Source organism: Haloarcula rara, from assembly GCF_029338235.1.
Taxonomy (GTDB): Archaea; Halobacteriota; Halobacteria; order Halobacteriales; family Haloarculaceae; genus Haloarcula; species Haloarcula rara.
Window position 1 is genome coordinate 1,876,010 of the sequence record NZ_CP119785.1, and the last position, 56,196, is coordinate 1,932,205.

53 protein-coding genes, 2 tRNA genes and 2 pseudogenes (2 of these 57 only partly in view) are annotated in these 56,196 nt (G+C 66.8%); 34 read left to right on the plus strand and 23 right to left on the minus strand.

What is annotated here, in order from left to right; translation table 11 throughout:
- Positions 1-437, plus strand: the 3' end of a protein-coding gene (locus P1K32_RS09995; protein ID WP_276249590.1) for a histone deacetylase family protein. 571 nt of this gene lie to the left of the window's left edge; the window shows 437 of its 1,008 coding nt (coding positions 572-1,008); its start codon lies off the left edge, out of view; its stop codon occupies positions 435-437.
- Here P1K32_RS09995 and cca read toward each other — a convergent pair.
- The gene (cca, locus tag P1K32_RS10000) at positions 416-1,867 is read right to left on the minus strand and encodes a CCA tRNA nucleotidyltransferase (protein WP_276249591.1); all 1,452 of its coding nucleotides are present in this window, start codon (positions 1,865-1,867) and stop codon (positions 416-418) included. The genes P1K32_RS09995 and cca overlap by 22 nt on opposite strands.
- Positions 1,868-1,960: 93 nt before the next feature.
- Between cca and P1K32_RS10005 the strand changes: the two genes are divergently transcribed.
- From P1K32_RS10005 to P1K32_RS10040, 7 genes and pseudogenes are all read left to right on the plus strand, one after another.
- Positions 1,961-2,033 (plus strand) — tRNA-Asn (locus tag P1K32_RS10005).
- 153 nt (positions 2,034-2,186) lie between these two features.
- Positions 2,187-2,292 (plus strand) — tRNA-Ile (locus tag P1K32_RS10010).
- A gap of 314 nt (positions 2,293-2,606) precedes the next feature.
- Positions 2,607-4,826, plus strand: coding sequence for an AAA domain-containing protein (locus tag P1K32_RS10015; RefSeq protein WP_276249592.1), 2,220 nt, complete (start codon positions 2,607-2,609; stop codon positions 4,824-4,826).
- Positions 4,827-5,001: 175 nt separating this feature from the next.
- The gene (locus tag P1K32_RS10020) at positions 5,002-5,400 is read left to right on the plus strand and encodes a type II toxin-antitoxin system death-on-curing family toxin (protein WP_276249593.1); all 399 of its coding nucleotides are present in this window, start codon (positions 5,002-5,004) and stop codon (positions 5,398-5,400) included.
- A 29-nt stretch (positions 5,401-5,429) separates the two neighbouring features.
- Complete coding sequence (locus tag P1K32_RS10025) at positions 5,430-5,600, plus strand: hypothetical protein (RefSeq protein ID WP_276249594.1); 171 nt, start codon at positions 5,430-5,432, stop codon at positions 5,598-5,600.
- Positions 5,601-5,882: 282 nt separating this feature from the next.
- Positions 5,883-6,437, plus strand: a complete 555-nt coding sequence (locus tag P1K32_RS10030; RefSeq protein ID WP_276249595.1) for a DUF302 domain-containing protein — start codon at positions 5,883-5,885, stop codon at positions 6,435-6,437.
- A gap of 398 nt (positions 6,438-6,835) precedes the next feature.
- Positions 6,836-8,073 (plus strand): annotated as a pseudogene (locus P1K32_RS10040) (hypothetical protein).
- 42 nt (positions 8,074-8,115) lie between these two features.
- Here P1K32_RS10040 and P1K32_RS10045 read toward each other — a convergent pair.
- Both P1K32_RS10045 and P1K32_RS10050 read right to left on the minus strand, forming a co-directional pair.
- Positions 8,116-9,291, minus strand: a complete 1,176-nt coding sequence (locus tag P1K32_RS10045) for a PQQ-dependent sugar dehydrogenase (protein WP_276249598.1) — start codon at positions 9,289-9,291, stop codon at positions 8,116-8,118.
- 114 nt (positions 9,292-9,405) lie between these two features.
- A complete protein-coding gene (locus P1K32_RS10050) occupies positions 9,406-10,404 on the minus strand; it encodes a potassium channel family protein (RefSeq protein WP_276249599.1) in 999 nt (332 codons plus the stop codon).
- Positions 10,405-10,851: 447 nt separating this feature from the next.
- On the opposite strand from P1K32_RS10050, the gene P1K32_RS10055 reads away from it, so the two are divergent.
- Together P1K32_RS10055 and P1K32_RS10060 are read left to right on the plus strand one after the other, a co-directional pair.
- Positions 10,852-11,694 (plus strand): alpha/beta fold hydrolase, encoded by an 843-nt coding sequence (locus tag P1K32_RS10055; protein ID WP_276249600.1) that lies wholly within the window; start codon positions 10,852-10,854, stop codon positions 11,692-11,694.
- A 189-nt stretch (positions 11,695-11,883) separates the two neighbouring features.
- Positions 11,884-12,804, plus strand: coding sequence for a hypothetical protein (locus tag P1K32_RS10060; RefSeq protein ID WP_276249601.1), 921 nt, complete (start codon positions 11,884-11,886; stop codon positions 12,802-12,804).
- Here the strand turns inward: P1K32_RS10060 and P1K32_RS17680 are convergent.
- The 3 genes from P1K32_RS17680 to P1K32_RS10070 all read right to left on the minus strand — a co-directional run bounded on the left by P1K32_RS17680 (position 12,801) and on the right by P1K32_RS10070 (position 14,337).
- Complete coding sequence (locus tag P1K32_RS17680; protein WP_349682117.1) at positions 12,801-13,061, minus strand: M48 family metalloprotease; 261 nt, start codon at positions 13,059-13,061, stop codon at positions 12,801-12,803. The two genes, P1K32_RS10060 and P1K32_RS17680, sit on opposite strands and share 4 nt — an antisense overlap.
- Positions 13,058-13,720: a M56 family metallopeptidase gene (locus tag P1K32_RS10065; protein ID WP_349682118.1), complete on the minus strand. Its 663-nt coding sequence runs from the start codon at positions 13,718-13,720 to the stop codon at positions 13,058-13,060. Before P1K32_RS10065 ends, P1K32_RS17680 begins: the two co-directional genes overlap by 4 nt.
- A 410-nt stretch (positions 13,721-14,130) precedes the next feature.
- Positions 14,131-14,337, minus strand: a complete 207-nt coding sequence (locus P1K32_RS10070; RefSeq protein WP_276249602.1) for a hypothetical protein — start codon at positions 14,335-14,337, stop codon at positions 14,131-14,133.
- 99 nt (positions 14,338-14,436) lie between these two features.
- Between P1K32_RS10070 and P1K32_RS10075 the strand changes: the two genes are divergently transcribed.
- Positions 14,437-15,120, plus strand: coding sequence for a helix-turn-helix domain-containing protein (locus P1K32_RS10075; RefSeq protein WP_276249603.1), 684 nt, complete (start codon positions 14,437-14,439; stop codon positions 15,118-15,120).
- A 34-nt stretch (positions 15,121-15,154) separates the two neighbouring features.
- On the opposite strand, the gene P1K32_RS10080 is transcribed toward P1K32_RS10075, so the two are convergent.
- The 3 genes and pseudogenes from P1K32_RS10080 to P1K32_RS10090 all read right to left on the minus strand — a co-directional run bounded on the left by P1K32_RS10080 (position 15,155) and on the right by P1K32_RS10090 (position 18,525).
- Positions 15,155-15,487: an ArsR family transcriptional regulator gene (locus tag P1K32_RS10080; protein ID WP_276249604.1), complete on the minus strand. Its 333-nt coding sequence runs from the start codon at positions 15,485-15,487 to the stop codon at positions 15,155-15,157.
- A 303-nt stretch (positions 15,488-15,790) separates the two neighbouring features.
- Positions 15,791-17,523, minus strand: a pseudogene (locus tag P1K32_RS10085) (excinuclease ABC subunit C).
- Positions 17,524-17,646: 123 nt separating this feature from the next.
- Positions 17,647-18,525, minus strand: coding sequence for a hypothetical protein (locus P1K32_RS10090; protein WP_276249605.1), 879 nt, complete (start codon positions 18,523-18,525; stop codon positions 17,647-17,649).
- Between the two features lie 80 nt (positions 18,526-18,605).
- Between P1K32_RS10090 and P1K32_RS10095 the strand changes: the two genes are divergently transcribed.
- From P1K32_RS10095 to ligA, 3 genes are all read left to right on the plus strand, one after another.
- A complete protein-coding gene (locus tag P1K32_RS10095) occupies positions 18,606-19,085 on the plus strand; it encodes a hypothetical protein (RefSeq protein WP_276249606.1) in 480 nt (159 codons plus the stop codon).
- Positions 19,086-19,243: 158 nt separating this feature from the next.
- Positions 19,244-20,356, plus strand: a complete 1,113-nt coding sequence (locus P1K32_RS10100; protein ID WP_276249607.1) for a pyridoxal-phosphate-dependent aminotransferase family protein — start codon at positions 19,244-19,246, stop codon at positions 20,354-20,356.
- A gap of 38 nt (positions 20,357-20,394) precedes the next feature.
- A complete protein-coding gene (ligA, locus tag P1K32_RS10105) occupies positions 20,395-22,551 on the plus strand; it encodes an NAD-dependent DNA ligase LigA (RefSeq protein WP_276249608.1) in 2,157 nt (718 codons plus the stop codon).
- Between the two features lie 4 nt (positions 22,552-22,555).
- Here ligA and P1K32_RS10110 read toward each other — a convergent pair whose 3' ends face one another.
- The 3 genes from P1K32_RS10110 to P1K32_RS10120 are packed head-to-tail and all read right to left on the minus strand — an operon-like array spanning position 22,556 to position 25,024.
- Positions 22,556-23,776, minus strand: a complete 1,221-nt coding sequence (locus P1K32_RS10110) for an ABC transporter permease (protein WP_276249609.1) — start codon at positions 23,774-23,776, stop codon at positions 22,556-22,558.
- The gene (locus tag P1K32_RS10115; protein WP_276249610.1) at positions 23,773-24,696 is read right to left on the minus strand and encodes an ABC transporter ATP-binding protein; all 924 of its coding nucleotides are present in this window, start codon (positions 24,694-24,696) and stop codon (positions 23,773-23,775) included. The genes P1K32_RS10110 and P1K32_RS10115 overlap by 4 nt, the downstream gene beginning before the upstream one ends.
- A gap of 52 nt (positions 24,697-24,748) precedes the next feature.
- Complete coding sequence (locus tag P1K32_RS10120) at positions 24,749-25,024, minus strand: DUF7967 family protein (RefSeq protein ID WP_276249611.1); 276 nt, start codon at positions 25,022-25,024, stop codon at positions 24,749-24,751.
- A 155-nt stretch (positions 25,025-25,179) separates the two neighbouring features.
- Here P1K32_RS10120 and P1K32_RS10125 point away from each other — a divergent pair, with 155 nt between their 5' ends.
- The 5 genes from P1K32_RS10125 to P1K32_RS10145 all read left to right on the plus strand — a co-directional run bounded on the left by P1K32_RS10125 (position 25,180) and on the right by P1K32_RS10145 (position 30,904).
- Positions 25,180-27,036 (plus strand): hypothetical protein, encoded by a 1,857-nt coding sequence (locus P1K32_RS10125; protein ID WP_276249612.1) that lies wholly within the window; start codon positions 25,180-25,182, stop codon positions 27,034-27,036.
- A 196-nt stretch (positions 27,037-27,232) separates the two neighbouring features.
- Positions 27,233-27,484 (plus strand): hypothetical protein, encoded by a 252-nt coding sequence (locus P1K32_RS10130; RefSeq protein WP_276249613.1) that lies wholly within the window; start codon positions 27,233-27,235, stop codon positions 27,482-27,484.
- Positions 27,481-28,083 (plus strand): DUF7269 family protein, encoded by a 603-nt coding sequence (locus P1K32_RS10135; protein WP_276249614.1) that lies wholly within the window; start codon positions 27,481-27,483, stop codon positions 28,081-28,083. Before P1K32_RS10130 ends, P1K32_RS10135 begins: the two co-directional genes overlap by 4 nt.
- On the plus strand, positions 28,083-29,435 hold the full coding sequence (locus tag P1K32_RS10140) for a DUF58 domain-containing protein (RefSeq protein WP_276249615.1): 1,353 nt from the start codon (positions 28,083-28,085) through the stop codon (positions 29,433-29,435). The genes P1K32_RS10135 and P1K32_RS10140 overlap by 1 nt, the downstream gene beginning before the upstream one ends.
- A gap of 2 nt (positions 29,436-29,437) precedes the next feature.
- Entirely contained in the window at positions 29,438-30,904 is a 1,467-nt protein-coding gene (locus P1K32_RS10145; protein WP_276249616.1) for a DUF7519 family protein, read from the plus strand.
- A gap of 122 nt (positions 30,905-31,026) precedes the next feature.
- On the opposite strand, the gene P1K32_RS10150 is transcribed toward P1K32_RS10145, so the two are convergent.
- On the minus strand, positions 31,027-31,980 hold the full coding sequence (locus P1K32_RS10150) for an AAA family ATPase (RefSeq protein ID WP_276249617.1): 954 nt from the start codon (positions 31,978-31,980) through the stop codon (positions 31,027-31,029).
- Positions 31,981-32,031: 51 nt separating this feature from the next.
- Complete coding sequence (locus P1K32_RS10155; protein ID WP_276249618.1) at positions 32,032-32,793, minus strand: GIDE domain-containing protein; 762 nt, start codon at positions 32,791-32,793, stop codon at positions 32,032-32,034.
- 123 nt (positions 32,794-32,916) lie between these two features.
- Here P1K32_RS10155 and P1K32_RS10160 point away from each other — a divergent pair, with 123 nt between their 5' ends.
- From P1K32_RS10160 to P1K32_RS10170, 3 genes are read left to right on the plus strand one after another with little or no spacing between them, the layout of a single operon-like run.
- Positions 32,917-34,203 carry an O-acetylhomoserine aminocarboxypropyltransferase/cysteine synthase family protein gene (locus tag P1K32_RS10160; protein ID WP_276249619.1) on the plus strand — a complete coding sequence of 429 codons (1,287 nt, stop codon included), beginning with the start codon at positions 32,917-32,919 and terminating at the stop codon, positions 34,201-34,203.
- Between the two features lies 1 nt (position 34,204).
- Complete coding sequence (gene metX, locus P1K32_RS10165; protein WP_276249620.1) at positions 34,205-35,401, plus strand: homoserine O-acetyltransferase MetX; 1,197 nt, start codon at positions 34,205-34,207, stop codon at positions 35,399-35,401.
- Between the two features lie 34 nt (positions 35,402-35,435).
- Positions 35,436-35,741, plus strand: a complete 306-nt coding sequence (locus P1K32_RS10170; RefSeq protein WP_276249621.1) for a DUF7130 family rubredoxin-like protein — start codon at positions 35,436-35,438, stop codon at positions 35,739-35,741.
- Positions 35,742-35,887: 146 nt separating this feature from the next.
- Here the strand turns inward: P1K32_RS10170 and P1K32_RS10175 are convergent, their stop codons facing one another.
- Positions 35,888-36,343 (minus strand): hypothetical protein, encoded by a 456-nt coding sequence (locus tag P1K32_RS10175; protein WP_276249622.1) that lies wholly within the window; start codon positions 36,341-36,343, stop codon positions 35,888-35,890.
- Positions 36,344-36,429: 86 nt separating this feature from the next.
- Here P1K32_RS10175 and P1K32_RS10180 point away from each other — a divergent pair, with 86 nt between their 5' ends.
- Positions 36,430-37,317, plus strand: coding sequence for a ketopantoate reductase family protein (locus P1K32_RS10180; RefSeq protein ID WP_276249623.1), 888 nt, complete (start codon positions 36,430-36,432; stop codon positions 37,315-37,317).
- 3 nt (positions 37,318-37,320) lie between these two features.
- Here P1K32_RS10180 and P1K32_RS10185 read toward each other — a convergent pair whose 3' ends face one another.
- On the minus strand, positions 37,321-38,199 hold the full coding sequence (locus P1K32_RS10185) for a beta-keto acid cleavage family enzyme (protein WP_276249624.1): 879 nt from the start codon (positions 38,197-38,199) through the stop codon (positions 37,321-37,323).
- Positions 38,200-38,325: 126 nt separating this feature from the next.
- Here P1K32_RS10185 and P1K32_RS10190 point away from each other — a divergent pair, with 126 nt between their 5' ends.
- Positions 38,326-38,550, plus strand: a complete 225-nt coding sequence (locus tag P1K32_RS10190; protein ID WP_276249625.1) for a hypothetical protein — start codon at positions 38,326-38,328, stop codon at positions 38,548-38,550.
- Entirely contained in the window at positions 38,540-39,655 is a 1,116-nt protein-coding gene (locus tag P1K32_RS10195; protein WP_276249626.1) for a GNAT family N-acetyltransferase, read from the plus strand. The genes P1K32_RS10190 and P1K32_RS10195 overlap by 11 nt, the downstream gene beginning before the upstream one ends.
- Positions 39,656-40,310: 655 nt before the next feature.
- Here P1K32_RS10195 and P1K32_RS10200 read toward each other — a convergent pair.
- From P1K32_RS10200 to P1K32_RS10215, 4 genes are all read right to left on the minus strand, one after another.
- Positions 40,311-41,336 (minus strand): lysylphosphatidylglycerol synthase transmembrane domain-containing protein, encoded by a 1,026-nt coding sequence (locus tag P1K32_RS10200; protein WP_276249627.1) that lies wholly within the window; start codon positions 41,334-41,336, stop codon positions 40,311-40,313.
- 1 nt (position 41,337) lies between these two features.
- Entirely contained in the window at positions 41,338-42,840 is a 1,503-nt protein-coding gene (locus P1K32_RS10205; RefSeq protein WP_276249628.1) for a sulfatase, read from the minus strand.
- A 107-nt stretch (positions 42,841-42,947) separates the two neighbouring features.
- Entirely contained in the window at positions 42,948-43,331 is a 384-nt protein-coding gene (locus P1K32_RS10210) for a NifU family protein (protein WP_276249629.1), read from the minus strand.
- A 96-nt stretch (positions 43,332-43,427) separates the two neighbouring features.
- On the minus strand, positions 43,428-44,495 hold the full coding sequence (locus P1K32_RS10215) for a PstS family phosphate ABC transporter substrate-binding protein (protein WP_276249630.1): 1,068 nt from the start codon (positions 44,493-44,495) through the stop codon (positions 43,428-43,430).
- A gap of 90 nt (positions 44,496-44,585) precedes the next feature.
- Here P1K32_RS10215 and twy1 point away from each other — a divergent pair, with 90 nt between their 5' ends.
- The 4 genes from twy1 to ribB all read left to right on the plus strand — a co-directional run bounded on the left by twy1 (position 44,586) and on the right by ribB (position 47,971).
- Positions 44,586-45,569 carry a 4-demethylwyosine synthase TYW1 gene (gene twy1 / locus P1K32_RS10220; RefSeq protein WP_276249631.1) on the plus strand — a complete coding sequence of 328 codons (984 nt, stop codon included), beginning with the start codon at positions 44,586-44,588 and terminating at the stop codon, positions 45,567-45,569.
- A gap of 57 nt (positions 45,570-45,626) precedes the next feature.
- The gene (locus P1K32_RS10225; RefSeq protein WP_276249632.1) at positions 45,627-46,532 is read left to right on the plus strand and encodes a DMT family transporter; all 906 of its coding nucleotides are present in this window, start codon (positions 45,627-45,629) and stop codon (positions 46,530-46,532) included.
- A 76-nt stretch (positions 46,533-46,608) separates the two neighbouring features.
- Positions 46,609-47,307, plus strand: coding sequence for a CTP-dependent riboflavin kinase (locus P1K32_RS10230; RefSeq protein WP_276249633.1), 699 nt, complete (start codon positions 46,609-46,611; stop codon positions 47,305-47,307).
- Positions 47,294-47,971: a 3,4-dihydroxy-2-butanone-4-phosphate synthase gene (gene ribB, locus P1K32_RS10235; protein ID WP_276249634.1), complete on the plus strand. Its 678-nt coding sequence runs from the start codon at positions 47,294-47,296 to the stop codon at positions 47,969-47,971. The genes P1K32_RS10230 and ribB overlap by 14 nt, the downstream gene beginning before the upstream one ends.
- Before the next feature lie 3 nt (positions 47,972-47,974).
- On the opposite strand, the gene P1K32_RS10240 is transcribed toward ribB, so the two are convergent.
- Both P1K32_RS10240 and P1K32_RS10245 read right to left on the minus strand, forming a co-directional pair.
- Positions 47,975-48,997 carry a hypothetical protein gene (locus tag P1K32_RS10240; RefSeq protein WP_276249635.1) on the minus strand — a complete coding sequence of 341 codons (1,023 nt, stop codon included), beginning with the start codon at positions 48,995-48,997 and terminating at the stop codon, positions 47,975-47,977.
- Between the two features lie 112 nt (positions 48,998-49,109).
- Positions 49,110-50,117 carry a hypothetical protein gene (locus P1K32_RS10245; protein WP_276249636.1) on the minus strand — a complete coding sequence of 336 codons (1,008 nt, stop codon included), beginning with the start codon at positions 50,115-50,117 and terminating at the stop codon, positions 49,110-49,112.
- Between the two features lie 398 nt (positions 50,118-50,515).
- Between P1K32_RS10245 and P1K32_RS10250 the strand changes: the two genes are divergently transcribed.
- The gene (locus P1K32_RS10250) at positions 50,516-51,880 is read left to right on the plus strand and encodes a DUF7282 domain-containing protein (RefSeq protein ID WP_276249637.1); all 1,365 of its coding nucleotides are present in this window, start codon (positions 50,516-50,518) and stop codon (positions 51,878-51,880) included.
- Between the two features lie 282 nt (positions 51,881-52,162).
- Positions 52,163-53,095 (plus strand): branched-chain amino acid transaminase, encoded by a 933-nt coding sequence (locus P1K32_RS10255; protein WP_276249638.1) that lies wholly within the window; start codon positions 52,163-52,165, stop codon positions 53,093-53,095.
- Here the strand turns inward: P1K32_RS10255 and P1K32_RS10260 are convergent.
- Positions 53,092-53,748, minus strand: coding sequence for a DUF502 domain-containing protein (locus P1K32_RS10260; RefSeq protein WP_276249639.1), 657 nt, complete (start codon positions 53,746-53,748; stop codon positions 53,092-53,094). The two genes, P1K32_RS10255 and P1K32_RS10260, sit on opposite strands and share 4 nt — an antisense overlap.
- A 146-nt stretch (positions 53,749-53,894) precedes the next feature.
- Here P1K32_RS10260 and P1K32_RS10265 point away from each other — a divergent pair, with 146 nt between their 5' ends.
- The 3 genes from P1K32_RS10265 to cobA form a co-directional block, all read left to right on the plus strand.
- The gene (locus tag P1K32_RS10265; RefSeq protein WP_276249640.1) at positions 53,895-54,440 is read left to right on the plus strand and encodes a CDP-2,3-bis-(O-geranylgeranyl)-sn-glycerol synthase; all 546 of its coding nucleotides are present in this window, start codon (positions 53,895-53,897) and stop codon (positions 54,438-54,440) included.
- A gap of 120 nt (positions 54,441-54,560) precedes the next feature.
- Positions 54,561-55,700: a hydroxymethylbilane synthase gene (hemC, locus tag P1K32_RS10270; RefSeq protein WP_276249641.1), complete on the plus strand. Its 1,140-nt coding sequence runs from the start codon at positions 54,561-54,563 to the stop codon at positions 55,698-55,700.
- Positions 55,697-56,196, plus strand: partial view of a uroporphyrinogen-III C-methyltransferase gene (gene cobA, locus P1K32_RS10275; RefSeq protein ID WP_276249642.1) — the 5' portion only. Its footprint extends 286 nt past the window's final position; 500 of the gene's 786 nt are visible here — the first part of the coding sequence; its start codon is at positions 55,697-55,699; the stop codon falls past the right edge of the window. Before hemC ends, cobA begins: the two co-directional genes overlap by 4 nt.

The window sequence follows — 56,196 nt, forward strand, 5'->3', positions numbered from 1 at the left end:
ATATCGACGAGACGGGCGTCGGCGACGGTGAGGGAACGAACGTCAACGTCGTCTATCAGCCCGGCGCCGACACCGCCGACTATCTGGCCGCTATCGACGAGGTCATCGCGCCCGCAATCGCCGACTACGACCCGGACCTCCTGCTGGTGAGTGCCGGCTTCGACGCCCACGAACACGACCCCATCTCGCGGATGCAAGTGAGTACGGAGGGGTACGGGGTGATGACCCAGCGGATGGTCGAGCTGGCCGACGACTGCGACGCCGGCCTGGGCTTCGTGCTGGAGGGTGGCTACGGACTCGACACGCTCTCGGATTCTATCAAGATGGTCCACGAGGTCTTCGACGGCTACCAGCCGGTCGCCCCCGACGACGACGTGAGCGAGGCGGCCCGCGAGGTGCTCGACGAGGTCGCCGCTCAGGGATTCGGCTCGAAATAGGCCGCCAGGTCGACGCCGAACGTGTCTGCGAGTGTCGCGATATCCGAACCGACCAGCACCTCGTATCCGTCTTCCAGTGCCGATTCGACGTGTGGACCCAGACGCACGGACAGCAGCGCGTCGCTGTCCAGGAACGCCTCGACTCGCTGGAACTCGCGGGGCCGCTCGACGACGTAGCGGTCGCCGTCGATGTAGGGGCCCGCCACGTCGGGGTCGTCGGCGTAAGTGTCGTAGAACCCGCTTGCGTGCTCGCGCACGTGGACCGGCGGCCCCTCGTGGCGCTCGACGGCCGGGCGTTCGGCGACGCTCAGTTCGACGAGCAGGGCGGCCGCGCCAGCGAGGTCGGCGTCTGCCCCGTCTGTCGCGTGCGGGTTGTCACTCCCGCCCGCACTATCTGTCGCGTGCGGGTTGTCACTCCCGCCCGCACTATCTGTCGCCAGCGCCGTCGACCGGAACACGTCGAATCCCCGCCGGTCGAGTTCCTCGGTCAGCCCCGTCAGGGACTTTCTGAGCTGGGGCCAGAGCTGGTCTTCGACCACGTCGGGCCTGGCAAAGCGCACCGCGACCGGCGTGGTCCCGCGGCGCTTGACGGCGGCGGTGACGGCCTCGGCGCCGTAGGCCGCCGGCTCGCTCGGCTCGAACAGCGACTCGCGCGGGTCGGACAGGAGCGCCCGTGCGTAGTGTTGCAGGCGAGCGACGTTGTCCGCCGAACACACTGCCGCGACGTTGCGGTCGGGGTCGGTCGGGTCCACCACGACGAGCGGGTCGTCGAACTCGGTGGTCCCGTGGGCTTCGGGGTCGAATCTCACCGGTGGGTGCCAGTCGGCCGCCGCCGCGACGAACTCCCGGAACCCGCCGTACTCGACCGTGAGTAGCTCCGTCAGGTAGCCCGAGAATCCCCGCGTCCGGAGGTCGCTGCCGTAGACGCCGATACCTTTCAGGAACTGTTTGGTGACACGGACCTCGCCCGCGAGTTCGTCGTCCAGCCGGGTCGCCAGATACCGCGTGTGGAACGGCGTCCGGTCGACAGCCGACTGGATGGCCGTCGCGTCGTCGACGGCGTAACACGGGACCAGGTCGACAGCGTAGCCGTCGACCGCCCCGACGACGTAGGGATGTTCCGCGTACTCCTCGTGACCCTCGGGGAGGACGGCGTGACCCACCTCCAGTCCGTACGCCTCCAGCTCCGACCGTTCCAGGTCGGGCGGGAAGGCGACGAAGACGTCCACGTCGCGGTCCCCCGCGGTCCACGTCCCACGCGCTGTGGACCCGACCTGGAGTACCTCCGCGTCGACCGGGAGGTCCGCGACCGCCTCGCGTGCCCGCTCCATCACCGTCGCCGCGGCCCGCTGTAACCGCTCGCGCTCCGTCTCGCTCGGGGAGACCCGCTCGCGAACCCGCGAGACGACGGCGTCGAACTCGTCACTCATTGTCCGTGGCTTCTCCGAGAGTGCGTGAAAGCGTGTCGATGGACGACCGAAGCGAAAGCCCTAATTACCAACTCGGATTACTGGCGAGTGCGAGCCGCCGTAGCTCAGTTGGTAGAGCACCTGGTTGTTACCCAGGTTGTCCCAGGTTCGAGCCCTGGCGGTGGCGTACTTCTTTCGACGACAACACGTGAGAAGCTCTGGCTCCGAACAACGTCGTCGAAGAATACGCGGAGAGCCCGGGCTCGCGACGAGGAGTCACAGACCGCGAAGCGATACGACCCGACAAACTAAAGAGTCGGACCCAAGAATACCGAACTGAGGGCCCTTAGCTTAGTCTGGTTAAAGCGATCGGCTCATATCGCCCGCGGTGACCACCGTCGGCGTGGGACACCGATTGAGCGCTGGTTCAAATCCGGCAGGGCCCATGGGTGCTCATGCAAAATCTGCAGGGTTCTTAGCTAACTATTTCCCGGATCTCAGCGGTTCTATACCCTGTTTTACTATCTACTGGCACTGATATTGTCTACAGAGTCTGGGCTCTCGCGTGTCGACAGACTCTTTTTTCGAGTCCTATCGTCGTTTGTTGAGCCCATAGCCGCTCAGCGTACATAGACTCTAAATCTAGTCGGACATAGTGTGATTTGGCTCGAGGGTCACGAACGAGACTTCGAGTATGTTCTGAGCAGCGTCAAGACAACACTTTATAAGATATCACTGTCCCACATACAGTACACGCTAGATGTCACTGCTGTTCGAACACGCCGTGAGTCAGTTTTCACCGGACAGCGCGTCGCTCGTGGCAACGGACGCGAGCGACCTCGACCCGACAGATAACACGACTCCTGTCCGACCTATCGCGGCGTTTGCTGCGCATCACGACTCGCTTTCCCATCCGGACCGGGACTGGATTTGCATCCCGCTGCACGAACCCGACAGCGCAGTCCCGACCGACGAGTACGTCGCCTACACCAATCACGAGGTTCGTGGGGAGATTTTCCTGGTCGAACGGGACGGCGACTACGAACCGGTGCCTGCGGCGGAGTTCGGCCAGACGGAACTGGCGACACGGATTCGGTTCTGGCACTCCGATTATCTCCCGAACACGTATCCGCCGGGGTACGACTCCCCGCTCGACGACAAGGAAGCGCCACGGAATCCGACTAACCCCGGGCTGCTGCTGGACGAGTTCGAGGCCTACGTGCGGGCGGAACGAGACGCGACGCGGGATGGAAACCGGGAACTCGCACGGAACGCGTCGGCGCGAGCCCTGTGTGCCCGGGATGAGACAGCGATTCCCTCGCTCTCGTGTCGCGGCCAGGACGATGGTATGTACAAATTCCGCGTCGACCTCGACCAGTCACGTCAGGACAAGCGAGACGGACAGTGGGCGTACTTCGTCGAAAACGAGTTCGGCATCTACCAGGGCAACGAGGTGCTCTTGCACGGACACGAGGGCGCGACGAGTGACGCGTTTCCCATCCCTGCAACTGTCGATCGAATCCGCGGACTCACGCTGTGGCTTACCGTCGACTGGAGCAGCGTCGCCGAGTCCGCGGCTGTTGGAAGCACGCTGAAAAACGGCGGTGAGTTCGGGCTGTCGGCGCTGCTGAACCCGGTCCCGTTCGATCGGGAACTAGACGCCATCGCTGAACTCCGAACTGACTCGGCCAGGGAAATCCTCGCTGGCGAGCGCCCGGTGACGTTCTCGAACGAGGCGGCCGCCCAGAGCGACCCCTTCGACACCGAACTGAACCAGGAACAGCAGCTCGCTGTCGACTACGCACTGCTTGCCGACGATCTGTTCTGTATCCACGGGCCGCCCGGAACCGGAAAGACTCGGACCCTCGTCGAGATCGTTCGCCGTGCCGTCGACGCCGGCGAAGACGTCCTCGTCTGTGCCGACTCGAACCAGGCGCTCGACAATCTCCTGCTCGGGGGCTCCACGTCGAACGACCTCGACGCGCAGTCACTGCACGCCCACGGGCAACACGGCGACGGCGAGTTCGTCCTCGACCGCGTCAACGCGAATCGGTCCCGCTCGTCGCTCGTCCGCCGGGGGTACGCCGACGTCGAGGACCGAGCCGACGTCGTGGCCGCGACGAACAGCAGCGCAGCCACTATCCCGCGCGACTTCGACCTACTCGTCCTTGATGAGGCCACGCAGTCGACGTGTACGGCGTCGTGCATCCCGCTGGTTCGTGCCGACCGCGTCGTGCTGGCCGGCGACCACCGGCAGCTCCCGCCGTTCAGCGCGACGGAGGACCCGCCGGAATCGAGCTATGGGCTGTCGCTGTTCGAGCACCTCTACGCCACTGGTGGCGTCTACGAGGGTGTCGGCCTGCAACTCAAAACGCAGTACCGGATGCACCGCGACATCGCGTACTTCTCCAACCGCGAGTTCTACGACCGAACGCTCCGCAACGGGAGAACCATCGACCCGCTTCCCGACCGACCGGCCATCGAGGGGTACAACGTCGGCGGGTCGGTCGACATCGACGATCACTCCCGGGCTAACGAGACGGAGGCACGGCTCGTCGTCCACCTCGTTCAGGAGCTTCTCGATGAGGTTCCAGCCAGCGAAATCGGTGTCATCACACCCTACTCCGCTCACGTCCGCCTTGTCTCAGACCTGCTCGACGACCACGTCGCGGCGGCCGACGACATCACCGTCGACACCATCGACTCTTTCCAGGGTGGCGAGAAGTCCGCGATACTACTCTCCTTGGTCCGCAGCAACAGCGACGGCGAGATCGGCTTTCTCGGGCGAGATGTCGACGGCCCACGGCGACTCAACGTCGCACTCACGCGCGCCCAGCGTTACTGTGCTGTCGTCGGCGATTTCCACACGCTCCGCTATGACGTATCGGGTAAGTGTACCGAGCTGTACCAGGACTTCCACGACTACTTCGATACGACTGGCCGACTGAACCACGTTGACCCCGCGTTCATTCCTGTGTAAAAACGAAAGTTGTCCGCATTCGGTGTCGTAGAAACTCGTGATCGTCGCCGTTCCGTCCCCCGGTATCTGATGCTGCGGTCGTCGTACGACCGGTCGAGCATCGCCAGTGCCGCCTGGAACGACTCCCTTCGGCAGTTGAGAAACGGTTAACGAGGAGCGTGGAAAAGTCGAGTGTGTGACCAGCTACATCGCGTATCCCTCTGTCGAACTCATCATCGGTCTTCACGAGCAGATCGTGGCAGAAGGTGACGCCACAGAACCGGGAGTTCGGTCGGAGGACGCGGTTGGAACCGCACTGCAGTACGTTTCGGAGGGGTTCTTCGGAGAGGTTCCTGAGACGATCCACGAGAAAGCGGTCCATCTGATGCGGCTGCTCGTTGCGGAGCATCCCTTTGTCGACGGGAACAAACGAACAGCACTCCGAACGGTAGTCGTCTTCTACATGCTGAACGGCTACACGTTCGACTATGGTGACGAAATTCGAGCCCTCTTACATCGGTTCGCAACCGACGAAGCCGCGGTCGACATAGACACTGCAGTCATCTACTTCCGCGCCTGTGCCGGTCACAACTGATAAACGGACACACCGAGTACAATTGAACAATGGCGTCCAGCACCGATTCCTCGACGGCGGTCGACGACGAGGTTCGCCAGTTGTACGAGCGGTATCAGGCTGCCGAGAGTGACGAGGAACGCCGCGAAATCGCCCTCGAAATGGGGAAACTAGACGGACGCCGCCACGCTGAGATTTACGCCGCACTCGAAGACGAGTGAGACGGATTGGTGTTGATGGCTGTGGTGAATCGCCATACGTAGCTTGATTCTGTAGTGCCGGCGACTGCTTGCTGTAGTGAACTACACAGCAATACGAGCGTTGCTAATCGCGGGCTTTGGACCGTCTAATAGTCCTGTAAAGCTAGCTGACGGTCTAGCACGTTCTGGAGTATCCCCGGCAGGGCCCATCTGACTTCACACTCTTTGGCCGCCAGCACCGGTTGCCCTCTCGCCTAAATGTTGGGTAAGTAATATGTGTCAGTGAGGCGATAGTACGACTCGATGGAGAGACGGACACTGCTGTGGCTACTCGGCGCTGGCGGCCTCGCCGGGCTCGCGGGTTGCTCGACGGAGGGCGGTAGCAGTGGGCTGTCGTCCCCATCGCGGACGGCGCCAGAGACCATGACCCAGAATGAGACAGACACGAACACGCCGGAATCGGGCGACGACGGCCTCGTCACAGTCACTGCCGAGGGGAGCGTCGAGTCGACCGTCGACCGGATTACAGCCGATATCGAGGCGAGTGACCTGACGCTGTTGACGACTATCGACCACGCTGGCAACGCGGCGTCGGTCGACGCCGAACTGCCCCCGACGACGCTGTTGCTCGTCGGCAACCCGGCCGTGGGGGTACCGCTGATGCAGGCGTCGAGGACGGTCGCTATCGACCTCCCACAGAAGCTGCTCGTGTGGGGCGACGACGGGCAGACCATGGTGGCCTACAACGACCCCCAGTATCTCGCCCAGCGCCATGGTATCGACGGCCAGAGCGATAGACTGGCACAGATTCGGTCGGTCCTCGACGGACTCGCGACGGGCGAGAGCCAGGGCGGCTAACTGTATGGAACGCTGTCGGTTCGCGTGGTGTCGTGGGACTCGCTCCAATAATCCGTCGCAGGCGTCGGTTCGGTCGAGGGACGCGATACTCCGTTCGGGGAATGTACTGACAGGCTTCGTCGCGGCCGCTTTCGCACACTTGTTCAAGCGTCGCGCACGCTCGGTCGTTCCCGCCAGCGCATTCTTTCCGGAGTACTGCCATCTGTTTGTGTTTCATGGTACCGTGTACCATCACCAACGCCGGAGTTCATCTTATACGCTTGTTCGGTATGTATCGGCCACACATTTGCGACGACGGGCTACCTGCGCTCCAGTACGACGTTACCTGCGCCATTCCGTCGATTCTCGGCCCCGACCCATCCTCAACGTTCATTACGGGCCTTCCCGATGGTGGGTGCATGTCGAGCGCCGCGCTCTCGGAACCGCAAGTGCTCGCCCACGCGAAGCGGCGGCTCTTTCCCGAGGACGACCAGTCGGGAACCTACGCCGTCGTCGATACGCAGTTCGCCGGCGGGGAGTGGCTGGCCGGGCAGGCCATCGAAGCGTCGGTCAGGGAGACGCTCGCCCCGTTCAACCACGTCCGTGTGGGGAGTGGCTATCCGGACCTCGTCGGCGTCCGGACGCTGGAGCCGGAGCTGCTCGCCGTCGACCGGCTGGGCGAGGCGCGCCGCTGGTCGCCGTCGAGGCCAAGGGCGTCACCGACCGTGGGGTCGACACTGAGCGGGGTATCGTCCAGGCGTACGACCGGCTGAACGAGGCCAACGCCGCCTACGTCGCCGTGCCGGCCGACGCGGTCTCGCAGACGGACCGCACGCTCGCCCGGCAACTCAACGTCGGCGTGCTGGGCGTCGACGCCTCGGGACGCGTCGAGCCGGTCGAGCGGCCCCGCGTCGTGGGGAACCGGGCGACCGACGAGGCGACCGCGATTCGGTTCCAGGCGAGTGCACAGGGAGTGGCCGACAAATCGTTCGGCCTGAACCATCCCAAGAACTACCTTGGCTATCCGCTGGCCCACTACGCCGACGGGCCGACCGAGCGGCTGCTGGCGGACCACAAAGTCGTCCGTGCCTTCGACGACGCCCGCCGCGGGGCGGCGTTTCTCGACCTCGTCGCGGAGCGGCCCGACGGTGTCGAACTGACGCCGCTTGGCCGGGAGGTCGTCCGGTTCGCGATAGCCCGCTACGGGGACGTCGAGGGCGCGCTGTGCGAGTTCGAGGAGTGGTATCGCTCTGCACAGTGTTTCTACGACCTCGCGCCGGCGTGGGCCGACCTCGCCAGACGGGTCGTGTTCGCCTATCCGGCGACGCAACTGCTGGTCGAGGAGCTCCAGACCCTGCACGCCGACGGGTTCGACCGGCCGACGCTGGTCGAACTCGTCCGGTATCTCCACGAGGTGCATCCGACCTTCACCGTCGAACTATTCTTGCGCGGTGACGACGACGTCCGGGCCCGGACGCTCACGGCCGAGGGCGACCTCCGCCCGGCGCCGCTGCGGGAGGGCCGGAGCTACCACGCCCCGACCGTCTTCCAGTTGAAGGCGATGCTGTATCACACCGGCATCCTGACCGAGCGCGGGGCCGAGCCGAGCAACCTCGACCCGACCGCGGACGTGTGGGCGCTCCGTCAGCGGGTGTAAGCCGTCCCGGGCGCACGAGTCGTCGGCCGTATCGAGACTGCGTCAGGCCGGACGGAGCCGCACGACGGGCGCGTCGGGGGAGTCGACAATCACCAGCAGGTGGCCGCTGTCGGGTTCGACGACGACGTCGCGTATCCGCCAGTCCCGCCCCTCGAGCAGTCCCGGTGCTTCCTCGACTGCCTGGCCGTCGACGGTGAACCGGGCGAGATACTGCGAGGCGAGCCCGCCGACGAGCAGGTCGCCCTGCCAGTCGGGGAAGGCGTCGCCGGTGTAGAACGTCGCGCCGCTGGGCGGGAACCCGCCCGAGCCACACGGCCACGAGTACACCGGGCCCACGACGTCCTCGCGGTCCTCGTGGCTGACGCCGATGGGCTCGCCCTCGCCGTAGGTACAGCCCTCGTCGGCGACCGGCCAGCCGTAGTTCGCGCCCGCTTCGAGGATATTTATTTCGTCGCCGTCCTGCTCGCCGAACTCGGCCTGCCAGATAGCGCCCGTCTCGGGGTGGACCGTCATCCCCTGGGCGTTGCGGTGGCCGTAGCTGAAGATAGCGTCGACCACGTCCGGGTCGTCGACGAAGGGGTTGGAGTCGGGCACCTCGCCCGTTCGCGTCAGTCTGAGCGTGGTCCCGAGCTCGTTGGTCGTGTCCTGGGCGACGTGGTCCGGGCCGAAGTCCTTGAACTGTCTGTCACCGACGGTCACGTACACCAGCCCGTCGGGCCCGAACACCACGCGGGAGCCAAAGTGCGCGTCGGAGTCGACAAACGGCTCGGCGACGTGGAGCTGTTCGAACGTCTCGAATCGGGCCTGCCCGACGTTCAGCCGACCCCGACCCAGATGGGTGGCTGACTCGCCGCTGTCGTTGGCCCCGGAGTAGGTCAGGTACACCCAGGGCTCGTCCGGGTACTCGGGGTGGAGCGTCGAATCGAGCATCCCGCCCTGGCCCGACACGTAGACATCGGGGGCCCCGTCGACGGCCGTGACCGTGCCCGAGTCCCGCTCGACCAGCGACACGCGGCCGACCCGCTCGGTGACCAGGAGCTGTGACGAGTCGGAAAGCGGCGTGATACTCCACGGTGATTCCAGCCCCTCGGCGACGGTTTCGACTTCGACGTCGCCGTCAGCAGTGTCAGTCTGTCGGCCGCTGTCGCCGAAACTACACCCCGCGAGTGCCCCGGCGAGTGTCAGCCCGCCAGTGGCGAGGAACGCACGTCTGTCCATCGTATCTACCTATGTGGCTTCGATGTTGTTAACGTCGTTCACACTGGCCCGGTGGGGCTGCACGACGACGGCGACCGGTGGGACCCGTCGCTGCGGGCGGGCCAGCCGCGCGGGTCACTCCTCGGCCACCGGCCACTTGCGGGCGTCGGCGTCGAGGAGCCCGCGCAACTGCTTGCGCCGGGCAGACACGTCGCCCACTGACCGGCGGAACTGTCCGTCCTCGACAGTCGGGACACCGGCCTCGCGAAGGGTCGACAGGTCGGGCACGTCGGGTGCCGTGTCGGCGCTGTGGCCGAACGACGACCCGACCGTGTCGAGATAGGTCCCGACACTCCGGTGTGCACTCTGGACGACCGCGGCCGCGGGTCGGTGTGGGGCCGGGGTTCCGAACTGCAGGATGGTCAGCGCGTCGTCAAGCACCGCGATACTGCGGACCGTCGCGAACGTTGGGTCGTCGGTGTAGAAGTAGTGGAGTATCGGGTAGGCCTGGTGGTTCGTCGTGAGTTCGTTGATGTCCGACGTTATCGAGGAAAGCGGCAGTTCGAGCGCCGAGTAGTTCTCACCGTCCCACGCCGTCCGAACGATAGCCTCGCCGTGCTGTCCGAGACTGCTGACGGAACTGGCCAGCGCGCGCTTCTGCGTGACGGCGTCGAGCACCGAGATGACGTAGCTGACGATGAGCGTGATAAACAGCATCCCGCTGGCGGTCGTGAGAACGGTCAGCATCTGTGGGAGGCCGTCCCGGGGGGCGAAATCACCGTTCCCCAGAGTGAAAAGCGAGTAGCCGACGAAGTAGAGCCGCTCGGTCCACGATATCGGGCCCGGGCCGAGCGTGTCGGTGATAGCGTCCTCGACGCCGGCGAAGACGAGCGTCCACCCGGCCCACAGCAAGCCGAGCCAGAGCGTGATGGAAAGCAGGAGGACGACCGGGCCAGCGACCGTCAGCAGGTGCCGACGGCGATGGCCGACCAGGCGGACGCCGTGCCAGGTCCACCGCATCGCTCTGGCCGTCAGCGGCCCCGCGCCTCCCTCGACCCAGAGCGTCGTCCAGAGGAGGTCGGCAATCGCGAGACAGAGCAGGGACAGGCCGGCGAGGAGAGGCAGAAGGGTCACCGGTGGCCCCCGCGTCCCGGTCGATACGGGTCGCGGCCGTCCCGACGCGACCGGTCGCCGGCGACGCTGGACCGCGAGACGGACCCGCCGGTACGCGGCGTGGCGCTCTGGGCACTCTGTCGACCGGCCGTCGGGTCCCTGCGGGTGCGAGTCGGTTGTGGACGCGACCCCCGGCGGTGGGGTGCTCGGCCGAGTCGTGGGGGCGGAACCACACCGAGATATTGTCCTACACTGACATATATGCCGTGGGATGCACACGCAGTTTCGTCGCCAGGCACGCTGTCGGACCGACTCTGGCAGCGCTGTCCCGGCGGCGACCAGTGCCATTTGATATAGCGAAAAGGAGTTTACCACCACTCTCGCCCGAAACACAGATTCGACGGCGAACAGCGCTTTCTGCTATCCAGACGGCGAAATGCTTCAGTGTGTGGGACAGATAGTCTCAGTATGGTAACAGACGGCACTGTCACGATTGACGGGCCCCGAATCCACTATCGCGAGGCCGGTGACGGGTCGCCTGTCGTCTTGCTCCACGGCGGTATCATCGACGCCGCGAGCGTCTCCTGGCCGCCGGTCATCGACCGGCTCGCGCCCGACCACCACGTTGTCGCGCCGGACCTGCTTGGCTACGGCGAGAGCGACCTGCCGCCGGGTCCGTACTCGATACCGCGCCACGCGGGCGTCGTCGCTGACGTGCTCGAGGAACTCGGCCTGGGGCCAGTGACGCTCGTCGGGCTCTCTATGGGCGGCGGCGTGGCGATACAGGTCGCCCTCGACCGGCCCGACCTGGTCGACCGGTTGATTCCCATCGACCCCTACGGACTGGGGCGGGAGCTCCCGAACGGGCTCCTATCGTACCTTCTCGCCCGTGTCCAGGTGTTCAACAAACTGGCCATCGCCGCCTTCCGGCGGAGTCGCCGACTCACGAGTGCGAGTCTGGACGGTATCGTCCACGATCTCGACAGCCTGCCTCCGGCGGCCGTCGACGCGGTCTACCGGGAGGTACAGCGGCCCACGGCCGGGGCGGCGTTCCGGCGGTTCCGGGACGCAGAGGTCACCCGCGAGGGCTACCGGACGACCTTCACCGACAGATTCAGCGAGCTCTCGATGCCGACGCAGTTCATCCACGGCGCCCACGACGAGCTGTTTCCGGTGGTGTGGGCCCGGCGGGCCGCCGACCGGGTTCCCGAGGCCGAGCTGACGGTGCTGGAGGACTGCGCCCACTGGGCGCCCCGGGAGAACCCCGACGCCGTGGCTTCGCTGGTCAGGTCGGAGCTTTCGGAGGTCTGAGACGCTTTCGGGACCACTGAGGCGTTCCATAGCCGCTTCCCGGCTATCGTGTGATAAACCACATTACGCAATATCGAATCGGTCTGGTCGGCGACTGGCCGGCCCACGCGGAATTCGAAACTGTGGCTGCTCGCTCGCCGTATGGCCGCCGCGCCAGTGTTTTCCGCCCGACAGCCGAAGGTCGCGCATATGCAATCGGTCCCGCCCCACTGTACGGTCGAGACGGCGCTCCCCGCGGCGGTCGCGGACTACTTCGCTCCCGAGATGGGGACGCTCGACGCGTACCTCGACCTGGTGCCGGGGACGCTCGAGGCGACGGCTGGCGACACGACGCTCGGCCCGGTCCACGCCCTCCCGTGGGTGTACGTCGCCGACCTGACCGGCTGGCGCGGGCTTGCACTGGCGCGGCTGCTCGCCGATGCACGCGAGTGCCCCTGTTACCGACTGTCGCCGCTCGCCCGGGACAGCGTCGACACGCTCTGGCAGGTCCTGGACCGGAGCGGCGAGGGGCCGGTCGTGCTCCACGTCGAACTACGGGGCGACACCGGCCCGGTGCCGGGGACGCTCCGGGAGGCGCTGTGGCGGGGATACGACCAGCCCGCCGAGGGTGACGAGGCCGCCGGTGACCCGGCGAACCTGCACGTCGTCTTCACCGACACCCGGCCCTCGAAGCGGCTCACGTCGCCGCTGCCGGACGCGACGGCGCCGGTCAGCGGGGCCACGCTCTCGTATGCGCCCCGGGAGAGCATGACCCCCGAACACCCCGACGGGACGACGACGCTCGCCGCTCCGCCCGCGCTCTCCGAGCGGACCGACCGTCTCGAAGGGCTCCTCTCGGCCGCGCTCGACGGCGTCGGGACCGACGGGGAGCGGTCGGCCTTCGTCGACAGCGCGGTCGAGGCGCTGGTCATCACCCACTCGACCATCGGCAAGCAGGACCTCTTGTTCGACGTCTCGCCACGCATTGCGCTGAAACACGGCCACCGACTGGGGGGCCTCGGCGTCGACGGGGCGCTCTCGGCGCTGCGAGAGGATCTGCTCGCACAGGTCCCCCAGAGCCCGACGACCGGGGAGCTGCGCCGGACGCTGGCGTCGCTGCTCGACACCTAGACGCGCTGTCGCGCCCGCTCTCTGAGCCGCTCGATACGAGCGTCCATCGGCGGGTGCGTCGACAGCAGCCGCGAGAGCGGATTCTCCTCGGTCCCGTGGACGTACAGCGGCGTCAGCGGGCCCAGGTCCGGCGTCGAGGCGCGTTCTATCTTCCCCAGCGCCCGCGCCAGCGCCAGGGGGTTGCCCGTCACCGTCGCGGCCCGGTCGTCCGCGGCCCACTCGCGCCGTCTGGAGTACGACAGGACGAGCAGTGTCACCGCAAAGCCCACCAGCGCGATGGCGCCCAGCGCGCCGCGGTGGGTCCGCCCGAGCCACGACTGGGACCACGACTCCGGGTCGCCACGGAGCAGGGCGACCCCCGCGCGATGCCGCCGGTGAGCACGACGACCGGGAAGAGCAGGATGCCGACGACCCCGACGACGCTCTGGGTGAGGCTGTACCCCAGCGTCTGGACCAGGGCGTCACGGCGCTCGAAGTGCGCGAGTTCGTGGGCCAGCAGCGTCTCCAGTTCGTCGAGCGACAGCAGGGCAAAGAGCCGCCGGTCGACGACGATGGCCCCGCCGGGTCCGCCGACGGCGAAGGCGTTGGGCACCGGCAGGCGCGCCACCAGCAGCGACGGCTCGCCGGCCCGCATCCGGTCGGTCAGCCGGTCGTATCGCCGGTACAGCGCCGGCGCCCGCGAGCGTGGCAACACCACCGCGTCGAGGGACCGCTTGAGCCGTGCCGTTCCGGTCCAGTAGCTCAGGACGCCAAAGAGCACCGCCGTGCCCAGCACGATGGCGACGACGACCGCCGGTGACGGCCGCTGGGCCCACAGCAGGCTGAGCAGCCGGTAGCCGACCACGCCGGCGAGGAGATAGGTGACGAGCGTCCCCAGTCCCACCAGCCCCAGCACGAGCCGTCGCCCGAGAGCCATGCTGACCGCTACGTGTGGACCGGAAAAATCGCTTGGGTCGGTTGGGATGGTCGCATTTGATTGCGCAGCGATTGATACCGAGAGCCAGAAAGCCCCCAGTCCCGCCCATGCCGGCTGAGCAACCGGCTCCGGGTGGGACTGAAAGGGGCGGCTGGCTGAGCGACGGCGGACGACGCAAGCACCGCAACGCAGTGAGGAGCACAGCGAGTTCGTCCGCAAATCGAAGATTTTCGGGATGACGAGAGAGCGGTGCTCTCTCGAACCACCCCGAGTTCAGCCAGTCGGGGCTTTCTGGCTGTTCACACTCTGAAGCTGTACCAAAACACAGTCGTCAGCACGCAATGACCGTAGACTTGTGGCTCGACGTTCGTGCCGATATTCGTCACTCCCGGATAGCAGTAACTGTCGGTCTATACAGCAGCAGTATTAGCTCTCTTCGTCGTCGAATTGTTTCGCCAGCTCGATGACGTTGCCCTCCAGTCGTAGGTCGAGCCGCGGGTCTGGAACTCCCAGGCACCGCGGACGTCGACCGCCGCTTCGATGGCCGGTTCGACGATGGCGGCCTCGAACTGGTCGGGACTCGTGATAGTGATTGCCGATTTGTCGTCGTCGTTCATACCCGGAGGTCTGCCGGTAAGCATGATATATCATGCAAAATTCCTAGGTTGGTCAACCATGCCACCTATATTTACCCGTAACAGGCAAAGCAATACGAAATGAGCGTTATCGCGCATCTGCGTGTCCCCGCTGACGCATTTGAACTGGGACAGATTCTAGATGTATCCGGTGGACGGAGCATCGTCCTCGAGAATCTGGTCCCGCTCGGGGAACAGGCTGTGCCCTTCTTCACTATCCACGGCACCGAGGAGAGCAGGGCGTTCAGGGAGGCGGTACAGCGCCACCCCACCGTGCAAGACATCCAGAAGGTGAGTTCGTACGAGGACCGGACGCTGTTCGCGCTCGACTGGGACGTCTCCCAGGACCGCCTGTTTACCGGCATCGAAGAGATGCGGGCCCATCTGCTCGGCGCCACCGGCGGCCCGGACACGTGGGAGTTCGAGCTCCGATTTCACTCTCACGGGGCCCTGAGCGATTTCAAGGAGTACTGTTCTGAGGCGGGTATCTCGCTGGAAGTCGGTCGCATCTACAACCCGACCCGACCCGAGAGCGGGCCGTTCTACGGGCTGACACAGCGCCAGCGGGACACGCTGGTTCGGGCGGTGCGGGGCGGCTACTACTCGCTGCCCCGGCAGATATCCACGCAGGACCTGGCCGACGAGTTCGACATCTCCGACCAGGCGGTGACCGAGCGCCTGCGGCGCGCTATCGTGTCGCTCGTGGACAATTCACTGGTCGCAGCGATCGAGGAACAAGAGGAGTTCGGCTCCCCCGAAACGTGACCCGTCTGGCCCCCGTTCTCGCGCAGTTCGTCCGCTAGACCCAGTCTTCGGGCAGCTCGTCCTGGTGGTTGGCGATGAGTTCGACGACTGGCGCGATGTCCTCCCAGTCCGGGCCCGTCGCTATCTGCCCGGTGTTCCGGTCCCACTCGATGTAGCCCATGCTCTCGAGTTTCGGGAGGTGTTTGTGGAACAGTTCCGTTTCGAGCACGTCGGGTTCCTCCGGCGGTTCGATGATATCCAGTGGGTCCCTGTCGTCGTCGTCCTGGGGATTCTCTATGAGAAGCGCCAGCAGCAACTCCCGCCGGTAGCGGTCCGACAGCGCTTCGAGAGCGTGACCCAACTTCGTATCCGTCTCTGATTTTGACACGGTCGACACGAGACAACTTCACCTGTAACCTGCCTAAAGGCATCCTATGGCACACCATGCTGGTCCTGAGAAACTGGTGACAATATCGAACGCAAATGCCTGGACCGGCAGCTATCGGCGGTGACACTGCCGATATCTGCCACCGAGTTCGGACCGCGGCTCTGCTGTCGGGGTCGAGGTGGCTGTCTGTGCCGACTGGCGCCCGTGAACGCAATTTTATATCGCGAAATGCAATTTATGGCGCTCGATATCCTCCCCACAGCGAAGACCATCGAATCCACCGTCAGGAAGCTACTGCGGCCCTCAGAGCCGTGTCTGAATCGTCTCCGCTGTGGCCGCGCCGACGCCGTCGACTGCAGTCAGTTCCCCGCGGTCGGCCGCACGGATGCGCTCGACGCTGCCGAACCGACGGAGCAGGGCCTTGCGTGTCTCCGGGCCGATTCCGGGGAGGTCGTCCAGTGGCGTCGAGACCTCGTCGCGAAGCGTCTGGTGGTACTGAACGGCGAAGCGGTGGGCCTCGTCGCGCACGCGCTGGAGGAGATGGAGGTGCGGGGCGTCGTCGTCCCAGTCGTGCACCCGTTCCGGTGTAATCACGAGTTCCTCATCTTTCGCGAGCGCAACGCATGGCACGTCCCAGCCGGTCTCGGCCAGCGCGTCCCGGGCGGCCCCGAGCTGGCCGTCGCCGCCGTCGATGAGCAACAGGTCCGGGTCTGGGCGATCGTCCCGCCCCTCGAGTGCGCGTTCGGCCCGCCATCGGACGAGCTCGCGCATGTTGGCGTAGTCGTCGTTGCGCTCGGTGAGCTTCTTGCGCCGGTAGCCGCTCGTGTCCGGGTCACCATCGACGGCGAGGACGTTCGAGCCGACGACGCTTTTCCCCTGGGCGTGGCTCACGTCGAACCCCTCGATGCGTTCCGGTCGAGGGATGCCCAGCGCGTCGGCCAGCGCGCCGACGCCGTCCGTCCGCCCGCCGCGTTGCTGGGCGTTCTTCAGCGCCAGGTCGACCAGCGTCGCCTCCCGGCCGGCGCCGGGCACTCGCAGCGTGACACCCTCCGCGTCGAGCCACCGCTCTATCTCCGGGTCGGTGGGGTCCTCGGAACAGAGAATCCTGCTCGGGAGCTGACGCTCGGCGTAGTACTGCGGGATGAAGGCCCGATAGACGCCGGCGGGCCCTCGCCGTCCGGGGCGTCGAGCGTGTACCGGTCGCGCTCGACAAGCTTCCCGCCCTCGGCGTGGAGCCGCGCGACGACGGCCCGGTCGCCCTCGATGACGGCCCCGAGCACGTCTGTCGTGGCCCCGCTCCCGGCGTCGCTGACGGCGGTGTCGCCCTCGCCGTGGAGCGCCTCGACGGCCCCCAGCTTGTCCCGCAGGTTCGCGGCCCGCTCGAACTCCTGGTCCGCCGAGGCCTGGGCCATCGCTCGACGGAGCGGGTCCGCGAGCACGCCGACCTCGCCCTCGAAGAAGCGCTTCGCGCTCTCGGCGTCGGCGGCGTACGCCGATTCCGTAATCTCGCCCGTGCAGGGCGCGGTGCAGATTCCCATCTCGTAGTCGAGACAGGGCCGCTCGCGGTTCGAGTACTTGTGGTCCGAACAGCCACGCAACCCGTAGGTCTCCCGCAGGGCTTTCACGGCCGTCTCGACCCGCCCCTTGTCGGTGAACGGGCCGTACACCGTCGCGCCGTCGTCGGGGTCGCGGGTCACCTCGATGCGCGGGACGGCGTGGTCGGTCAGCTGGACCAGCGGGTAGGACTTGTCGTCTTTCAGCCGGACGTTGTAGGGCGGCCGGTGGCGTTTTATCAGATTGGCTTCGAGCAACAGCGCCTGCGTCTCCGTCTCCGTGACGGCGAAATCGAGCACCGCCGCCCGCTGGACCATCTTGGCGATGCGCCGGCTGCGGGGGTCGCTGTAGGAGCGGACCCGCTCGCGCAGCGAGACTGCTTTCCCGACGTAGAGGACCCGGCCGTCGTCGTCTTCGAACTGGTAGACGCCCGGCTCGTCAGGCAACTCGGTGGCCCGCCGGCGAACGCTCCCTCGGTCCATCGGGCGTCGGTAGGCGCTCGGCAGTGTTGAACGTCACGACATATACGGACCGTTGCCGTGATGTACCGGTATGAACCGACTCCAGGGGCGGGACAATCCGGAACTACGCTACGGGACCCCGTCTCAGCTGTCCTTGGGGTCCGTCAGGTCGAGCGCTCCGTCGTCTGACGTTCTCTCGCTGCCGGTGTCGTCCATCGCGTCGAGCACATTCTCGACTGTGTCCCCGTCGACGGGGCCCGATTCGCGCGATTCACTGCCCTCGACCGTCGCCGAGGACACCGGTTCTGGGTCGAGTGACTCACCGGCGCCCTGGCCCGTGGTCGCGGTCCCGTCACCGAAGTCGAGACTGTCACCGAGCGAGTCGTCGCCCTCCGACTCGGCGGACGCCTCGACGAAGCCGCCCGACGTGGCTGCCGGCACTGCCCCGTCTGACTGTATCGCCGTCCGCAGGCGGTCGAGGAGGGCGTCGTCTACATCGTCGTCCGCTGCCAGTTCGATATCGCCCTCGCCAGCGACCGAGACGACCACTCGGTTCTCCCGACTCCAGACGTAGACGCCCAGGGCGACGGCGCTGACCACCAGTGCCAGGCCGCCGAAGATACGGAGCAACTCGTCGATCAGCGCGAACAGTTCGATGGCGGTCTGTATCAGCCCCAGTATTCCCCCGAGACCGACGGCACTGGCGGCCCCGGTGCCGCTATCCAGGGAGACACCCTCGGCGAAGCTGTCGAAGTTGAACACGTACCCGAACGCAACCATAACCAGACCCACGATACCGGCTTTCAGACCCGGCATGAGGAACTTCCTGTCACCGCTGGTGCGGCGCTCGACCGACTCCACGTTCGGCCGGTCGACTTGCCGGAAGTTCGCGCCCGGCTGCTCCGGGGTGAACACAAGTAGCCGCTGGTTGGTTACGACCACGCCACCCGACCCGATTCTGACCTCTTTGCGTATCGACTCGTTGTTGTGGAGGAGACCCCTCGCCTGATCGACCCAGCTCATACCCTTGTTTGTCGGGTCTTCGGTTATGAATCTGGCCACGACCCCAACGGCTAACACAGCGCCCCACCGAACTACCCTGTATGCGCAGTGACCCCCGCTGTCCGGCATGTGCCGGGAAGGTCAGCTCGACAGCGACGTGGTGTATGCACTGCGGGGAGGACTTTCCGACCGCGGTGGACGCCGACAGCGGGCGGCCTGTCCAGGACCGCGCAACCGAGAAAGCGGACTACGAGGAGTCGGTCGACGGCGGCAGCAGTGACGCCACGACAGTCGGCTTCCTCGTCGCCATCGTCGGACTGGTGACACTCCCCTTCGCGACACCGCCGAATATGCTGCTGTTCTACGCCGCCGCCGCCGTCGGCTCGGGCATCTACGCCGCCAGACAGGCCTCGCTTCGCGAGGCGGCCTCGAAGGGCGGTCTCGCGCTCGCTGTTGCCCCCCTGGTCCTCTGGACGCTCTCGCTCGTGGTGCCCGGCACCGGCGGGCTCTCGTTTGGCAGCCTCCTGCCGGCGCTGGCCTACGCCGTCGTGGTGTCGGCCATCGCCCGCGCTATCGACTGAGACGGTCGGGTGTAACGACGTTGCGGCGAATCGCCGGGGACGGATCCGACACATCCCGGCAATGGCTTCCAACTGACCGTCCGATGTGGCCACCGCCAGCGTCGTATCAAAACTACCATGCCGCCCCGCGCGTAACTGCCGCTACCAAGGTGGCTCCCGTGACAAAGAAACAGGAATACACTGGCGATTATCCCGAGAAGACGCTGTACATCCCCGGCCCGACGGAGGTGCGCGAGGACGTCATCGACGAGATGGCCCAGCCGATGTTCGGCCACCGGATGGACCGGATGACCGACCTCTATACGACCATCGTCGAGGACACCAAGGAGTTCCTCGGCACCGACAACGAGATCATCATCCTCACCGCCTCCGGCACCGAGTTCTGGGAGGCCTCGACGCTCAACCTCGTCGACGAGAATATCCTCGTCCCGACCTGTGGCAGCTTCAGCGAGCGCCACGCCAACGTCGCCGAACGGCTCGGCAAGGACGTCGACCGCCTCGAATACGACTGGGGCGAGGCCGTAAAGCCCGAGGACATCCGCGAGGAACTCGAGGAGAGCGACAAACACTACGACGTGGTCGCCTGTGTGATGAACGAGAGCTCCACCGGCGTCCGCAACCCCGTCGAGGAGATAGGCGACATCGTCGACGAGTACCCCGACACCTACTTCGTCGTCGACGCGGTGTCCTGTCTCGGCGGCGACTACCTGGACATCGACGAACACGGCATCGACGTCGTCTTCGCGTCGACCCAGAAGGCCTTTGCCATGCCGCCCGGCCTGGCCGTCTGTGTCGTCAGCGACGAGGCCTACGAGCGTGAACTCGAACGGGACCAGGCCTCGTGGTACGGCGGCTTCCAGCGCTGTCTCGACTACTACGACCGGAAGGGCCAGACCCACTCGACGCCCGCGATTCCGGTCATGCTGGCCTACCGCAAGCAGATGAAGTACATGCTCGAAGAGACCCACGAGGGCCGCGACCAGCGCCACAGGGAGATGATGGAGTACGTCCACGAGTGGGCCGAGGAGCACTTCGCGATGTTCCCCGAGGAGGGTTACGAGTCCCAGACTGTCGCCTGCATCGAGAACACGCAGGGTATCGACGTCGCCGAGACCATCGAAGAAGTCTCCGAGGAGTACGACATGGTGTTCTCGAACGGCTACGGCTCCCAGCTGGGCGAGCAGACGTTCCGCATCGGCCACATGGGCGAACACACCGTCGAATCCATCAAGGAGCTCACCGACGCCATCGAAGCGGTCGCGGACCTCTAACCGACGGTTTCTATAGGAACTCGCCACAAGCCGGGGCCATGACAACGGCCGCGCAGACCCCGCCGGACAACCCCTACGTCGAGGCGCCGGAGACGGACTTCTCGCCCGTCGAGGAACTGGACGAGGACGCAGCCCGCGAACAGGCCGACACGCTCCGCGAGGCGATTCGCTACCACGACTACCGCTACTACGTCGAGGCGGACCCGGTCATCGGTGATCGGGCCTATGACGCCCTCTTTTCGCGGCTGCAGGACCTCGAAGCCGAGTTCGACCTCGACACCGACGGGAGCCCGACCCAGCGTGTCGGCGGCGAGCCCCTGGACGAACTCGGCGAGGTCGAACACGTCGCGCCGATGGGCTCTATCGACCAGGGCGGCGAGGTCGCCGAGGTCCGGGAGTTCGACGAGCGCGTCCAGCGGGGGCTCGCCGACGCCGGCTACGACGGCGAGAGACAGTACTTCTGTGAGCCCAAGTTCGACGGGCTCTCCGTCGAGGTCGTCTACGAGGACGGCGAGTACGTCCGGGCGGCGACCCGCGGCGACGGCGCGGTCGGCGAGGACGTGACCGAGAACGTCCGGACCATCGGCAGCGTTCCCCAGCGCCTGCGCGGGGACTACCCCGACTTCCTCGCTGTGCGCGGGGAGGTGTACATGCCACGGGAGGCCTTCACCGCCTATAACCGCGAGCGCGTCGAGAACGGCGAGGACCCGTTCGCGAACCCGCGAAACGCCGCCGCCGGCACGCTCCGACAGCTGGACCCGACGATTACGGCCGAACGACCCCTCGCCGTCTTCTTTTTCGGCGTGCTCGACGCCAGCGTCGACTTCGAGAGTCACGCGGCCATCCACGACCGGCTCCCCGAGTGGGGTCTGCGGGTCTGTGACCGGGACGACCTGGTCGAGGACATCGAGGCGGCCATCGACTACCGCGACGAACAGCTGGCGGCCCGCGACGACCTCGACTACGAGATAGACGGCGTCGTCCTCAAAGTCAACGACGGCGACGCCTGCGACCTGCTGGGAGCGACGAGTCGCGCGCCCCGCTGGGCCTTCGCCTACAAGTTTCCCGCCCGGAAGGAGGAGACCACGGTGCGGGACATCGTCGTCCAGGTGGGTCGGACCGGCCGGCTCACCCCGGTGGCGCTGATGGACCCCGTCGAGGTCGGCGGCGTCACGGTCACCCGCGCCTCGCTGCACAACCCCTCGCTCATCGAGGAGCTGGGCGTCGGTATCGGCGACCGCGTCCGAATCAAACGGGCCGGCGACGTCATCCCCGACGTGGTCGAGGTCGTCGAGGGCAACGGCGACGGCCACTTCGAGTTCCCGGACACCTGCCCGGCCTGCGGGAGCCAGGTCGAACGCGATGGCCCCATGGCGTTCTGTACCGGCGGGCTCACCTGCCCCGCCCAGCGTGAACGCTCCATCGAGCACTACGCCAGCCGAGACGGGCTCGACATCGAGGGGCTTGGCGAGAAGGCCGTCGAACAGCTGCTCGATGCGGGCCTCGTCGAGAACGCCGCGGACCTCTACGAGCTGTCGGTCGCGGAGCTGGCTGACCTGGAGGGGTGGGGCGAGACGAGTGCCCAGAATCTCGTCGACGAGCTCGACGCCGCCCGCGAGCCCCCGCTCGATGACTTCCTCACGGCGCTTGGTATCCCACAGGTCGGGGGCGTCACGGCGCGCAATCTCGCACAGGAGTTCGGGCGCTTCGAGACCATCCGCGAGGCGGCCGAGGGCGACGACGAACCGTCCGACGGTCAGGTGACACTCGGCGAGGTCGTCGGGGAGGACGACGACCGGGCGGCGTTCGAGGCCTTCGAATCCGTCCCCGACGTCGGCCCCGTCGTCGCCCGCAGCATCGTCGACTTCTTCCGGGGGGAGGGCAACCGAGAAGTGCTTTCCCGTCTGCTAGAGCACGTCGACCCACAGGACGCCGACCAGTCGACCGGCGACGCCCTCGAGGGGCTGACCTTCGTCTTTACCGGCTCGCTCTCCAACTACACCCGCGGCGACGCCCAGGACCTCGTCGAGCGAGCCGGCGGGTCGGCGACCTCCAGCGTCTCCGGTAACACGGACTATCTAGTCGTCGGCGAGAACGCGGGCCAGCGAAAGCGCGACGACGCCGAGGCAAACGACGTCGAGATGATTTCGGAAGCCGAGTTCGTCGAACTGCTCGAATCGAAGGGCGTGCTGTAGCGGCCTACAGGTCGACCAGGTCGAACGTGTAGTAGCTCAGGCCGGCAGCGAGAGCGATCCATCCCAGCATGAACAGTACCACGGCGGGGTCAGAGAAGTAAAACGGGAGGTCGCCGCCGCCAGCGGTACAGAACGCCTGGGCCTGCGTCTCGTTGGCGGTGATGTTTCCCACGTTCTGGAAGGTCTGTGTCTGCTCTGAAGTCGTGACGGTCACGGTGTTGGTCTGGTTGTTGGCCGCGACTGTCGCGTTCTCGTAGGTACCCCCGGAGACGCTCTCACAGAGCACGCGCTTGTCTTCGTCCGGGAGCCCGGCTGAAAAGAGCGAGCCCTGGGTGTCGAACAGGTTGTAGCGCGAGTACTGCTGTGGTCCCAGCTGACTCAGGGACAGATCCCACTGCTCCGCGAACTGCTGGAGGCGCGGCTGGACGTCATCGGAGAAGCTCGCCAGCATGCTGTTTACCAGCGTCTTGTACGCCTGGGTGGGCGAGGCCATCTTGAGGAACAGCACGGTGTTCCACCGCAGGGACCGGGAGAGGCCGACGTCGTTGTAGAGGAACTTGCCCACTCCGTTGGCAAAGGAGTTCCAGCCGAAGGTGACGTAGACGTAGAAGATTGCGTTCACGATAATCGACCGGAGCGTCGTCGAGACGGCCCCGGAGATGCTGACAGCGATGGCGACCATCACCACCACGAAAAGCAGCGAGAAGAGCACGAACATCGTGTACATCTCGAGATTGAGGCTCAGGTCCGAGAGTATCATGAAGAGTGCTGTGATCGACGCTGCGATGAGGAACGGGACGGCGACGACCGCGCCCCGGCCGACGACTTTCCCGATGATGACGGACCGACGCGAGAACGGGAGCGAGAGGAGCAGCTTCAGCGACCCGCTGGTTTTCTCCTTGGTGATAGCCGCGACGCCGACGAAGATCGTCACTATGGGCAAGACGACCGTCACGAGGTCGAGATAGATTCCTTCGATGACGAATCGGGTGCTCAGTCCACCGTCCGGTGGCGACGGCCCGATACCCTCGAAGTAGAGTCGGACAGCGATGGGCGCTACGAAGAGGACGGTGAATATCGCTGCCAGTACCCAGAGTCCTTTCGACCGGAGTGCGTCCTTGAAGTCCTTCTTGGCGACTGGGTACCAGTTGAACCGGTCGTGCAGCGCTCTGTCGGCCTGCTGGAGCTGCTTGCCGGCGGGGCTGGTCTCGTCACTGCCGCTCATGCTTTGACCTCCTGCTCGGTGTAGGCGGTAAACAGCTCTTCGAGGGACTGGTCCTCGGTCTCGAAGTTCTCCACGTCGACGCCCGCGTCGTTCAATGCGTTGAGGATATCCATCTTCTGTGTGCTTTTACAGCCGATTGCGACCCGCGACCCGTCGGTCTCGGTCACGTGAGCGCCGTCGATGCCCTCGACGGTGTCCTCGACGGTACTCACGTCGCCGGCGGGGTCCGCGAGCGTGACCCACAGTGTCATACCGCCCTGGACGGCGTCTCGGAGCCCCTCGATGGAGTCTTTCGCGATGAGCCGGCCGTCCTGGAGGATACCGACGGTGTCACAGACGGCGTCGACCTGGCTGAGGATGTGCGAGGAGAAGAAGATGGTCGCCCCCCGCTCGCTCTCCTCCCGGATGAGCTCGCGCATCTCCCGGGCGCCGTTCGGGTCGAGCCCGGTCGTGGGCTCGTCGAGGATGAGGAGGTCGGGTTCGCCGACCAGGGCCATCGCGAGGACGAGACGCTGTTTCATCCCCTTGGAGTAGCCGCCAGCCCGCCGGTCGATGGCGTCTTCGAGACCGACGCGCTCGAGCAGTTCTTCGGGGTCGTTGTCGGCGTTTTTCGCCTCGATGACGAACTCCAGATGTTCGCGGGCACTCAGTCGCTCGTAGACGTCGTAGCCCTCGGGGAGGACGCCGATTCGCTCCCCGATGTCCGCAGACTCCTCCTGCGCATCGCGCCCGAGCACTTTCGCAGACCCGGCCGTCGGGCGGACGAAATCGAGGAGGATGTTGATTGTGGTGGACTTCCCGGCGCCGTTCGGACCGAGAAAGCCGAAGACCTCACCTTCCTCGACGGTGAGGTCGACGCCGTCCAGGGCGACGACGTCGGCGTACTCCTTGCGGAGGCCGTTCAGTTCGATGGCGGTCATATGCGACGGTTGCACCACCCTCAGGTATAGTCTTTCATATTACTCGCCACTATCACACTTCATCATTGGGGTCGTGCGTCTCTGCCATCCGCTCGGCCTCCGTCGCGTAGCGCTCGCGGGTCTCCGGCTCCTCGACCGGCGTCAGGCGCTCGGGCTCGACGTCCTTCGCGGCCGTTACCGCGGTCCGCATCAGGAGGTTCGTCGACAGCTGCTTGGTGAGCTGTCGCTCGCCGTCGGTCGTCGCGTAGACGAGCGTCACCATCCGCTCGTCGCCGAAACTCGACCGCTCGACCAGCCAGCATCGGACCGTCGCTTCGGACTCGGTCATGAGTGAGCAGTAGCCCCGGCGGTCGAAAGGGGTTTGCGGTACGGGACACCGAGAGCGGGCTGTCGGACGTCGAATCTGCCCTACAGCTGCCGATTCTGTCCGTAGGTTTATTAGCCTGGATAGGTCAGGTTCAGGCGAGACTGTCCGTCATCTGTATGTCAGGTATTGACCCTTTCGACGACGTTTCTCCCGAGCGAGAACCCCTCCGAGCGGGTCTCGCTCTCGTCTGTATTCTCGCGGTGGTGTTTGCGGCGGCGGCGTTGCCCACGCTGTCGCTTGCCGGTGGGGTCGAGTCGGTCGGCTCCGAGAGCGTGCCCTTTGGCGGATCGTCTGACGGGGCTGGGTCCGGATCAGGATCCGGCGAGGGGAACGTGACGCCCGGTGACGGGCGTCTGACGCCCGGCGAACAGTTGGAGCGGTCCAGTCAGCGCTCCGGGGCCACGCCGACCGGGTCGCTGGACGACGCCGCCGGGAACGGAACCGAGGGACAGGCAAGCGGTGGCGAGGTCGGGAACCGGACTGGCGATGGCGACACCAGTCGAGAGGCGAGTGGTGATGCAACCGGAAACCAGACCGTCGGTGAGCCCGGCGGCCAGACGAACAGCAGCGAGGACACCGGCGATGAGGGTGGTAGCGAGGCTGTGAACCAGACGGGTGACGGAGACACCGGCAACCAGACGGGTGACGGTGGCGGGACGGGTGACGGTGACGGAACGGGTGACGGTGACGGAACGGGTGACGGTGACGGGACGGGTGATGGAGAGACTGGTGATGGTGACGGGACGGGTGACGGTGACGGAACGGGTGACGGAACGGGTGACGGTGACGGGACGGGTGATGGAGAGACTGGTGACGGTGACGGGACGGGTGATGGAGAGACTGGTGACGGTGACGGGACGGGTGACGGTGACGGAACGGGTGACGGTGACGGAACGGGTGACGGTGACGGGACGGGCGATGGAGAGACTGACGACGAGACGAACGACGGCGACACCGACGACGAGTCGGACGACGAGACGGTAAACGACACACGGGCCGACAGCTACGACGTCACGCTGAACCGCTCGGCGACGGCCGGGGCCGTGGTCGAGGTCACGGTGACTCGTGACGGGGACCCGGCGGCCGATGTACAGGTGTCGTTCAACGGCGACTCGATCGGCACGACGGACGAGGTGGGCACCGTCGTCGGGCGGGTCCCCTACGAAGACCAGCTGGACATCACGCTCGAGTCGGAGGCCCAGCAGTCGCTGTCGGCGCCGCCGCGGTCCCGCGGTGACCGGCTGTTTTCGGTTTCGGGTCCGCCCCCAGCGCAGGCGTCAAACGAGAGCTTCGCCGTGAACACCAACGTCTCCGTGTCGCTCTCGGGTCCTGTCCGCACCGGGCAAAACGTCACGCTGACCGCGACCGTCGACGGCGTCCCAGTGCGGTCGGCGGCGGTGACCGTCGACGGCGAACGGGTCGGCACGACCGACGGCAGCGGCACCGCGACCGTTCCGTTGCCGGCGGAGCCGGGGAACTACACAATCGGCGTCTCGCGTGACGCCGTCAACGGGACGCGGACGGTGACACTCGACGGGCTCGTCGTCGAGACCGAGCCGACGCTCCCGCTCGCGCTGCCGGGCAGCGGCCTCGCTGTGACCGTCACCGCCGGCGGCGAGCCGGTCCCGAACGCGACAGTCGTACTGGACGGCGAGGCGGTCGGCGAGACGGACGGCAACGGCACCGCGCGCCTGACGCTCCCGTTCGCGGGGAGCGCAACCGTCACCGTCCGGCAGTACGGCCAGGTCGGCGAGGCTGTCGTCGGCGGTCTCTTCGTCAACCTCGCCGGCGTCCTCGTGGGCGCGCTCGCGCTCGCTGTCGGCGCGGGGTATCTCCTCCGGCGCCGGGGGTCTCCCGGGCCACCGTCGCGGGGTGGCTCCGACGGGCGACCCAGCTCGCCGTCAACGGCCTGCTGTGGCTGGCCGCCGCCCTTGATGGCGCACTCGGGCGTCTTCGCGCCCGCATCCTTCTGACCGTCGCGGCGCTGCGGGCGTTCGTCGCCCGCCGGCGGACGCCCGCGGAGCTGTGGGCGGCGCTTCGGGCCTGGGCGGTGGCGAAGGTCGCGGCGGCGAGGGCCTCTGCCGACGCGGCGGCGACCGCCGCCCGGAACGCCGACCCGCGTACCGACGAGACCGACCCTGCCGATGACCGGACCACCGTCCGCGCCGCGTGGGGGCGCCTCGTCGAGCACGTCTCGTTGCGCCGGACCGACACCGCGACGCCGGGCGAAATCGCCGCCCACGCCGTCGAAGCGGACGACCTGCCGCCCGAGGCCGTCGGGGCACTCAGGAGGCCTACCGCGCCGTCGAGTACGGGCAGTACGACCCGGGCGACCACGTCGCAGCCGTCGAACGGGCCATCGAAGTCATCGAGCGCAGCGTCGAGCCCGGCGCGGACGAGGGCGGGGGTGACGCCGCGTGAATCTCCGTCGGCTCAAGCTGCTGTTGTTCGGGCTGGTCGGCGTTTCGGGTACCGTCGTCGCCGGCGCGCTCGTGTTCGCGCCGGACGCCCTGGGCGGACTGCTCCCGACGCTTCGGCAGGTGACGGAGCTGGTGGACCCGCTCTGGGTCGGTGCGCTGGTCGGCGTCGTCGGGCTCCTGACCGCGTGGCACCTCGGCCACGGCGGGCGGCGGACGACCGCCTTCGACAGCGCCGTCGAGACGCCGCCGGAGTCGGTCACCGCCGAGGAGACGCCGCTTTCCGGCGCCGGCCTGGACGAGCGCTACGAGTCGGCCGTCGCCGACGCGCCCGGAGCGATGGACGCGCTGGTCGACCGGCTGCGGGCCACCGCGGTGACGACCTACGCGTTAGCGGCTGAGATTCCCCGCGAGCGGGCCGACCGGGCCGTCGCCGCCGGCGAGTGGACCGACGACACTGTCGCGGCGGCGCTGCTTTCGCCCGAGCGAGCGCAGCCGCTGGTGGCCCGGCTGCGGCTCTGGCTGGACCCGGAGAGCGAGCGCGAGCGACGGGTGAAACGGACGGTCAGCGCCATCGACGACCTCCGCCGGGAGGCGCCCTGATGGGACGGCGCGTCCACCGCTGGCGCGGCGGCGTCGCCGCGGCGCTGACTCTCGTCAGCGTGGGGTTCCTGTGGGGGAACACCCTGTTGCTGGCGGCGGTCGTCGTCCCGCTCTCGTACATCGTCTACGGCTCGCTCTCGCGGGTCCCGCCCGACGCCGCCCTGTCGGTCTCCCGTACTGTCGTCGACGGCGAGCCCACGCCCGGAGAGCCGGTGTCGGTGGAACTTACCGTCGAGAACACCGGGCCGGCGGCGCTGACGGACGTGCGCCTCATCGACGGCGTGCCCGAGGAACTGGCGGTCGTCGACGGCGCCCCGCGGGCCTGTATCTCACTGCCCGCGGGCGAGCGCGAGACGGTGGCGTACTCGGTGATGGCAAAGCGGGGGAGCTACACGTTCGGCCCGACGGCGGTCCGGATCCGGACGCTCTCGGCCAGCGACGAGGCCACCGTCGAACTCGCGGCCGACGGCGACGGGACGCTCACCTGTGCCAACACGGTCTCAGAGGTGCCCCTGACCGACGCCACGCTCCCGCGGGCGGGCACACTGCCGACGGACAGCGGCGGGGACGGCATCGAGTTCCACTCGACGCGCAGTTACCAGCACGGCGACCCCGTCAACCGGCTGGACTGGCGCCGCTACGCCAAGACGGGCGAGCTGACGACCATCGACTACCGCGAGGAGCAGGCGGTGCGAACCGTCTTGATTGTCGACGCCAGGCCGGCCGCCCGCCTGACCCCCGAGCCGGGCTATCCGACGGGGGCGGAGCTGTCGGCCTACGCCGCCGAGCGGCTCTTCGACGCGCTCTCGGCCGCGAACGTCGTCGTCAGCGTCGCGGCAGTCGGACTCAGCGACGAGGACGTCCCCGGCGGACTCGGGCCCGACGGGCTGGCCTGGGTCGACGACACCGACGACCACACGGCCGCGCGGGTCGCACAGCTGTTCGACGGCGTCGGGGCCGCCGCGGCCCGGGCGGCGACCGCGACGCCCGAACCCGAGGACCCCATCCAGCAGTCGAGCGCGCTGAAGACCGACGGCGGCGTCGGGGACGAGGCCCTGCAGGCGGTGCTCGCTCGGCTCCCGGCGACGGCCCAGGTCGCCGTCTTCTCGCCGCTCGCGGACGACTGGGCGACCGACTGTGTCGAGGCGTTCTCCCGGCGTGACTACCCGACGACGTTGGTCTCGCCGGATATCGCACGCCGTGACACCGTCGGCACGTCGCTGTTCGCCCTCGACCGGGCGGCCCGGCTCCGCCGGGCGGAACTGGCCGGCGCGACCGCCGTCGACTGGGACCTCGACAGCCCCATCGACGTGGCGCTGCGGGCCTCGTTTGCGGACCTATTCAGTGTCTGACCATGGACGACGCACCCACGGACGAGGCGGGACTGCCCCCGACCAGCCGTGCGGTCGTCGTCGGTCTCTCCGCCGTGCTCCCTGCGCTCCTGTTCCTGAACACGGGGCTTGGCCGATTGCTGCCGGTCGTCGCGGCGACCGGGCTGGCACTCGCCGGCTCGCTGTGGCTGGCCGGCTGGGAGCGGTGGACCGCCGTCGGGCGCCTGCTCGCGAGCCTGCTCGTGGCGCCGACTGCCGTCGGGTTGCTGGCGGTGTCCGGAGGCGCAGTTGCTGTCGCCATCGGCGGGGGCCAGACCGGCCCCGGCGTCGCCGCGGCAGCGCTCGTCGCCCTCGGCGGGCTGGTTTCCGCCTTTGGAGCAGCAACCGCGCCGTGGGGCGTCTACGACCGCGACCGGGCGCTCGCCGCCGTCGGGCTCGCGGGCCGGACGATGGTGCCACTATCCGTGGCCGCCGGGGTGTCCTTCGCGTCGGGTCTCGTCAGACTCTCTTCGGGCGGCGACGGTTCGGGGACGCCCGTTGGCGCGCTCCTCGCGCCGGTCGTCGACCCGCTGTTCGCGCCGACCCCGGGACGGACACATATCGCCGTGTTCTGTCTGTTCCTCGCCGTCGTCACTATCGCCTTCGAGCGGGCGGCGATGTCGTTGCCGCTGACGGAGCTGCTCGCGGAGACGACCGACGACGTCGACCTGGCCGGTGCCGTCGAGTCGGGCAGCCGGGCGCTGGGCATCGCGAGCGTCGCCGCGGTCGCCCTGGGACTCCTCGCGCTGGGTGTCGAAACCGGGCGGGGACAGACTGTCATCGCCGACACACTCCCGGCGGGGCTCTACGACCTGACGGTCAGTCTCACCGGTAGCCCCGGCGTTCGACAGGCCCTCTGGACAGTGCTCGTCGCCAGTATCGTTGTGCGCCTGGCGGTGTGGCTGGTCCAGCGGGCCGCCCGGAGTTCGGCCGACCGGCTGGCGACGGTGCTCGCGCCCTACGTCGGTGGGAGCCTGCTGGCCGTCGGGCTTTTCCTCGTGGCCACGCCGCTCCTCGATGCCCTCCTGGAGACGGTCCAGTCGGCCGCGCCCGCCCCGGTCGCCGCCGGCGTCACCCGGTTCGTGACGCCGCTGGTCGGGAACTACGGCGCCGACATCGTCTTGCTGGTGGCGGGACTCCTCCTGCTCAGTGTCACGGGCACTGCGATCGGCTGTCTCTGGCTCGCGCTGGTGACCCACTACCTCGACGAGCGCAACCCCGGCGTCCACGTCGGCGCTGCGGGCCTGTTCGGTGCGAGCGTTTTCGCGGCGACGATGGACGTCTCGACGTGGCTCGTTCTCGTCGGCCTGGTCGGCGCGGTGGTGGTCTGGGACGCCGGCACCTTCGGGCGGACGCTGCGACGCGAGGTGGGGCCCGTCGCCGAGACGCGCCGGACAGAACTGACCCACGCGGGCGGGACGGTCGCCGTCGGGGGCGTGGGCGCGCGCTGACGCTCGTGGTCCTCGAGGTCTCTACGGGTGCCCTGACGCCGGCACCCGGAACCGGCTACGCCACCCTGCTGGTCGCGCTGTTTGCGGCCATCGTCCTCGCCGTCGCACTGCGGTGAGCTGTCTCAGGCGGTGACGGCCGGCACCTCGACGCTGTCGAGGACGTCCGCGACGACCTGTGACTGGTCGACCCCCCGCACACTCGCGTCGGCCGTCAGCACGATGCGGTGGGCAAAGACTGGCTCGACGACGCGTTTGACGTCGTCGGGGACCGCGTACTCCCGGCGCTCCAGGACGGCGGCGGCGCGGGTCACCTCGAAGAGCCGCTGGATACCACGGGGCGAGACGCCGACGCTGACGCGGTCGTCCTCGCGGGTGGCCCGAGCCAGTTCGACGATGTAGTCGAGCAGCTTCCCATCGACGGTGACGCGCTCGACGGCTGCCTGGAGCTGGGTGACTTGTTCGCCGTCGATTACCGACGAGACCGAGGGCGCCTGTGCCGTGCGGCCGGCCCGGCGTTCGAGCAGTTCGCGCTCGCCCGAGAAGTCGGGATAGCCCATCTCGGTCTTGACGATGAAACGGTCCCGCTGGGCTTCGGGCAGCCCGAAGGTCCCCTCCTGCTCGACCGGGTTCTGCGTGGCGATGACGAAGAAGGGCTCGGGGAGGTCGTGGGTGTCGCCGTCGACGGTGACCTGTCCCTCGCCCATCGCCTCCAGCAGCGCGGCCTGGGTCTTGGGCGGCGCCCGATTGATTTCGTCGGCCAGCACGACGTTGGCAAAGACGGGACCGGGCTGGAACTCGAAGGTCCCGGTCGACTCGTCGAAGACGTTCGACCCGGTGATATCGCCCGGGAGAAGGTCCGGGGTGAACTGGATGCGGTTGAAGGATAGGTCCAGCGCGGTCGCGAACGACTGGGCGGTGAGTGTCTTCCCCGTCCCGGGGACGTCTTCAAGCAGGACGTGGCCACGGGCCAGGATGCCAGTCAGTACGGTCTCCAGAAACCGGTCGTCGGCGATGACGGCGTCGCCGACGGTGTCGAGGATGCGGTCGCACGTCTCCCCCACGGCGGTGTGGTCCATATCTGTCAATGGGACCCGTCCATGAAATATCCTGCCGCTGTCGGCCTCGCCTCAGAGGAATCCGAGACGGGCGAACCAGAGGCCCCCGGCCGTGAAGACGAGCCCGAACAGCAGCGTAATTATGCCGGCTCCAACCGTCACTGTGAGGTCGTCGCGACGGTCGGCAATCGAGAAGAGCTTGCCGGTGAACCACCCGTCCTCGGCGTGTATCCGTCTTTCCAGCCCGCTGTCGTCGAGTGGGCCGAAGACTGTTATCTCGTCGTCCGGTTCGAGGCGACGCTCGACGAATTTGAGTTCGTGAGCTTCGCTTATGCCCTCGTCGTCCATGAGGTACACCTCCTCCTGGGCGACGAACTCGGCGTGTGGACCAGTCGGCGCGACGCCTTCCTCTACCAGGTGTTCGTAGTCGTTCTCCAGGGACCAGTCAGCGCCGGTCGGCTCGACCCTGACGCTGCCGGTCGCATCCACGAGGTCAAACGGGACGGCCGACGTGACGGCGTGGTCGTCCAGCCACTCCTTTTTATCCACATTCCGACCATGGTTGGAGCCCGATTTGACCTGATACCGCTCTATCGCTGTCTCGACAGCTAAACACTCGCGACCGCTGAACGGCGCGGTGACGGTCTGGTCGGCTTCGGCTACCCGTGCATCGACTTTCCCGTAGGTCCCGCCGAGATTGACGACGTCTTGCCACTCGGTCCTGTGGACGTCCAGTGCGTCCTTGAGCTGGAGGACTCCCCCGACTAGCACTGGGACACCCAGCAGCCCGGCGACGGCGAGCCCGGCGATACCCGCTATCGTTGCCATTTCCATACCTGTCGCCTCACCGGTGGCATATATGGAAATTTCGGTGGAATGTCACCACTCCACACGCATCGGGGAGAGTTTTGCCGTAACTCGTGGTTATAGATGTGTAGAGATATATGCACAGCACACATGACTGACCACTACGGATTCGGGACTCGCTGTGTCCACGCCGGCCAGGAGGAGCCGGACCCGGCCACAGGGGCCCGAGCCCCGCCGATATATCAGACTTCTTCGTACGTTTTCGACGACGCCGAAACCGCCGCCGACCGCTATGCCCTGACGGACGACGGCAACGTCTACTCCCGATTCGACAACCCGACGGTGCGGATGCTGGAGAAACGGCTGGCGTCGCTGGAGGGGGCCGTCGACGCTGTCGCGACCGGCTCCGGGATGGCCGCCCTGGACGCCGCGACGACCGTCCTCGCGAGCGCGGGCGACAACGTGGTCTCGGCCTCCTCCATCTACGGTGGCACCCACTCCTATCTCGCCAACACCGCCAGCCAGCGCGCCGTTGAGACTCGCTTCGTCGACACCCTCGACCCCAGTGCGTACGCTGACGCCATCGACGACGACACCGCCTACGTCCACTGCGAGACCATCGGGAACCCCTCGCTGGTCGTGCCACCGCTGGAGGAAATCGCCGACGTGGCCCACGACCACGGCGTCCCCTTCTTCGTCGACAACACCTTCGGGACGCCGGCGCTCTGTCGCCCGCTCGAACACGGCGCCGACATCGTCTGGGAGTCGACGACCAAGTGGATTCACGGGTCGGGCACGACCGTCGGCGGCGTGCTCGCCGACGGCGGCTCGTTCCCCTGGGGCGACTACCCGGAGAAGTACCCGGAGATTGGCGGGGAGAACCCCGCCTGGGGCTTCGACTTTTCCGAGCGCTTCGGCGAGCGGGCCTTCGCCGTGGCCGCCCGCCAGCGCGGCCTGCGCGCGCTCGGTGACGGCCAGAAACCGTTCGACGCCTGGGCGACCTTGCAGGGTACCGAGACTCTCTCCTTGCGGATGGAGCGACACTGCTCGAACGCGCTGACCGTGGCCGAACACCTCGCGGACCATCCCGAGGTTTCGTGGGTCACCTACCCCGGTCTGGAGTCCCACGAGACCCACGAGCTCGCGACCGAATACCTCGAGGGCGGGTTCGGTGGCGTCGTCACCTTCGGCCTCGAGGGCGGCTTCGAGGCCAGCAAGGACTTCTGCGAGGAGACCGACCTCGCGCAGTTCCTCGCGAACATTGGCGACGCGAAGACCCTGGTCATCCATCCCGCAAGCACCACCCACGCACAGCTCTCAGAGGACGAACAGCGGGCAAGCGGCGTCAGCCCCGACCTCGTCCGGATGAGCGTCGGCATCGAGGACCCCGAGGACGTCGTCGCCGACATCGACGCGGCTATCGCGGGGGTGAGCTGAGATGGATTCGAACACCGTCTCCGTCGGCGAGTTCGAGTTCCAGTGCGGCGAGACCATCGACGACCTGGAACTGGCCTACGAGACCTACGGCGACTTCACGGGCGACAACGCTGTCCTCGTCTGTCACGCCCTGACCGGGAGCGCCCACGTCGCCTCGCGGGGCCGCTTCGAGGAGGGCGACCAGGCCTACGCCTGGTGGGACGACATCGTCGGGCCGGGGAAGGCCATCGACACGACGGAGTACTTCGTCGTCTGCGTGAACGTCCCCGGCTCCTGTTACGGCTCCAGCGGCCCGTCGAGCACGAACCCGGAGACCGGCGAACCTTACGGTCCCGACTTCCCGCCGGTCACGGTCGCCGACTGGACGGAAGCCCAGCGTCGGGTGCTTGACGAGCTGGGCGTGCCCGCCCTGTATGCCGTCGTCGGCGGCAGCGTCGGCGGGATGAACGTCCTGGAGTGGGCCAAGCGCCACCCGGACCACGTCGAGAAGATAGTGCCTATCGCCGCCGCGGGCCGTCTGGACCCGCAGTGTCTCGCGCTCGATGGCATCGCCCGCCGGGCCATCACCACCGACGAGAACTGGCAGGGCGGCCACTACTACGACGGGCCACATCCCGACCAGGGACTCGCGCTCGCCCGGCAGCTCGGCCACGTGATGTACTTCTCGAAGTCGAGCATGGAGCGGCGGTTCGGTCGCCGGGCCGCCACCCGCGAGGCCGAGCGGGCCTTCCCCACGGACCCCGCCGGGCGCTTCTTCCCGTACCGGGACGTGGAGTCCTACCTGGATTACAACGCCTCGAAGTTCGTCGAGCGCTTCGACGCCAACAGCTACCTCTATCTCACGCGGGCGATGGACAACTACGACCTCGCGAGCGGCTTCGAGGGTGACGCCGACGCGCTGGCGGCCTTCGACGGCGCGGCGCTGGTGATGTCGTTTACCGGCGACTGGCACTTCACCAGCGAACAGTCCGAAGCACTCGCCGACGCCCTGCGGGCCACCGACACGCCGGTCGCCCACCACGTCGTCGACTCTGATTACGGCCACGACGCCTTCCTCGTCGAGCCCGACAACGTCGGGCCGCCACTCGCCGACTTCCTCGAGGTCGGCCTCGACGGGAGCGCTATCTCCGATACGGAGGAGTCCGACGAGGAGCCATCTGACTTCGCGCCGGTCCACAACAGCCTCTTTTCGAGCTAGTCTTTATCATACCTCGGCACATCTATAAATACATATGGTTGATATGTTCGCCAGCGCCGACGAGGAGGGCCTCGCGTTCGGGATGACCGTCTACGACGAGGACGGGGAGGAACTCGGGACCATCCGCGGGTTCGACCAGCACGGCTTCTACGTCAGCGTCGAGGAGGGAATCCAGTCGCTGACAGACGACCACCGCACCACGGGTGCGGCCGGCGAGGCCGAACTGATGTGGCGCTGCTGGGAGTGTGGCGCCATGGGCGACATCGACGATGACATCCCCGAGGCCTGTCCCGACTGTGGCGCGCCGAAGGAGGATATCTACTACTGGACCGAGGACTAGTTCGCACGTGAGCCGGCTCGTCGGCGAACAGCGAACTCTTCCGACCGAAGACTAGTTCGCACGCGAGCGGGCCCATCCGCGAGTAGCGAACTCGTCTTCGTGAGGATTGATTCACACAGCGAGCCGCTGCGTCGGCGAGCAGCGAATCAGTCGGCGCGCTGGATTCGGTCGGCGACGGCCGCGTCGACGCCGTCGCGAACCGCCTCGACAGCGGCCTCCGGCAGCGCGAACCGCAGGACGCCGTCCCGCCAGTCGGCGATAGCGACCCCGTCGGGGTCGAACACGATTGCGCGGTCCAGGTCTCCGAACAGTTCGGCGAGGTCGGCAAAGGTCGCCTCGGTGAGCGGCGCCGTGCCCACGGTGTGGTCGTCGGCGACGGTCACGTCGGTGTGGCCCGACACCGCCTCCAGGGCCTCTCGCTTGGGCCCCAGCAGGTCGACCCGGCGGCCGATAGCGAGCCGGAGTGACACCCGTTCGGCGCGCCGCGGCGACGCGTCGAGAACGGCCGCGAGGGCGTCGAGCGCCCCGGCCTCGTCGGTCGCCGGCGGGCGGAGCCGGTAGCTGGGTTCGGTCGACGGCCACGCCACCGATTCGGGGTCCATACCGGCCCTTTGGGCGAGGTGGTGTTGTCGGTTCTGGTCTCTCACACCGTCGAACGCTTTTGTACGGCCGTCGCCACAACCCGCGTATGCACATCGCCGTCGTCGGCGCGGGCAGCCTCGGCAGCCTGCTCGGCGGGCTGCTGGCCCGCGAGCACGACGTGACGCTGGTCGGTCGGGACCCCCACATGGGGCGGGTCGCGAGCGAGGGGCTCTCGGTGACCGGGGTTGAGGCGTTCCACGTCTCGCCGACGGCCCGGAACGCCCCTCCGCCGAGCGCCGACCTCGCCGTCGTGGCGGTCAAGAGCTACGACACCGACAGCGTGGCCGCCCAGCTCGCCGACTGCGACCTCGGGGCGTGTCTCTCGGTCCAGAACGGGATGGGCAACGAGGAGACACTAGCCGACGCATGCTCGTGTCCGGTGCTCGCGGGCACCTGCACCTACGGCGCGCGGTTCGACGAGCCTGGCACCGTCGAATTCACCGGCCGCGGCGAGGTCGTCCTGGGCGCTCGCGAGGGCGGCGAGTCGGCGGTGGCACAGCGGGTCGGCACCGCGTTTGCCGACGCCGGCGTCGATACCACCGTCGCGACAGATATGCCAACACGCCTCTGGGAGAAACTGGCCGTCAACGCCGCGGTCAACGCGACGACGGCGCTGGCTCGCGTCGAGAACGGCGCGCTCACCGAGGGAGCCGGTGGGGCCCTCGCTGCCGACGCCGCCCGCGAGACGGCCCGCGTCGCCCGCGAGCAGGGCGTCGACCTGCCCGAGGAGCGGGCCGTTTCCCTGACCCGGCAGGTCGTGCGTGACACCGCCGCGAACCGCTCCTCGATGCTTGTGGACGTCGCGGCCGGCCGGCGGACGGAAATTGAGGCCATTAACGGCTACATCCTGGCCCAGGCTGACGGGCCGGCCCCGGTCAACGAGACGCTGACGCGGCTGGTCCGGACGTGGGCGGCCAGCAGAGACGCCCAATGAGAGTCAGTTTGCGTCCTGCCCGCCGTCGGCGGCCGTCTCGACAGGCTTCTGTGCCATCCCGAGCATCTCGCGGGCCTCGTCCGGCGTGGCGATGTCCCGGTCCAGGCGCTCGATAATCTCGGCGGTGCGTGCGACAAGCTGCTGGTTGCTCTGGGCTTTCTCGCCGCGCCGGTAGTAGAGGTTGTCCTCCATGCCCACCCGGACGTGGCCGCCGAGCAGGACCGCCATCGTCGTCAGCGGGAGCTGGTGGGGGCCGACCGCGAGGACGTTGAACTCCGCGCCGTCCGGGATGTTGTCCACCATCGTCTGGAGGTTCCGGGGGTTCGCCGGGGTGAACGAGCCGCCGAAGATGAGGTTGATGTAGGGCGGCTCCTCTACCAGCCCCTCGTCGATGAGCCGGCGGACCTCCGCCAGCTGGCCGGAGTTGAACACCTCCATCTCGGGTTTGATGCCTTTCGCCTGCATCTCGACGGCCAGGCGCTCGATGTTGTTGCGAGTGTGGTTCGTGATGATGTGTTTGTCCCGTTTGAACGGCCCCATATCCAGTGAGGCCATCTCTGGCGGCGGGTCCGTTCGAATGCCCGCGATGCGGCTGTCGTACTTGGCCTGCCCGCCGGTGGTGTTCTGGATGATGATGTCGTCACACGCATCCCGAATCGCGTCGTTCACCTCCTGCAATCGGCTGGCGTCGTTCTCGCCGTGCTCGTTGCGCCCGTGAACGTGCGCGATTGACGCACCGACCTCCTCGCAGGCAGCCACCTGCTGGGCGATCTCCTCGGGCTGTTCCGGGAGGTTGGGGTTCACGTCTTTACCGTGGATCGCGCCGGTGGTGGCCACCGTGATGATGACCTTCTTTTGCCGGTGGTAGTCGTCGTATGGCACTACTGCGACTCACGGTTGTCGCCACTTGGGTATGATACAGCTATCGCCCCGCCGGCGGGGGTACGCGGCACGTATCCCCGGAAACCTCTCAATAACCAAGCCGGCTGCCGGGCACCGTTCACGACGATGACCTGTCCGTATCTGGACTACCGAGACGCCGACGGCGAGAAGGAGTTCGACCACGACCGTCCGTACTGTCAGATACAGGAGTCGTTCGTCTCGCCGATGGAGGCCGACCTCTGTAACGACCGCCACGAGTTCGACCACGAAGCAGACTGTGCGGTGTTCCAGCGCCACCACTTAGACGCCGACCAGCTCGTCCCCGGCCTGGAGCTACAGGATGCGGACTGAGACGGCGACGACCACCTCGCAGTCGAGCGGTGACGACTACGAGATTCGCTGGTTCTGCGAGGGGGACAAGGCGGACTTTATGTCGCTCCATCGGGAGACCTTCCCGGACGGCTCCGACGCGTGGTTCGACTGGAAGTTCCTCGAGAACCCGTATCTCCCGGAGACGCCCATCGTCGTCACCGAACACGACGGCGACATCGTCGGCGCGCGACCGAACCTCGCCTTCCAGATGCGTGCCGGTGACACCTACCACACGGCCCTGCAGTCCTGTGATACGATGGTCCACGAGGACCACCGCCGCCAGGGCCTGTTCAGCCGAATGAGCGAGCGCCTCTTTGCCGACTACGTCGACGCCCAGCCCGCCTTCACGTTCAACAACCCCAACCCGATGACGACGGCGGGCCTGGAGAAACTGGGCTGTGACATCGCCGGCGAACACACCACCTATTACCGCATCCAGAACCCCGCGGCCTATGCCAGCCTTGACGGCCGGCTCGTCGAGACGGCGACTGCCTCCGCAGCCAGTGCCTATCTCGCCGCTCGCGACCGGCACTTCGACCCGCCCGCCGAAGTGAGCGTCACCCGACACACCGAGACGCCGGCCGCGACGCTTTCGGGGCTCTACCGGCGCCGCCCGCCGTCGGAAATCCACGCTTACCGCGACGAGCAGTTCTTCGAGTACCGGTTTGGCAATCCGAACTGGGAGTACACCGCCTACACCGCCACGCTCGGGGACCGGCCCGTCGCCGGCGTCGTCACCGGCACCGGACAGAAGGAGGGCCACACCGTCACCAACGTCGCCGACGTCCTCCCGCTGGTTGGCGGACCCGAACGCGACCGGGCGCTCCCCGCCGTCTTCGACCGGCTCGTCGCCGACCACGCCGACTCGGACGTCGTCGCAGTTCGGGGAACCACTGTCCCTCACGACCTCCTGACGGCGCTTGGATTTCACAGCGACCAGCGGCTTCCCTTCGCCCCGATGGCCACGCCCACGCGGCTGGTCGTCTCGCCGATTCCCCCCGAGGGCAGCTGGCGCGTCGCGGGCCGGGATATCCGCGAGATGGACAACTGGCGGCCCACCTTCGTCGAACACAACACCGCCTAGGAAACGTGGATTTTGATTTTCGTGTCGTCGTGACTACCGACGCTGCTGGAGTAGCTTTTCGTGACAGCCAGAAAGCCCCGGCTGGCTAGACTCGGGGGCCTCGCTGTGCTCCTCGGCCTTCGGCCTGCGGTGTCTGCTCACGGGCCGAAGGCCCGTTATCACGTGCCGAGGCGCGTAGCGCCTCGCGCCTTGCGTCGGCCGCCTTCGTCTAGCCAGCCGCCCCTTTCAGTCCCACCCATACCGGTTGGTCAGCCGGCTGGGCGGGACTGAAAGGGGCCGAGCGCTCGGCGTTCGAGACGAAGTAAGCACCGCAGGAACGAACGCAGTGAGTGACGAGGAGCACAGCGAGTCGCAGTAGCCGAGCGCTCGGGGGCTTTCTGGCTGTTAGCATCGGCGTTGGCGGCCATTGCTGGCGGGGCTTTCTGGCTGTTAGCATCGGCGTTGGCGGCCATTGCTGGCGGGGCTTTCTGGCTGTTAGCATCGGCGTTGGCGGCCATTGCTGGCGGGGCTTTCTGGCTGTTAGCATCGGCGTTGGCGGCCATTGCTGGCGGGGCTTTCTGGCTGTTAGCATCGGCGTTGGCGGCCATTGCTGGCGGGGCTTTCTGGCTGTTAGCGGTCATTACGGAGTCGGCTGTCACACAGTTAGCCACCGTTCCTAGTTCCGTTTCAGCACGTAGAGCGCCGCGCCGCCACCCAGCAGGAGCGCGAACAGGTAGCTCGCTACGCGATACAGAATCGCGATGACGGCGGCGTCGGTCTGTCCGATGGCAGACAGCGCGACGACCAGCACGACGAGTGCGGTCTCGACGGCGCCGGAGCCGCCGGGCGAGGGGACCAGCCCCGCCAGCGTCGAGGCAGGAACGATGAAGAAGACGAGCACGAGCGGGAGCTCGGCGCCGATGGCCTGCGCCGAGAAGTACAGCGGCAGGGCGAAGAAGACCCAGCCGACATAGGAGACGCTGAGGGCCTTCGCGAGCGCCCGGCGGTCCCGGGCGATGCGCTCGAACGCGGCTTCGGTCTCGTGGATGCGGCTCCGGAGCCCGTCGAGGCTGACCACGGGCAGGTGGTCGACGAGCGGCGCCGAGAGCCGGAGGACGGCGCGCCGGAGCTGGTCGCGAAAGCGCCACCCGACGGCGGTAAGCAGCGGGACGCCGACCGAGAGGACGACCAGCCCGCCGGCCAGTGGTTCGATGGCTTCTGGGAGCTCGCTCCCGTACAGCAGCGCCGCGAAGCCGACCCCGGAGAAGGTGACGAACGGAAAGAGGTTCAGGAGGTCGGCGGTGACGACGCTGGCGAGGCTGTCCTGGTAGCTGGCCTCCGTGTCACGGGAGAGGACGTAGGCGATGAAGGGCTCGCCGCCGGCCTGGCCAAGCGGCGTGACGTAGTTGGCGAAGGTGGCGGCGTAGTAGGTCACCACGAGCTTCGAGAAGGACTCCTCGATACCGGCGACGCCAAGCACTATCTGCCAGGCTTTCCCCCACGCGGTGAGACAGATTGCCGTCGAGAGACAGGCCAGCGCCAGCCAGCCCAGGTCGGCCCGGCGGAGGCCCGAGAGGACCCCCTCGGTCCCGACGAAGTCGACCAGCAACGCGATGACCCCGCCCGCGACCAGGAAGCCCAGCAGTATCTGAGCGACGGTCTTGCGGTCCAGAAAGTCGAGGGTCGCGCTGTCCGAGCTCACGTCAGTCGATGTAGCCCAGGTCCTGCAGTCGGTCCTTCGTCTCGTCGTCCATCTCGGAAAGCACGTCGCCGTCGGCCCCGTCGGCCTCGTCGGGCCAGGTCGCACCGACCGAGTCGACGAACTCGAACAGGGCCCGCTTCAACTGGTCGGGCTCGTCGTCGGTTCCCGCGAGATTCGCCGTCTCGTCGGGGTCGGTCCCCACGTGATAGGCCTCGTCGGGGATGCGCGTGCAGTGGATGTACTTCTCCTCGACGGTCCGGGCGGCGCCCATCCGGGAGTAAAAGCGGGACTGCTCGTCCAGTTCGATACCGGCCCCGCTTGCTTTCCCCTCCAGCTGGCGCAACTCGACGACGGGCTGGTGGTACTCGACGAAGCCGACCTCGCCCCGGGGGACCCCGCCCAGTTCCTCTGCGAACTCGCGGTAGTCGGCCGACAGCAGCGAGCGGGGCGACTCCAGTGAGACGCCTCGCCCCTCGGCGCCCGCCGCGTCCAGAATCGTGTGATAGAGGTCGACCAGCTCGACGGTCGTCTCCTCGTCCCGGCCCGGCTCGATGTCGGGGTGTTTGACCATGAGCGGGACGTTGACCAGCGGGTCGTAGATACCGAACTCGTGGCCGTACAGCTCGTGTTCGCCGAAGAGTTCGCCGTGGTCTGCCACTACGACGACGGTGGTGTCCTCCCACTGGCCCGTCTCTTTCAGGTGCGAAAAGAGACGGTCGAGCTGGTCGTCGATGTGGGCGAGTTCGGCGTCGTAGAGGCCCTTGATGTCGTCCCACTCCTCGTCGTCGATGTCGCGGGCGCCGCAGTTGAACTCCTTTGAGTTCTGGCACACCTCTGTCGAGTCGACGCCGGGGGCGAACCGTTCGGCGTACTCCTCGGGCGGGTGGTAGGGGAGGTGTGCGTCCATCAGGTTGATGAACGCGAAGAAGTCATCGCTCTCGTCGATGAAGTCGATGGTCTTGTCGATGACCTGTGGCGTCTTCGTGTCACCGCCGCCGCCCTCGGCGAGGTGTTCGTGTATCTTGTTCCCGACCTGGACCATCCGGTCGGCGACGCTCCGCAGCGTGTCGTTGTCGTTCATCGTCTGCCAGAGACTCGCCAGCGGGCCGGAGAGCAGCTCGCTGGGCATTATCTGGAAGAAGTTGTCGTGGTCGTCAAAGCCCGCGGTCAGGTTCGTGTAGCTCGTAATCCAGGCGTTCGAGGAGTAACAGGCGGTGGCATAGCCCGCCGCCGAGAGCGACTCGGCGAGCGTGGTCGCGCCCGCCAGATAGGGGTCCTCCTGGGTGGCCTCGTGCTCGCTGGGATACAGGCCGGTGAACATCGAGGCGTGGACCGGCAGCGTCCACGGGGCCGGCGCGACGGCCCCCTCGTAGACGGCGGCCTCGTCGGCGAACTCGGCGAGGTGCGGGGTCGTCTCGCGGGTCTCGTCGTAGACGGTCAGACGGTCCTTCCGGACCGTGTCCAGGACGACGAAGAGGACGTTTTCCCCGTCCGTATCAGTCATACAGTATCAGAATTCGCCGATCGGGTTAATACAGTGTGGTTGCATCCGATGGGTTGCCCGCTCGGACAGCCGGGGCGATAGATGGCGTGTCAGACCGAGCGAACGCTCTAGAACGGCGCTTCCGGACCCTCGTCGTCGCCGCCGACGTCGCCGCCGCGGGAGTCGCCGCCGCCGAAGGACGGCGTCATGCCGCCGTCGGCGCCGCCGGCCATCCCCTCGCCGCCCTCCATTCCGGTGCGTGCGACGACCTCGTCGATCTCGGGGATCTCCTTGGTCATGCGGGTCTTGATAGCCTGGATGGTCATCGGGGAGATGCCACAGCCCGAACACGCACCGCCCAGGCGGATGGTGACGCTGCCCTCTTCGCGGTCGATGTTCTCGATGGCGGCGCTCCCGCCGTGCATCTGAATCTGCGGGAAGTTCCGGCGCAGGAAGTTCGTGATTCGCTCGCGCAGGTCGTTCTCGTCGTCGGCTCCGGTCTCGGTGCTCATAGTGGCTGGATGTGGGGGCCGGGGAGGCTTAGACCTTTGGACTGGCGTGGTTTCGCGTGGACGTTCGTGACAGTTTGCGCGCTCGAACGTCGCCGCTCACTGCGCGTCGTCGATTGCGGCGTTCAGCGCGTCCAGTTCCTCCTGCATCCGCGCTTCCGTGTTGGGGACGTAGCCGACCTGGTCGGCGACCAGCTCCTCGTCCGCGCTCTGCTCGACGAAGAAGCGGGCGAACTCGGTGACGTGGGCCTCGCCGAGTCGGTCCGTGCTGACGTAGGTGAACAGCGGCCGTGCGAGCGGGTATTCGCCGCCGTCGGCAGTGTCGAGGGTCGGTTCGACACAGCCACTGCCGTCGTCGAGCCCGACGGCTTTCACGCGGTCGCTGTTCGCTCGGTAGTACGCGAAGCCGACGTAGCCGATACCGTACTCGTCCTGTTCGACAGCCTGTACGATGGTGGTGTCCTGCTCGGTCGGCTCGTAGTCGCTCGTGTGGCTCGCGTCGTCACCGAGCACTCTCGCTTCGAGGTAGTCGAAGGTGCCGGAGGTCTCGGCGGGCCCGTATCGATTGATTTGCTCGTCGGGCCAGTCGCTGTCGACGTCCGACCACGTGGTCGCGCCGTCCGCACGCCATATCTCCCGAAGCTCGTCGGTCGTCATGCAGTCGACCCAGTCGTTGTCGGTGTTGACGAGGACTGTCACCGCGTCGACGCCGAGCCTGAGCTCGTGGGACTCGACGCCGCTGTCGGCACACAGCTGTTCCTCCTCGGCGGTTATGGGTCGCGATGCGTTGTTAAAATCGGCCTCGCCCGTACAGAAGTGGTTGCGGAACCCGCCGCCGGTACCCGTTTGGGCCACAGAAATTGCGACGTCAGGGTGCTGCTGGATGAACACCTCGGCCACCGCATCTGCGAGGGGGTAGACCGTACTGCTCCCGGTGATATCTATCGTCCCCTCCAGCGGCGTCTCCTTGGACTCGTCCGTCCCGTCGGGCGTCTCCGTCGGCTCGCCAGTCTCGGTCTCGTCGGGCGTCTCCGTCGGCTCGCCTGTCGCCGTGTCGTCCGGTTCGTCGTCCGTCGTCTGGCCATCGTCACTGTCGCCGAGACAGCCACCCACCGCGACCGACAGCCCGGTCGCGAGAGCGCCGAGATACTCGCGTCGGTTCGGCATATCTGCTCACACACACTACACGATAAAAAGTCGTCCGCTACTGGGCCCGGACGAAAACCCCTTACAGCGCGGCGCGAAACGCTTCCAGTAATGAGCGACAGCGACTCGGGCGGTCCGAAGCAGGTCTCGGACCCCGACTACCACAGCCAGAACCACACGGCTGCCCAGACCTGCGGCTGGACGGCCAACGCCCTTCGCGGGGAGGGGAAGTGTTACAAGTACGCATTCTACGGCATCGAGTCCCATCGCTGCATCCAGATGACGCCCGTGGTCAAATGCAACGAGCGCTGCGTGTTCTGCTGGCGGGACCACGCCGGCCACGCCTACGAACTGGGCGACGTCGAGTGGGACGACCCCACCGCCGTCGCCGACGCGAGCGTCGAGCTCCAGCGCAAGCTGCTGTCGGGCTTTGGCGGTAACGAGGAGGTGCCCCGCGAGGTGTTCGAGCAGGCGATGGAGCCCCGGCACGTCGCCATCTCGCTGGACGGCGAACCGACGCTGTATCCCTATCTACCGGAACTCATCGAGGAGTTCCACGACCGCGATATCACCACTTTCCTGGTCTCGAACGGCACCCACCCGGAGATGCTAGAACGGTGTGACCCCACCCAGCTGTACGTCTCCGTCGACGCCCCAGACCGGAAGACGTTCGATTCGACGGTGAAGGCCGTCGAGGACGACGCCTGGGACAGCCTCATCGACACGCTCGACGTCCTCGCGGAAAAAGACGACACCCGCACCGTCATCCGGTCGACGCTCGTACGCGAGGAGAATATGCACCACCCCGCGTGGTACGCGGCGATGTGTGACCGGGCCGACGCCGACTTCGTCGAGCTGAAGGCGTACATGCACGTGGGCCACTCGCGGGGCCGACTCGACCGCGAGTCGATGCCCAGCCACGAGGAGATTCTCGACTTCACAGAGGCGATGCGGGAATTCCTGCCCGACCACGATACCATCAAGGAGGTCGAACCGTCCCGCGTGGCGATGCTTGCTCGTGACGACGATACCTGGGTCCCCAAGCTGAACAAGGACAGCGAGTTCTGGGCGTCGGACCCGCTCGTGGAGTACTGACGCAGAACCCGCAGACCGAACCGCTGAGTATACCCGTCGCCACTTCTGAACGAACGTGTGTCCCGCCGGCTGTACACCGTCGGTCTGTTCGCCCTGCTGGCGACGCTGTGGGGCCTGTCCTTCCTGGCCATCGAAATCGGTCTGCGAACGCTTGCGCCGGTGCTCTTTGCGGCCTTCCGGTACGCTATCGCGGCCGTCCTCCTGCTGGGCGTGGCCCTGGTACGCCGGACCGAGTGGCGCCCGTCGGGCCGGCCCGACGTCGACGCCATCGTCGGCGGCGGCGTCTTTCTGGTCGCGGGCAACGCGCTCCTCTTTCTCGGCCAGCAGACCGTCCCGAGCGGTCTGGCGGCCATCATGCAGAGTCTGGTGCCAGTGTTGACCTCGCTGTGGGCGCTCGCCTTGCTCCCCGAGGAGCGCGTCTCGGCCGTCGGGGCGGTCGGTATCCTGCTCGGTTTCGTCGGCGTCGGCCTCATCGTCCGCCCGGACCCGGCGAACCTGCTGGGCAGTGACGTGGTCGGTCGCCTGCTCATCCTCGGCCAGGCCGCGAGCGTCGCGCTGGGCGGGGTCATCATCCAGCGGGCCGGCCCCACGCTGGACCGGGCCGCGCTCTCGGGGTGGTCGATGGCCGTCGGCGGCGTCATCCTCTTCGGGCTCAGCTACGCCCTCGGCGAGCCGTTCGGGCTCCCCGCCACAGTCCCCGGCTGGGCCGCCGTCGCCTATCTCGGCGTCTTCGCGACAGCGGTGGCCTTCCTCATCTACTACACGCTGCTTGAGGTCCGCGGGGCACTGGAGACCTCGCTGGTCGCCTATCTCGTGCCAGTCGTCGCGACCGTTGTCGGCATCGCGGTGCTGGGCGAGTCCATCACACTCCCAACTGTCGCCGGCTTTCTGCTCGTCTTGGCCGGCTTCGTCCTCCTGAAACGCCGAGCCATCGGCGAGCTTCTCGTCGACGCGCGGCGGTGACGACGTCTCGCTTTCCAATTGTGTGACGAGTTCCACCTTCGGTATGCTTATCCGAATATAGTCCGTACCGGTGGGTATGGCAGACTCATCGGGACAGGCCGTCGGGCGCGACGAGCTGGCGACGCTGAAGCTGCTCGCGCTCGAGGGCGCGATGGACGAGCCGACGAAGGTCTCCTGTGCGGATCTGGCCGGCCGGCTCGACGCCTCGAACCAGACGGCCTCCCGTCGACTCCAGCGACTCGACGACGCCGACTTGCTGGACCGGGATATGCTGGGCGACGGCCAGGAGGTCCACATCACGAGCGCGGGCGAGCGCCGCCTCCAGTCCGAGTACGCCGACTACCGGCGCATCTTCGAATCGGACGCGAGCGTCCACCTGCTGGGACTGGTCACCTCCGGCATGGGCGAGGGGCGCCACTACATCACCCTCCCGGGCTACATGGAGCAGTTCATCGAGCGCCTGGACTACGAACCGTTCGCGGGGACGCTGAACCTCGAACTGACCGAGGACAGCGTCCGCAAGCGCGCCCGTCTGGGCGCGCTCGAACCCGTCACCATCGAGGGGTGGGAAGACGACGAGCGCACCTACGGCCCGGCCTATTGCTACCCCGTCTCCGTCGAGAGCGGCGACGGCGAGTACGAGCCGGCCCATATCATCGCGCCGGAACGCACCCACCACGGCGAGGAGAAGGTGGAGCTTATCGCGCCGGAGAAGCTCCGAGACGTCCTCGAACTGGAAGACGGCGACGAGGTGACTGTCCATGTCTCGGAGTGAGTCCGTGGACGGTGACACCGCAGCGGCCGCCCAGGCCGCTATCGACGCGTTCGCCCGCGGGGAACCGGTGTTGATACACGACGCCGCCGACCGCGAGGGCGAGACCGACATCGTCTACCCGGCCGGTTCGGTCACGCCCGAGGCCGTCGCGCGACTGCGTAACGACGCCGGCGGGCTGGTCTGTGTCGCGCTCTCGGACGCCGTCGCCGAGTCGCTCGACCTCCCGTTCATGCAGTCGGTGCTCGACCATCCGACGAGTGCCGACCACGAACTCGCCTACGACGAGCGCTCCTCCTTTTCGCTGACGGTCAATCATCGGGACACCTTCACCGGCATCACCGACGACGACCGCTCGCTGACCATCACTGAACTGGCCGCGCTCGCGGCCGACCCCGACACCGATGGATTCGCCGACGCCTTCCGCTCGCCGGGCCACGTCCACCTGCTGCGGGCCGCGCCGGACCTGCTCGCGGACCGCGAGGGTCACACCGAGCTGGGGATCGCGCTGGCCGACGCCGCCGACCAGCCGCCGGCCGTCGTGGTCTGTGAGATGCTCGACGACGAGACCGGCGGCGCGCTCTCGCCCGCCGACGCGCGGGCCTACGCGGCCGAGACGGGGCTCCACTACGTCGAGGGCCGCGCCATCGTCGACGCGCTGGCCTGATCTCTACAGGCCGTCGACCAGCGACTCGAGTTCGTCGACGGTTCGAGACACTGACGCCGTCACGGTCGCCCCGTCGCGGTCGACCGAAAGGCCACCGACGACGTCGGCGACCTCGGTGTCCCGCAGCTCCGACGCGGCGCGGTCGCGCAGCTCTCGGACGAGGCTCGCCACGTCCCTCGCAGCGGCGGTGTCGGCCGCGGAAAGCGTCGTCTCCAGCCCCCGAACGTCGCCGTTGCGGTAGACGGTGCCGGCGAGCGTCCTGACGTCGTCCAGCGGGGTGACGTCTATCGACTGCCCGTCGTCACCGCCGACGCCCGCCGGGACGGCCTCGTTCTCGGTGGGCTCCGGCAGTCGGCTGGCAAACCGGACGGGACCCTCGCGGGTGTCCGTGTACGCGTCCCTGAGCGGGCCACCGAGGGCCGCTGCCTCCCCGTTTGTGACCTCGACCGCGTCGTAGACGGCCCCTTCGGTCCCGACGGCGACGCGGCCCGACCCGAGGGCGCCGACCCAGGGGGCCCCGTCCGACTCGGGTTTGTAGACGACCGTCCCGGACTCGTCTAGCTCGGAAAAGTCGATGTCGTCGACGTTCTCGATGCCCGATTTGACGTCCTCGGCGCTCAGCTCCGCCTGGAGAACGACGCCGGCGTAGCCGTCGAACAGGTCGTCACCGTCGCCGCCGACGTCACCGAAGACCGTCGCGTGGTGGACGCTCTCGGGGCTGGTCTCGAACTCTGCCTCGACGTCGGACAGCAGTGCGTCGACGTTCCGGGGCTGTTCGGCCGACGAGTCGGCCGAGACGTACTGCGCGCGCTGTTGCAGGGCGGCGGTGACCAGCGTCCGCAGCCCGTCGTCCCGGTGTAGGGCGTCGACGTTCGCGTTCATGACGGCGTCCGCGGTTGCAGGGACGGTATCGAGAGCGGGCGTCGAGGGAGCCGAACTGAGTTGGCCCGCCACCGTACCGACGGCCACCACCGATGCGAGTCCGGCGACGGCCTGGAGGGCATCTCGTCTCGCTATCTCTTTCACGCCGCCACCTACACACGGCTAAACTTCAAATTACCTGAATTGAGGCGTTAAGGCCCTTCCTCAACGAGCGAGCCGCCTCGGATACCGGCGCTTCGTCGGGCAGTCGGATCGCTTAGGCGTCCTCGATCAGCTCTTCGAGCTCCGATATCGTCCGTTCGAGGGAGCTCGTCACGCTCGAACCGTTCCGTTCGATGGTGATGTCTTCGAGTACCTCTTCTGCGTCCCCGTCCTCGATCATCGAGTCGAGTTCGTCCTTTACGTCTTTTAGCATCTCCTCTACGTCTTCGGCGGCGTCTTCGTCCTCGGCGTTCATCGTCACCTCTAGCCCGCGGGTGTCGCCGTCTCTGTACACGGAGCCAGAGACCGTCTCGACGTCTTCTATCGGGCTGAAATCGATGGAGTCCTCGCCGGTCCCGCTTTCCTCCGGGACGGAGCTGTCGTCGGGGTCCGGCATGTTGGTGGCGAACCGGAAGGGCGCGTCCCGCGTGCTCGTGTACGCGTCCTTGAGTTCTTCCTCGATGGCGTCCTCGTCGCCGTTCTTGACGTCGATGGCGTCGTGGACGGCGTCCTCTGTTCCGACGACTATCTCGTCCGACGGGAGCGCTCCGACCCACGGGCCGCCCTCCTCTTCTGGTTCGTAGACGACTGACCCCGAGTGCTCCGCCTCTTCGAAGTCGATGTTGTCCGCGTTCTCGATGCTGTCCTTGATGTTCTCCGCAGTCAGGTCCGCGTTGATTATAGCGGCGCCGTACTCCGCGAACGTCTCGTAGTCCTCCCCACCAAACTCGCTGAAGGCGGTTATCTCGTGGAGGTCTTCCGGGTTGGTATCAGATTCGTCTTCGAACTCTTCGAGTACCTCGTCGAAGTCCTCCGGTCCCTCGTAGTAGTCGGACTCGGACCGCCTCTCGAGGTACGTATTGGTCAGGGTCTCGACGCCCTCGTCCTCTCGGATGACGTCGATGTTCGCGTACATGAGCGCGTCCGCGTTCTCGGGAATCGCGTCGAGCGCTCCCGACGGGCTACCGACGAACGGAACCGAGTCCAGACAGCCAGCCGTACTTCCCACCGCGGTCACTGCCGCGAGTCCAGCAGCAGAACGGAGCAGTTCTCTTCGTTGCATGCTTGCCATGAGACTCTCCTTATCATGAGCTAACTTCAATTTATTGGTACTATCGAATAATGTAATCATAGCCGGTGTCGGTTGACTTGACAGATATCTCTGCCCGAATATCCGTGCCGTGTGTCCCCGTCTCGCTCACCGAAAGCTATTACAGGTGCTTCGGATACGCGCCCTCGAGACGCGGGCGGGGGAGCACGTCGAGGTCGAGGGGACCGTTTCGAGGGCTGTAATCAACTCGTACTCTCCCCTGGAACGGCTCGCGGGGGTTCCAGGCGGCTGCGCAGTATCCCGGCCGCACAGCCCGGGTCCGATAACCTCGGCTTTCGACGCCTCCGTCTCGGCTTACCGGTCGCTACGGCAGCAATAACAAACCGTATTTGCGACAGGATGTCGTCCGTATGGAACAGGATTCCAGCGACTACCGAGCATCGTATCGTCGACTCGCCACACTGGCGGTCGTCCTGAGTCTCGCTCTCGTGCCGTTGAGTGGACTCGGCGCCGCACAGCAGGCCGACGCGGCGGGGAACCAGTCCTACGTCGCCATCCAGGACGGCGAGTGTACGCCAATCTCGTCGTTCTCGGACAACGAGTCCGCGATAGAGTACTACGACTACCGGCTCCCGGAGGAGTTCTCCGATAACCCCTACGCCAACGCGACCGGGAACGCCTACGGGTCCGAGGGAACGATAGACCTCCAGGAGCCGAACGGAAGCGTCGTCTTCCTGTACACCGACACCACGGACAACAGTACGTACCTCGTCTTCGTCAACGGCCAGGAGGCCAACGACAACTCGACCGGCGGCGCGGCCACGTTCGAGATTAGCGGCCTCCCCGAAGACGGGAACTGGACGGTCCGTGACGACGACTACGACGACCCCACGAGCGTCGATAACTGGACCGTCACCAACACGACGACGACTGTCGACTGGATATGGTCCGAGGCGGCCACCGACGGCGGTGTCTACTCGGGTATCGACAACGACACCAACGTCACTGTCGACCCTGCGTTCAACGAGGAGGCCGAGCTGTTCGGCCAGAACGGCAACGGGACCGTCGACTCGTGGCAGGTCCTCTCGAACGAGAGCGACAACGTCACCCGGACCGACCTGGAGCTGAACGAGTCGCTCCAGATCGCCGGCGGCACCTGTGAGGACCCCGCTGACGGTGCGGACACCGCCGACGGTAACGACACGACCGAGACTGACGAAAACGAGACCGCGTCGGTCACCTTCGACGACCAGGAGACCGACGGCACGAGTGTCACGGTCCAGAACGTGACGGTGCCCGAGGACGGCTACGTCGCCATCCACAACGATAGCCTGCTCGACGGCGACGCCGTCGGCAGCGTCGTCGGCGTCTCCGAGTATCTGGAGGCCGGCAGCTACGACAACCTCACCGTCGAGCTGTTCGACGTGCCGGGTACCGACTTCAACGAGTCGGAGCTGACCGCGAACCAGACGCTCATCGCGATGCCACACGAGGAGACGAGCGGGAACGAGACCTACGACTTCGTCAGCAGTAACGGCACCGAGGACGGCCCCTACACCGACGATGGGGAAGCGGTGACCGACGACGCAGACGTCACGGTGGGCAACGACACGGAGGACACCAACGAGACCGAGACGCCGGAAGACAACGAGACTGAGACGCCGACTGGCGACGATCCAATTCTTTCGCCGGCAGAGGACGACAACGAGACGGACACGCCGGTGGAGGACGACACGCCCACGGACGACGGCGATGACCCCATTCTCTCCGGGTAACTGACGACCCACTCTAGCCATTTTTTGCCTCTCGCTCGCAGCGGTCCGCCGACCGACACGGCCAGCGCTGCGCTCTCCACACACGCCTAACGGACGATAGCGACGGGACTCAAAGGGCTGGTGACGACGACTCTCTCTGTCCGCCCGAGCCGCCGCGGCTGTGAACGGGCGAGACGGACCGTCAACACTCTTAACCGAGGACTTCAATGGGGTAGGTATGACACACGACGAGCCGTTCGCTGCTACCGAAGCGAGTCGCACAGCGACGTGGGGGCTGACAGCATGAGCGGTCGCCCGGAGATGTTCGAGGGCGTCGACGAAATCTGGCTCGACGGGGAGTTCGTCGACTTCGAGGACGCACAGATCCACGTCCTCACCCACGCGCTGCACTACGGTACCGGCGTCTTCGAGGGCGTTCGCTGCTACGAGACCGAGGAGGGCCCCGCTATCTTCCGGTGGGAGGAGCATCTCGACCGCTTCTACGACTCCGGCAAGGTGTACGACATCGACATCCCCTTCGAGAAATCGGAACTCACCGAGGCCACGGAAGAACTCATCCGTCGGGAGGGGCTCGGCTCCTGTTACATCCGTCCCATCGCCTTCTACGGCTACGGGCCGCTGGGACTGAATCCCGGCAAGTCGCCGGTCCAGGTCGCGCTCGCAGTGTGGCCCTGGGGCGCCTATCTCGGTGACGATGCCCTGGAGGAGGGCGTCGACGTGGCCGTCTCCTCCTGGCGCAAGTACGCCTCCAGCCAGATTCCGACCAACGCAAAGACCACGGGCACCTACGTCAACAGCGTGCTCGCTTCCCAGGAGGCCAAAGCCAACGGCTACGCGGAGGCTATCGTCCTCAACAAGGAGGGCAACGTCGCCGAGGGCCCCGGCGAGAACATCTTCCTCGTGCGCGACGGCGAGATATACACCACCGGCCTGGCCGAGTCCATCCTCGACGGTATCACTCGCCAGACGGCCATCGAACTGGCCGAGGATATGGGCTACGTGGTCCACGATGAGGCGACCATCTCGCGGGGGGAGCTGTACACCGCCGACGAGCTGTTCTTCACCGGGACCGCGGCGGAGGTCACGCCTATCCGTAGCGTCGACGACAACCAGATCGGCGCCGGCACCAAGGGCCCCGTCACCGACGAGATCCAGACGGCCTTCTTCGACCTGATCGAGTCGGGCGACCGCGAGGAGTGGTTCCGCTACCTCTAGTCTTCGTCGCTCGGGATCGGAATCGTCTGTTTGCGATCGTTCGTGTCACCGAAACCGGCCGAGAGGATGCGCGTCAGCGCTTCTTCGACACGCTCGTCGGTCTCCTCGTACACGTCGGATTCGACCTCGATGACGTAGCCCGTCGTGATGTTCGGCGCCGTCGGCAAGAAGAGCACGTCGCGGCCGTCGTCGGTCGTCTTGCCGGTCTTGAACGCCGTCATCCGCATCCCGTCCCACACTTCGAGTTTGACCGGCGCCTGGAGTTCGTCGGTCCCGCCGACAGCCGTCTCGACCGCCATCTTCGAGGCGTTGTACACCACGCGCAACCCCGGAACGTAGTTCATCGTGTCGTCGAGGGTCTGTTCCACGAAGTCGCCGAAGGCCGTCCGCATCAGATAGCCCACGGAGAAGACGATGAGGACGAAAAGCACTATCGCCACCGACACGCGGACGAACTCGACGGCGGTCGGTGTGACGGCACTGGTGGGGGCCCCCAGCGCGAGCAGGAGGTCCCTGTCGACGGAGGGGAGAAACACGGACGCCCCGGCGAGGATGCTGTAGAGATAGACGATAACGTACGTCGTGACGAGTATCGGCAACAGGATGATGAGCCCGCTGGCGAAGTCCCGCTTCCACGACGAACCTGAGGCCATATCTCCACCTGAGCGTGACGGATTATCAGCCCTTTCCTTTTGCTATAGAACGTGTGAGGCGACATCTAGTATCAACGAGTGTTATAGTTCGGTCGCTGACCGACGGAAGCCACATCCGTTAAGACAGCGCCACGAGACGCGCGCATATGGACATACTCGGGGTCGTCGTGACGGCGATGTGGGCAATGTTGCCCGCGTACGTGCCCAACAACGTCGCCGTGCTGGCGGGCGGCGGGAAACCGATAGACGGCGGGCAGAAACTGGGTGACCGCCGCATCCTGGGCGACGGAAAGACCCAGCGGGGAACCGTCCTCGGGACGGCGGCCGGGCTCGGGCTCGCACTGTTGCTCTCGGAGATTGCGCCGACGGTGAGCGACCTCCTTGGCACCCAGCTGCCGACGTTTCCCATCCTCGCCGGGCTCGGACTGGCCTTCGGGGCGATGCTGGGCGACATCGCGGCGTCGTTCCTCAAGCGCCGGACCGGCCGGGAACGGGGCGCCGCCTTCCCCGGGCTGGACCAGCTCGACTTCGTCGTCGGTGCGCTGGCCTGCGTCTGGGTGCTTTCGCCCGAGTGGACCGAAGCGACGTTCACCACTCCGGTGTTGCTCGTCGTGCTCGTCCTCACGCCTCTCCTGCACGTCGTGACGAACGTCGGCGCCTACGCGCTGGGGCTGAAAGACGAGCCGTGGTAAGCCCTGTCCAATACGGAGTATCGTCGTCCCTTGCCGCCCCGACTGGCGACCACCGGTAAACGCCTACAATACTCCGTAGGAAGTGATGTGCTTTTCACAGCGGCCGCGTGAAGGTGGAGTATGAGTACTTCGACGCTGCGACTTGCGACACGCGGCTCCGACCTCGCGCTCCGGCAGGCCGCCACGGTTCGGGACTCGCTCGCGAGCCGACGGCTCACGGTCGAACTGAGCGAGGTCGAGACGACGGGGGACCAGCTCACCGACGAGCTCATCCACCGGCTGGGCAAGACCGGCGCCTTCGTCCACAGCCTGGACGAGAAGGTCCTTTCGGGCGAGCTCGACGCCGCCGTCCACTCGATGAAGGATATGCCGACCGAACGACCCGACGAACTGGTCGTCGCCGGCGTGCCCGAACGCGCCGCCGCCGAGGACGTGCTGGTGACGCCCGACGGTATCGGCCTCGAGGACCTGCCGGAGGGCAGCGTCGTCGGCACGTCGAGCCTGCGCCGGAAGGCCCAGCTGCTCGCCGAACGCCCGGAACTCGTCGTCGAGCCTCTTCGGGGGAACGTCGACACTCGAATCGAGAAGCTGCTTGCGCCGTCGCTCCAGGAAGAACATCAGGAGCGCCACGAGGCCGAGGAAGAACGGAAGGGCGAGGCAGGTGACCCCGACAGCGACTACGAACACCCCTACGAGCAGGACGTCGAGGCGTGGTTCAACGGGCTGGCGGAGCTGGAACGCCGCGCACTCGAACGCGAGCCCGACACCGAGTACGACGCTATCGTGCTGGCGAAAGCCGGGCTGGACCGCGCCGGGCTGACCCACCACGTCGGGACCACGACGCTCGACCCCGAGCAGTTCGTCCCTGCGCCGGGCCAGGGCGCGCTGGCGGTGACGGCCGTCGACGGCGACCTCGCGGCGGATATCAACGACCGACTCGACGACACCCAGACGCGCGTCGAGACGACCGCCGAACGGACGATTCTGGCCGAACTGGGCGGTGGCTGTGTCGCACCGATTGGTATCCACGCCCGCCTCGCCGGCGGCGTCGTCAGAACCGTCGTCCGGGTGCTCTCTCAGGATGGTACCGAAAACATCCAGGTCAGCCGTGACCTCCCCGTCGAACGCCACATCGACGCAGCCCGGGAGCTCGCGGCGGAGCTCGCCGACCGAGGGGCCGACGACCTCATCCAGGCCGCCCGTCGAGATAGCGAGGGGGCCGACGACGACGCCGCGACTGCCCGGGAGGAAGACGAATGAGCGATAACTCACACGAGGGAAAGAGAGAGTCGACGGTCGGGAAGGTGTATCTCGTCGGCTCCGGCCCGGGCGACCCCGACCTGCTGACGGTGAAGGCAAAGCGGCTGCTGGAGGAGGCCGACGTGGTGCTCCACGACAAGCTTCCGGGCCCCGAAATCCTGGGGATGATTCCCGAAGAGAAGCGCGAAGACGTGGGCAAGCGTGCCGGCGGCGAGTGGACGCCACAGGAGTACACGAACACCAGACTCGTCGAGACCGCCCAGCAGGGCAACGTCGTCGTCCGGCTCAAGGGTGGTGACCCGACCGTCTTCGGCCGGGGCGGCGAGGAGATGGTCCATCTAGCGAACAACGGCATCCCGTTCGAGATCGTCCCAGGCATCACGAGCGCCATCGCCGGGCCGGAGGCGGCGGGCATCCCCGTCACCCACCGCGACTACGTCTCCTCTGTCTCCTTCGTCACGGGCCACGAGGACCCCACTAAGGACGAGTCGGCGGT

Excerpts from the sequence above, each read along its gene's own strand:
- P1K32_RS10190 (WP_276249625.1), top strand. The coding sequence starts at position 38,326 with ATGACCTGTCCGTATCTGGACTACCGAGACGCCGACGGCGAGAAGGAG.
- P1K32_RS10115 (WP_276249610.1), bottom strand. The coding sequence starts at position 24,696 with ATGACCGCCATCGAACTGAACGGCCTCCGCAAGGAGTACGCCGACGTC.
- P1K32_RS10245 (WP_276249636.1), bottom strand. The coding sequence starts at position 50,117 with ATGCAACGAAGAGAACTGCTCCGTTCTGCTGCTGGACTCGCGGCAGTG.
- P1K32_RS10175 (WP_276249622.1), bottom strand. The coding sequence starts at position 36,343 with ATGGACCCCGAATCGGTGGCGTGGCCGTCGACCGAACCCAGCTACCGG.
- P1K32_RS10125 (WP_276249612.1), top strand. The coding sequence starts at position 25,180 with ATGTCAGGTATTGACCCTTTCGACGACGTTTCTCCCGAGCGAGAACCC.
- P1K32_RS10155 (WP_276249618.1), bottom strand. The coding sequence starts at position 32,793 with ATGGAAATGGCAACGATAGCGGGTATCGCCGGGCTCGCCGTCGCCGGG.
- P1K32_RS10015 (WP_276249592.1), top strand. The coding sequence starts at position 2,607 with ATGTCACTGCTGTTCGAACACGCCGTGAGTCAGTTTTCACCGGACAGC.
- P1K32_RS10075 (WP_276249603.1), top strand. The coding sequence starts at position 14,437 with ATGAGCGTTATCGCGCATCTGCGTGTCCCCGCTGACGCATTTGAACTG.
- twy1 (WP_276249631.1), top strand. The coding sequence starts at position 44,586 with ATGAGCGACAGCGACTCGGGCGGTCCGAAGCAGGTCTCGGACCCCGAC.
- P1K32_RS10120 (WP_276249611.1), bottom strand. The coding sequence starts at position 25,024 with ATGACCGAGTCCGAAGCGACGGTCCGATGCTGGCTGGTCGAGCGGTCG.
- hemC (WP_276249641.1), top strand. The coding sequence starts at position 54,561 with ATGAGTACTTCGACGCTGCGACTTGCGACACGCGGCTCCGACCTCGCG.
- P1K32_RS10070 (WP_276249602.1), bottom strand. The coding sequence starts at position 14,337 with ATGAACGACGACGACAAATCGGCAATCACTATCACGAGTCCCGACCAG.
- P1K32_RS10160 (WP_276249619.1), top strand. The coding sequence starts at position 32,917 with ATGACTGACCACTACGGATTCGGGACTCGCTGTGTCCACGCCGGCCAG.
- P1K32_RS10260 (WP_276249639.1), bottom strand. The coding sequence starts at position 53,748 with ATGGCCTCAGGTTCGTCGTGGAAGCGGGACTTCGCCAGCGGGCTCATC.
- P1K32_RS10195 (WP_276249626.1), top strand. The coding sequence starts at position 38,540 with ATGCGGACTGAGACGGCGACGACCACCTCGCAGTCGAGCGGTGACGAC.
- P1K32_RS10110 (WP_276249609.1), bottom strand. The coding sequence starts at position 23,776 with ATGAGCGGCAGTGACGAGACCAGCCCCGCCGGCAAGCAGCTCCAGCAG.
- P1K32_RS10140 (WP_276249615.1), top strand. The coding sequence starts at position 28,083 with ATGGGACGGCGCGTCCACCGCTGGCGCGGCGGCGTCGCCGCGGCGCTG.
- P1K32_RS10265 (WP_276249640.1), top strand. The coding sequence starts at position 53,895 with ATGGACATACTCGGGGTCGTCGTGACGGCGATGTGGGCAATGTTGCCC.
- P1K32_RS10060 (WP_276249601.1), top strand. The coding sequence starts at position 11,884 with ATGCAATCGGTCCCGCCCCACTGTACGGTCGAGACGGCGCTCCCCGCG.
- metX (WP_276249620.1), top strand. The coding sequence starts at position 34,205 with ATGGATTCGAACACCGTCTCCGTCGGCGAGTTCGAGTTCCAGTGCGGC.
- P1K32_RS10230 (WP_276249633.1), top strand. The coding sequence starts at position 46,609 with ATGGCAGACTCATCGGGACAGGCCGTCGGGCGCGACGAGCTGGCGACG.
- P1K32_RS10180 (WP_276249623.1), top strand. The coding sequence starts at position 36,430 with ATGCACATCGCCGTCGTCGGCGCGGGCAGCCTCGGCAGCCTGCTCGGC.
- P1K32_RS10205 (WP_276249628.1), bottom strand. The coding sequence starts at position 42,840 with ATGACTGATACGGACGGGGAAAACGTCCTCTTCGTCGTCCTGGACACG.
- P1K32_RS10030 (WP_276249595.1), top strand. The coding sequence starts at position 5,883 with ATGGAGAGACGGACACTGCTGTGGCTACTCGGCGCTGGCGGCCTCGCC.
- cca (WP_276249591.1), bottom strand. The coding sequence starts at position 1,867 with ATGAGTGACGAGTTCGACGCCGTCGTCTCGCGGGTTCGCGAGCGGGTC.
- P1K32_RS10170 (WP_276249621.1), top strand. The coding sequence starts at position 35,436 with ATGGTTGATATGTTCGCCAGCGCCGACGAGGAGGGCCTCGCGTTCGGG.
- P1K32_RS10065 (WP_349682118.1), bottom strand. The coding sequence starts at position 13,720 with ATGGCTCTCGGGCGACGGCTCGTGCTGGGGCTGGTGGGACTGGGGACG.
- P1K32_RS10250 (WP_276249637.1), top strand. The coding sequence starts at position 50,516 with ATGGAACAGGATTCCAGCGACTACCGAGCATCGTATCGTCGACTCGCC.
- ribB (WP_276249634.1), top strand. The coding sequence starts at position 47,294 with ATGTCTCGGAGTGAGTCCGTGGACGGTGACACCGCAGCGGCCGCCCAG.
- P1K32_RS10255 (WP_276249638.1), top strand. The coding sequence starts at position 52,163 with ATGAGCGGTCGCCCGGAGATGTTCGAGGGCGTCGACGAAATCTGGCTC.
- P1K32_RS10210 (WP_276249629.1), bottom strand. The coding sequence starts at position 43,331 with ATGAGCACCGAGACCGGAGCCGACGACGAGAACGACCTGCGCGAGCGA.
- P1K32_RS10215 (WP_276249630.1), bottom strand. The coding sequence starts at position 44,495 with ATGCCGAACCGACGCGAGTATCTCGGCGCTCTCGCGACCGGGCTGTCG.
- P1K32_RS10025 (WP_276249594.1), top strand. The coding sequence starts at position 5,430 with ATGGCGTCCAGCACCGATTCCTCGACGGCGGTCGACGACGAGGTTCGC.
- P1K32_RS10090 (WP_276249605.1), bottom strand. The coding sequence starts at position 18,525 with ATGAGCTGGGTCGATCAGGCGAGGGGTCTCCTCCACAACAACGAGTCG.
- P1K32_RS10150 (WP_276249617.1), bottom strand. The coding sequence starts at position 31,980 with ATGGACCACACCGCCGTGGGGGAGACGTGCGACCGCATCCTCGACACC.
- P1K32_RS10145 (WP_276249616.1), top strand. The coding sequence starts at position 29,438 with ATGGACGACGCACCCACGGACGAGGCGGGACTGCCCCCGACCAGCCGT.
- P1K32_RS10055 (WP_276249600.1), top strand. The coding sequence starts at position 10,852 with ATGGTAACAGACGGCACTGTCACGATTGACGGGCCCCGAATCCACTAT.
- P1K32_RS10045 (WP_276249598.1), bottom strand. The coding sequence starts at position 9,291 with ATGGACAGACGTGCGTTCCTCGCCACTGGCGGGCTGACACTCGCCGGG.
- ligA (WP_276249608.1), top strand. The coding sequence starts at position 20,395 with ATGACAACGGCCGCGCAGACCCCGCCGGACAACCCCTACGTCGAGGCG.
- P1K32_RS10095 (WP_276249606.1), top strand. The coding sequence starts at position 18,606 with ATGCGCAGTGACCCCCGCTGTCCGGCATGTGCCGGGAAGGTCAGCTCG.